This is a genomic window from Nostoc cf. commune SO-36, from assembly GCF_023734775.1.
In the GTDB taxonomy this organism is placed as follows: Bacteria; Cyanobacteriota; Cyanobacteriia; order Cyanobacteriales; family Nostocaceae; genus Nostoc; species Nostoc commune_A.
Genome location: NZ_AP025732.1, coordinates 3,240,438 through 3,298,108, shown reverse-complemented (window position 1 = coordinate 3,298,108; position 57,671 = coordinate 3,240,438). Strand labels below are relative to the sequence as shown.

At 40.7% G+C, this 57,671-nt stretch carries 53 protein-coding genes, 4 tRNA genes and 3 pseudogenes (1 of these 60 only partly in view); 22 read left to right on the top strand and 38 right to left on the bottom strand.

The window, feature by feature from the left end; all coding sequences use genetic code 11:
- The 4 genes from dapA to ANSO36C_RS14810 all read left to right on the top strand — a co-directional run.
- Positions 1-47, top strand: the 3' end of a protein-coding gene (gene dapA, locus ANSO36C_RS14825) for a 4-hydroxy-tetrahydrodipicolinate synthase (RefSeq protein ID WP_251960148.1). Its footprint begins 838 nt before the window's first position; the window shows 47 of its 885 coding nt (coding positions 839-885); its start codon lies off the left edge, out of view; its stop codon occupies positions 45-47.
- Between the two features lie 259 nt (positions 48-306).
- Positions 307-2,079, top strand: coding sequence for a ribonuclease J (locus tag ANSO36C_RS14820; protein ID WP_251960147.1), 1,773 nt, complete (start codon positions 307-309; stop codon positions 2,077-2,079).
- Positions 2,080-2,355: 276 nt separating this feature from the next.
- Positions 2,356-2,949: a hypothetical protein gene (locus tag ANSO36C_RS14815; RefSeq protein WP_251960146.1), complete on the top strand. Its 594-nt coding sequence runs from the start codon at positions 2,356-2,358 to the stop codon at positions 2,947-2,949.
- A 13-nt stretch (positions 2,950-2,962) separates the two neighbouring features.
- Positions 2,963-3,523, top strand: coding sequence for a hypothetical protein (locus tag ANSO36C_RS14810; protein WP_251960145.1), 561 nt, complete (start codon positions 2,963-2,965; stop codon positions 3,521-3,523).
- Positions 3,524-3,553: 30 nt separating this feature from the next.
- On the opposite strand, the gene ANSO36C_RS14805 is transcribed toward ANSO36C_RS14810, so the two are convergent.
- Complete coding sequence (locus ANSO36C_RS14805; RefSeq protein WP_251960144.1) at positions 3,554-4,750, bottom strand: anion transporter; 1,197 nt, start codon at positions 4,748-4,750, stop codon at positions 3,554-3,556.
- 566 nt (positions 4,751-5,316) lie between these two features.
- Here ANSO36C_RS14805 and ANSO36C_RS14800 point away from each other — a divergent pair.
- Positions 5,317-5,694, top strand: a complete 378-nt coding sequence (locus tag ANSO36C_RS14800) for a Mo-dependent nitrogenase C-terminal domain-containing protein (protein WP_251960143.1) — start codon at positions 5,317-5,319, stop codon at positions 5,692-5,694.
- Positions 5,695-5,805: 111 nt separating this feature from the next.
- Here the strand turns inward: ANSO36C_RS14800 and ANSO36C_RS14795 are convergent, their stop codons facing one another.
- Positions 5,806-7,671: a caspase family protein gene (locus ANSO36C_RS14795; RefSeq protein WP_251960142.1), complete on the bottom strand. Its 1,866-nt coding sequence runs from the start codon at positions 7,669-7,671 to the stop codon at positions 5,806-5,808.
- A gap of 201 nt (positions 7,672-7,872) precedes the next feature.
- Between ANSO36C_RS14795 and ANSO36C_RS14790 the strand changes: the two genes are divergently transcribed.
- The 3 genes from ANSO36C_RS14790 (at position 7,873) to ANSO36C_RS14780 (ending at position 9,543) form a co-directional block, all read left to right on the top strand.
- Positions 7,873-8,340 carry a hypothetical protein gene (locus tag ANSO36C_RS14790; protein ID WP_251960141.1) on the top strand — a complete coding sequence of 156 codons (468 nt, stop codon included), beginning with the start codon at positions 7,873-7,875 and terminating at the stop codon, positions 8,338-8,340.
- A 113-nt stretch (positions 8,341-8,453) separates the two neighbouring features.
- Entirely contained in the window at positions 8,454-8,627 is a 174-nt protein-coding gene (rpmF, locus tag ANSO36C_RS14785; RefSeq protein ID WP_094328804.1) for a 50S ribosomal protein L32, read from the top strand.
- Positions 8,628-8,937: 310 nt separating this feature from the next.
- The gene (locus ANSO36C_RS14780; RefSeq protein WP_251960140.1) at positions 8,938-9,543 is read left to right on the top strand and encodes a sulfite oxidase-like oxidoreductase; all 606 of its coding nucleotides are present in this window, start codon (positions 8,938-8,940) and stop codon (positions 9,541-9,543) included.
- Positions 9,544-9,624: 81 nt separating this feature from the next.
- Here the strand turns inward: ANSO36C_RS14780 and ANSO36C_RS14775 are convergent, their stop codons facing one another.
- Together ANSO36C_RS14775 and ANSO36C_RS14770 are read right to left on the bottom strand one after the other, a co-directional pair.
- Positions 9,625-11,007: an aldehyde dehydrogenase gene (locus ANSO36C_RS14775; RefSeq protein ID WP_251960139.1), complete on the bottom strand. Its 1,383-nt coding sequence runs from the start codon at positions 11,005-11,007 to the stop codon at positions 9,625-9,627.
- Positions 11,008-11,197: 190 nt separating this feature from the next.
- Positions 11,198-12,343, bottom strand: a complete 1,146-nt coding sequence (locus tag ANSO36C_RS14770) for an ATP-binding response regulator (RefSeq protein ID WP_251960138.1) — start codon at positions 12,341-12,343, stop codon at positions 11,198-11,200.
- Between the two features lie 346 nt (positions 12,344-12,689).
- On the opposite strand from ANSO36C_RS14770, the gene ANSO36C_RS14765 reads away from it, so the two are divergent.
- From ANSO36C_RS14765 to ANSO36C_RS14745, 5 genes are all read left to right on the top strand, one after another.
- Positions 12,690-13,040: a CU044_2847 family protein gene (locus ANSO36C_RS14765; RefSeq protein ID WP_251960137.1), complete on the top strand. Its 351-nt coding sequence runs from the start codon at positions 12,690-12,692 to the stop codon at positions 13,038-13,040.
- Positions 13,037-13,513, top strand: coding sequence for a S1 family peptidase (locus ANSO36C_RS14760; protein ID WP_251960136.1), 477 nt, complete (start codon positions 13,037-13,039; stop codon positions 13,511-13,513). The genes ANSO36C_RS14765 and ANSO36C_RS14760 overlap by 4 nt, the downstream gene beginning before the upstream one ends.
- On the top strand, positions 13,474-15,039 hold the full coding sequence (locus ANSO36C_RS14755; protein ID WP_251960135.1) for an AAA-like domain-containing protein: 1,566 nt from the start codon (positions 13,474-13,476) through the stop codon (positions 15,037-15,039). Before ANSO36C_RS14760 ends, ANSO36C_RS14755 begins: the two co-directional genes overlap by 40 nt.
- The gene (locus ANSO36C_RS14750) at positions 14,927-17,173 is read left to right on the top strand and encodes an AAA-like domain-containing protein (RefSeq protein WP_251960134.1); all 2,247 of its coding nucleotides are present in this window, start codon (positions 14,927-14,929) and stop codon (positions 17,171-17,173) included. Before ANSO36C_RS14755 ends, ANSO36C_RS14750 begins: the two co-directional genes overlap by 113 nt.
- A gap of 440 nt (positions 17,174-17,613) precedes the next feature.
- Positions 17,614-19,070 (top strand): IS5 family transposase gene (locus ANSO36C_RS14745; RefSeq protein WP_410174699.1). Its coding sequence is split into 2 segments (ribosomal slippage): positions 17,614-18,076 and positions 18,076-19,070, totalling 1,458 coding nucleotides; the frame shifts between segments, so codons are not numbered across the junction.
- Positions 19,071-19,276: 206 nt separating this feature from the next.
- Here the strand turns inward: ANSO36C_RS14745 and ANSO36C_RS14740 are convergent.
- The 13 genes and pseudogenes from ANSO36C_RS14740 to groES all read right to left on the bottom strand — a co-directional run bounded on the left by ANSO36C_RS14740 (position 19,277) and on the right by groES (position 30,385).
- Positions 19,277-19,648 carry a type II toxin-antitoxin system VapC family toxin gene (locus ANSO36C_RS14740; protein WP_251960133.1) on the bottom strand — a complete coding sequence of 124 codons (372 nt, stop codon included), beginning with the start codon at positions 19,646-19,648 and terminating at the stop codon, positions 19,277-19,279.
- Positions 19,648-19,857, bottom strand: a complete 210-nt coding sequence (locus ANSO36C_RS14735; protein ID WP_251960132.1) for a hypothetical protein — start codon at positions 19,855-19,857, stop codon at positions 19,648-19,650. Before ANSO36C_RS14735 ends, ANSO36C_RS14740 begins: the two co-directional genes overlap by 1 nt.
- Before the next feature lie 44 nt (positions 19,858-19,901).
- On the bottom strand, positions 19,902-21,617 hold the full coding sequence (gene ureC, locus ANSO36C_RS14730) for an urease subunit alpha (RefSeq protein ID WP_251960131.1): 1,716 nt from the start codon (positions 21,615-21,617) through the stop codon (positions 19,902-19,904).
- Between the two features lie 63 nt (positions 21,618-21,680).
- Positions 21,681-21,986 carry an urease subunit beta gene (locus ANSO36C_RS14725; RefSeq protein WP_251960130.1) on the bottom strand — a complete coding sequence of 102 codons (306 nt, stop codon included), beginning with the start codon at positions 21,984-21,986 and terminating at the stop codon, positions 21,681-21,683.
- A 21-nt stretch (positions 21,987-22,007) separates the two neighbouring features.
- Positions 22,008-22,310: an urease subunit gamma gene (gene ureA / locus ANSO36C_RS14720; protein ID WP_251960129.1), complete on the bottom strand. Its 303-nt coding sequence runs from the start codon at positions 22,308-22,310 to the stop codon at positions 22,008-22,010.
- Positions 22,311-22,349: 39 nt separating this feature from the next.
- On the bottom strand, positions 22,350-23,189 hold the full coding sequence (locus tag ANSO36C_RS14715; RefSeq protein ID WP_251960128.1) for an urease accessory protein UreD: 840 nt from the start codon (positions 23,187-23,189) through the stop codon (positions 22,350-22,352).
- 74 nt (positions 23,190-23,263) lie between these two features.
- Positions 23,264-24,463, bottom strand: a complete 1,200-nt coding sequence (locus tag ANSO36C_RS14710; protein WP_251960127.1) for a photosystem II assembly protein — start codon at positions 24,461-24,463, stop codon at positions 23,264-23,266.
- Between the two features lie 327 nt (positions 24,464-24,790).
- Positions 24,791-25,480, bottom strand: coding sequence for an SPL family radical SAM protein (locus ANSO36C_RS14705; RefSeq protein ID WP_251960126.1), 690 nt, complete (start codon positions 25,478-25,480; stop codon positions 24,791-24,793).
- 66 nt (positions 25,481-25,546) lie between these two features.
- Positions 25,547-25,969 carry a hypothetical protein gene (locus tag ANSO36C_RS14700; RefSeq protein WP_251960125.1) on the bottom strand — a complete coding sequence of 141 codons (423 nt, stop codon included), beginning with the start codon at positions 25,967-25,969 and terminating at the stop codon, positions 25,547-25,549.
- A 190-nt stretch (positions 25,970-26,159) separates the two neighbouring features.
- On the bottom strand, positions 26,160-27,233 hold the full coding sequence (locus ANSO36C_RS14695; RefSeq protein WP_251960124.1) for a ParA family protein: 1,074 nt from the start codon (positions 27,231-27,233) through the stop codon (positions 26,160-26,162).
- Between the two features lie 187 nt (positions 27,234-27,420).
- Positions 27,421-28,224: pseudogene (locus ANSO36C_RS14690) on the bottom strand (Rpn family recombination-promoting nuclease/putative transposase).
- An 81-nt stretch (positions 28,225-28,305) separates the two neighbouring features.
- Entirely contained in the window at positions 28,306-29,940 is a 1,635-nt protein-coding gene (groL, locus tag ANSO36C_RS14685) for a chaperonin GroEL (protein ID WP_251960123.1), read from the bottom strand.
- A 133-nt stretch (positions 29,941-30,073) separates the two neighbouring features.
- A complete protein-coding gene (gene groES, locus ANSO36C_RS14680; RefSeq protein ID WP_100898362.1) occupies positions 30,074-30,385 on the bottom strand; it encodes a co-chaperone GroES in 312 nt (103 codons plus the stop codon).
- 308 nt (positions 30,386-30,693) lie between these two features.
- Between groES and ANSO36C_RS14675 the strand changes: the two genes are divergently transcribed.
- Positions 30,694-31,167: a (2Fe-2S) ferredoxin domain-containing protein gene (locus ANSO36C_RS14675; protein ID WP_251960122.1), complete on the top strand. Its 474-nt coding sequence runs from the start codon at positions 30,694-30,696 to the stop codon at positions 31,165-31,167.
- Between the two features lie 328 nt (positions 31,168-31,495).
- Complete coding sequence (locus ANSO36C_RS14670) at positions 31,496-32,173, top strand: response regulator transcription factor (RefSeq protein WP_012407592.1); 678 nt, start codon at positions 31,496-31,498, stop codon at positions 32,171-32,173.
- 77 nt (positions 32,174-32,250) lie between these two features.
- On the opposite strand, the gene ANSO36C_RS14665 is transcribed toward ANSO36C_RS14670, so the two are convergent.
- From ANSO36C_RS14665 to ANSO36C_RS14650, 4 genes are all read right to left on the bottom strand, one after another.
- Positions 32,251-32,463 (bottom strand): hypothetical protein, encoded by a 213-nt coding sequence (locus ANSO36C_RS14665; protein WP_323374588.1) that lies wholly within the window; start codon positions 32,461-32,463, stop codon positions 32,251-32,253.
- Positions 32,464-33,159: 696 nt separating this feature from the next.
- The gene (locus ANSO36C_RS14660; RefSeq protein WP_251960121.1) at positions 33,160-35,862 is read right to left on the bottom strand and encodes a type I secretion system permease/ATPase; all 2,703 of its coding nucleotides are present in this window, start codon (positions 35,860-35,862) and stop codon (positions 33,160-33,162) included.
- Entirely contained in the window at positions 35,811-36,593 is a 783-nt protein-coding gene (locus ANSO36C_RS14655; RefSeq protein WP_251960120.1) for a peptidylprolyl isomerase, read from the bottom strand. Before ANSO36C_RS14655 ends, ANSO36C_RS14660 begins: the two co-directional genes overlap by 52 nt.
- Positions 36,594-36,882: 289 nt before the next feature.
- Complete coding sequence (locus ANSO36C_RS14650; RefSeq protein WP_251960119.1) at positions 36,883-37,719, bottom strand: TIGR00297 family protein; 837 nt, start codon at positions 37,717-37,719, stop codon at positions 36,883-36,885.
- Positions 37,720-38,420: 701 nt separating this feature from the next.
- Between ANSO36C_RS14650 and ANSO36C_RS14645 the strand changes: the two genes are divergently transcribed.
- Positions 38,421-38,852: a VOC family protein gene (locus ANSO36C_RS14645; protein WP_251960118.1), complete on the top strand. Its 432-nt coding sequence runs from the start codon at positions 38,421-38,423 to the stop codon at positions 38,850-38,852.
- Between the two features lie 66 nt (positions 38,853-38,918).
- Here the strand turns inward: ANSO36C_RS14645 and ANSO36C_RS14640 are convergent, their stop codons facing one another.
- Entirely contained in the window at positions 38,919-39,554 is a 636-nt protein-coding gene (locus ANSO36C_RS14640) for an esterase/lipase family protein (RefSeq protein WP_251960117.1), read from the bottom strand.
- A 513-nt stretch (positions 39,555-40,067) separates the two neighbouring features.
- On the opposite strand from ANSO36C_RS14640, the gene ANSO36C_RS14635 reads away from it, so the two are divergent.
- Positions 40,068-40,595 (top strand): hypothetical protein, encoded by a 528-nt coding sequence (locus ANSO36C_RS14635; protein ID WP_251960116.1) that lies wholly within the window; start codon positions 40,068-40,070, stop codon positions 40,593-40,595.
- 217 nt (positions 40,596-40,812) lie between these two features.
- Here the strand turns inward: ANSO36C_RS14635 and ANSO36C_RS14630 are convergent, their stop codons facing one another.
- From ANSO36C_RS14630 to ANSO36C_RS14615, 4 genes and pseudogenes are all read right to left on the bottom strand, one after another.
- Positions 40,813-41,877, bottom strand: coding sequence for a tetratricopeptide repeat protein (locus ANSO36C_RS14630; RefSeq protein ID WP_251960115.1), 1,065 nt, complete (start codon positions 41,875-41,877; stop codon positions 40,813-40,815).
- Positions 41,878-41,937: 60 nt separating this feature from the next.
- Positions 41,938-42,666, bottom strand: coding sequence for a 16S rRNA (uracil(1498)-N(3))-methyltransferase (locus ANSO36C_RS14625; protein WP_251960114.1), 729 nt, complete (start codon positions 42,664-42,666; stop codon positions 41,938-41,940).
- 87 nt (positions 42,667-42,753) lie between these two features.
- Positions 42,754-44,669 (bottom strand): annotated as a pseudogene (gene sir / locus ANSO36C_RS14620) (sulfite reductase, ferredoxin dependent).
- Between the two features lie 263 nt (positions 44,670-44,932).
- The gene (locus ANSO36C_RS14615) at positions 44,933-45,472 is read right to left on the bottom strand and encodes a porin family protein (protein WP_251960113.1); all 540 of its coding nucleotides are present in this window, start codon (positions 45,470-45,472) and stop codon (positions 44,933-44,935) included.
- Between the two features lie 389 nt (positions 45,473-45,861).
- Between ANSO36C_RS14615 and ANSO36C_RS14610 the strand changes: the two genes are divergently transcribed.
- On the top strand, positions 45,862-46,803 hold the full coding sequence (locus tag ANSO36C_RS14610; RefSeq protein ID WP_251960112.1) for an ADP-ribosylglycohydrolase family protein: 942 nt from the start codon (positions 45,862-45,864) through the stop codon (positions 46,801-46,803).
- Between the two features lie 645 nt (positions 46,804-47,448).
- Here ANSO36C_RS14610 and cutA read toward each other — a convergent pair.
- The 4 genes from cutA to ANSO36C_RS14590 form a co-directional block, all read right to left on the bottom strand.
- Positions 47,449-47,781: a divalent-cation tolerance protein CutA gene (gene cutA / locus ANSO36C_RS14605; protein ID WP_251960111.1), complete on the bottom strand. Its 333-nt coding sequence runs from the start codon at positions 47,779-47,781 to the stop codon at positions 47,449-47,451.
- Positions 47,782-47,786: 5 nt separating this feature from the next.
- The gene (locus tag ANSO36C_RS14600) at positions 47,787-48,788 is read right to left on the bottom strand and encodes a helix-turn-helix domain-containing protein (RefSeq protein ID WP_251960110.1); all 1,002 of its coding nucleotides are present in this window, start codon (positions 48,786-48,788) and stop codon (positions 47,787-47,789) included.
- 21 nt (positions 48,789-48,809) lie between these two features.
- Positions 48,810-49,661, bottom strand: coding sequence for a hypothetical protein (locus tag ANSO36C_RS14595; protein ID WP_251960109.1), 852 nt, complete (start codon positions 49,659-49,661; stop codon positions 48,810-48,812).
- A 140-nt stretch (positions 49,662-49,801) separates the two neighbouring features.
- Entirely contained in the window at positions 49,802-50,461 is a 660-nt protein-coding gene (locus ANSO36C_RS14590; RefSeq protein ID WP_251960108.1) for an Npun_F0813 family protein, read from the bottom strand.
- A gap of 357 nt (positions 50,462-50,818) precedes the next feature.
- Here ANSO36C_RS14590 and ANSO36C_RS14585 point away from each other — a divergent pair.
- Both ANSO36C_RS14585 and ANSO36C_RS14580 read left to right on the top strand, forming a co-directional pair.
- Positions 50,819-50,891, top strand: a tRNA-Arg gene (locus tag ANSO36C_RS14585).
- Between the two features lie 72 nt (positions 50,892-50,963).
- A pseudogene (locus ANSO36C_RS14580) lies at positions 50,964-51,639 on the top strand (group I intron-associated PD-(D/E)XK endonuclease).
- 32 nt (positions 51,640-51,671) lie between these two features.
- Here ANSO36C_RS14580 and ANSO36C_RS14575 read toward each other — a convergent pair.
- From ANSO36C_RS14575 to nadA, 5 genes are all read right to left on the bottom strand, one after another.
- Entirely contained in the window at positions 51,672-52,463 is a 792-nt protein-coding gene (locus ANSO36C_RS14575) for a PmeII family type II restriction endonuclease (RefSeq protein ID WP_251960107.1), read from the bottom strand.
- Entirely contained in the window at positions 52,460-53,365 is a 906-nt protein-coding gene (locus ANSO36C_RS14570) for a DNA-methyltransferase (protein ID WP_251960106.1), read from the bottom strand. The genes ANSO36C_RS14575 and ANSO36C_RS14570 overlap by 4 nt, the downstream gene beginning before the upstream one ends.
- A gap of 161 nt (positions 53,366-53,526) precedes the next feature.
- Positions 53,527-53,598 (bottom strand) — tRNA-Thr (locus ANSO36C_RS14565).
- 87 nt (positions 53,599-53,685) lie between these two features.
- Positions 53,686-53,771 (bottom strand) — tRNA-Tyr (locus tag ANSO36C_RS14560).
- A gap of 124 nt (positions 53,772-53,895) precedes the next feature.
- The gene (gene nadA / locus ANSO36C_RS14555) at positions 53,896-54,870 is read right to left on the bottom strand and encodes a quinolinate synthase NadA (RefSeq protein WP_251960105.1); all 975 of its coding nucleotides are present in this window, start codon (positions 54,868-54,870) and stop codon (positions 53,896-53,898) included.
- A gap of 149 nt (positions 54,871-55,019) precedes the next feature.
- Here nadA and ANSO36C_RS14550 point away from each other — a divergent pair, with 149 nt between their 5' ends.
- Together ANSO36C_RS14550 and ANSO36C_RS14545 are read left to right on the top strand one after the other, a co-directional pair.
- Positions 55,020-55,949: a TIGR04168 family protein gene (locus ANSO36C_RS14550; RefSeq protein ID WP_251960104.1), complete on the top strand. Its 930-nt coding sequence runs from the start codon at positions 55,020-55,022 to the stop codon at positions 55,947-55,949.
- Between the two features lie 100 nt (positions 55,950-56,049).
- Positions 56,050-56,134: transfer RNA gene (locus tag ANSO36C_RS14545), tRNA-Ser, on the top strand.
- Between the two features lie 119 nt (positions 56,135-56,253).
- On the opposite strand, the gene ANSO36C_RS14540 is transcribed toward ANSO36C_RS14545, so the two are convergent.
- From ANSO36C_RS14540 to ANSO36C_RS14530, 3 genes are all read right to left on the bottom strand, one after another.
- The gene (locus ANSO36C_RS14540; RefSeq protein ID WP_251955950.1) at positions 56,254-56,850 is read right to left on the bottom strand and encodes an IS630 family transposase; all 597 of its coding nucleotides are present in this window, start codon (positions 56,848-56,850) and stop codon (positions 56,254-56,256) included.
- Entirely contained in the window at positions 56,808-57,200 is a 393-nt protein-coding gene (locus ANSO36C_RS14535) for a helix-turn-helix domain-containing protein (RefSeq protein WP_251955951.1), read from the bottom strand. The genes ANSO36C_RS14540 and ANSO36C_RS14535 overlap by 43 nt, the downstream gene beginning before the upstream one ends.
- A gap of 95 nt (positions 57,201-57,295) precedes the next feature.
- Positions 57,296-57,598 carry a hypothetical protein gene (locus tag ANSO36C_RS14530; protein ID WP_251960103.1) on the bottom strand — a complete coding sequence of 101 codons (303 nt, stop codon included), beginning with the start codon at positions 57,596-57,598 and terminating at the stop codon, positions 57,296-57,298.
- Positions 57,599-57,671 lie beyond the last annotated feature (73 nt).

Sequence of the window (57,671 nt, the reverse complement as noted above, 5' to 3'; positions counted from 1 at the left end):
TAAGTCAAAAGTTAGAAGCGGTTCTGAAAGAACTTAGTTTAATCTAGCCACCAGCTAGTTAAGCGCAAGATACATATACACAATGATCATAATTGTTCATAAGTTGCAATTTAAAAACCTGTGTTAGGACTGATAGATATACTATGAATCCTTCAGTTTACAGTCCATTTTATTGAATAAAAAATTGAAATCTTCAATTAAAACTTGATTGCTTTCAGACTCACTTAAGAGACAGATGATGTTGTCTTAAATACAAGTTCGTTAACTATCAACTTAATTAACCACAAGTAACAATCTAAGGAGAAAATGGCTAAAAACGAAGCTAACAATTCCGCCTTGAAAATTATTCCTTTGGGCGGTTTGCATGAAATCGGTAAAAATACCTGTATTTTCGAGTATGGAGATGAAATTATCCTGTTAGATGCAGGATTGGCTTTTCCCACAGGGGCGATGCATGGAGTAAATATTGTTTTGCCAGATACGACCTATCTGCGGGAAAATCGCCACAAAATTAAAGGGATGATCGTTACTCATGGCCATGAAGACCATATTGGCGGGATTGCTTTTCATCTCAAGCAATTTGATATCCCAGTGATTTATGGCCCCAGACTAGCAATGGCAATGCTAGAGGGTAAATTAGAAGAAGCAGGAGTGCGCGATCGCACAGAATTAAGAAAAGTTATGCCCCGTGATGTCGTGCGGATTGGCAAAAACTTTTTAGTTGAATATATCCGTAATACTCACTCCATCGCTGATAGTTTCACTGTTGCCATTCATACTCCCCTGGGTATAGTCATTCACACAGGCGATTTTAAAATTGACCACACCCCAGTCGATGGTGAAAAGTTCGACTTACAACGCCTAGCAGAACATGGCGAAAAAGGCGTTCTTTGTTTACTGAGTGATTCCACTAACGCCGAGACACCAGGATTTACACCTTCGGAACGTTCAGTTTATCCCAATCTGGAGAGAGTATTTAGTCAAGCTACTGGGCGATTATTCGTCACCACCTTTGCTTCTAGCGTCCATCGCATCAACATGATTTTGGATATCGCCAAGAAGCAAAACCGTGTAGTAAGCATTGTGGGGCGTTCCATGCTGAACTTAATTGCTCATGCTCGGAATTTAGGTTACATCAAGTGTGATGATAATCTGCTGCAACCATTGCACGCAGTCCGCAACCTCCCTGACGAAAAAGTTTTAATTCTCACTACAGGTTCTCAGGGTGAATCGATGGCAGCAATGACCCGCATTGCCAACAAAGAACATCCTCATATTAAAATCCGCGAAGGAGATACAGTAGTATTCTCTGCTAACCCAATTCCCGGAAATACGATCGCAGTAGTCAACACCATTGATAAATTGATGATTCAAGGTGCAAAAGTGGTCTATGGACGGGATAAAGGAATTCACGTCTCTGGTCACGGCTGTCAGGAAGAACAAAAACTGATGATTGCCTTAACTCGACCCAAATTCTTTGTGCCATTTCACGGCGAACATCGGATGCTAGTGAAGCACGCACAAACAGCTCAGAGTATGGGCATTCCCGCAGAAAACATGATCATCATTCAGAATGGTGATATTGTCGAACTGACTGAAGATGCGATTCGCGTCGGTGGTAAAGTACCATCTGGTATCGAATTGGTAGATACTACTAGTTCGGGTATGGTAAGTGCCAAAGTGCTGCAAGAACGGCAACGCATGGCTTCAGAAGGCATTATTACGATCGCAGCTGCCATTGATTGGAATGGTAAACTGTTGGCGAAACCAGAAACTCACCTCCGGGGTGTAGTTACCAGTGTAGAGCGATCGCTGTTACAAACTTGGGTAAAACAACGCATTGAAGAAATCCTCACTGTGCGCTGGACAGAATTTGCTCCTGCGGAAGGGGAAGCAGCAGATATAGATTGGGGTGGATTGCAAGGTACTTTAGAACGAGAATTGCAACGTTCCATCCGCCGCGAATTGCAATGTCAGCCATCTGTGACTTTGTTGATGCAAATTCCTGATGAGCCACCTGTGAAAGTTGCCGATGGCAGAAGACGGCGGACTCGGACTGCTGCTCAGGTAGCATCATAGAGAATTTAAGATAGAAATCTCATGCAGAAGCGCAGAGACGTAGAGTTTTTCCAACGTCTTTGCGCTTTTGTGGTAGATACACATACAGTTTTTTAACATAGGTATAGAAGCCGCAGTGGTTTCTATTTGCTTATAGTTATACTTATTGGAGGCAATCGCTATGATTAAAACACCAATAAAAATTAATACTCTGGACGAGTATGTAAATTTTGATGATGGCATCCTTCATTCTGGCATGATTCACATACGGAAACTGGTTGAAACAAAGGGTCGTATATGCGTATTAAGCGTGTACTTAAAAACAATCTTACTTATTTACATCTAGTTGAGGAGAGTTATAGCCCTGAAAAGAAGAAGGGCGAAAATAAAATAATTAAGGTACTGGGGGTAGAAGAACAAGAACTAGCCAAGCCACTCAATGACATGACTGAAGAGTTTGCAGTTGTGTGGGCGGAAGACAGGACTTTAGGTAATGCCGTGCCATTTAGTGAAAGAGTTATAGGACAGTTCCCAGAGGCAGATAGTGGTAGTGGCGTAATTCTCCCCTGTGATATAGTTCCATGTGGCAAGTTTCGTAACGGGGCAGAGCGTTGGTGGTGTCGCACCCATCAAGTACACTGGGGTGTCAAAGCTGATTTGCAACAGGCAGTTCAAGGTGATGAGGGTATAAGATGCTCAAACTCCACCCAGCCTATGCATTACACAAAAAATCCATTGGTGATTAATCCAGATGATTATTTAGGAGGAATAGGTATTTGGGCGGCGCTACCAACTGCAATTAACACTACAGATGAACCTGATATTGATGGCGTTTTTAATTCATGTACATGTCAGACCTCAGTTACAGGGCAAAAAAAGTATAGATGGTAACTTCCCATCTGTAGTGATAAAGTCCTGTGAATCATCACCATTATTTGGTAATGCACTGATAAATATACAAAGAGTTGTCATTGCTCCACCTTCAGCACTAGCATATCTAGAAGCATTGATTAACAATCTACCTCTGGGGACACTCTACTGTAACAGATGCCAGCACCCACATCTAGACCTTGGTGACTTTGCTAGAAATCCACACAAAAAACATTTTTGCGGCAACTGCGGCGTTGATTCTAACTGGTCAAAGACACCTATCGTTAGTAGTCCCCTTAATGAATTAGCACATAAACTCACAAAAAACTCAAACTTTGTTGAGAGCGATGGCAGTTTAGACCTGAGAGACTATCCAGACTGTCAGATCAAGGTATGGTCATCGACACCAGCCGTTCTCTGGACTGGCGATTTAGCCCAGGGAAATGGGTATCCATGTCCACATCTACCAAGGAAAAAGAAGATTTTAGATAACACATTTGGAAAAGTTACTGGCTTCGATGGTTCACATCTTGAACGTGATAAGTTACTAGCTATTATGTTAGACAAGTGCAAGAAACCTAAAGGGGATAAGTAGGAATTTTTCAACACTGTAAGCCACACATCCTCAATGAACCCAGAGGTACACTAGAACTAAAGTACACACTGTTAAAGGCGCTCCAAAACGCAGATGTTCCCAAAAAGTTAGCTTGTAGCCTAAATCAGCAGCAGCTTCTACAACTATCAAATTTGCAACTGAACCAAACAAAGTTAGATTACCTGCCAAAGTTGAGCCGGCTGCCAACAATAGCCAATACTTACTGTCACCTGGAGGAACCAGGGGATGCAGCAGAAGTACAGCAGGCACATTAGAAATTAAGTTAGATAAAACAACAGTTACACCCAAAAAACTCGCAGCAGAGTTGATTGCATGGGTAAATGGCTGGAGTAAATTCAACTTTTGCGTGACTCGTGTCAGGATAAACAATCCAGAAAACATTACCAGCAGATTCCAATCGATCTTTTGCAAAATCCGTTGCGGTTTAATCCGCCGAGTGATTAGCAGCAAGCTAGCAGCAACTAAAGCAGACTCTCCTAACGGTAAACCGACAGTAAATGCAATTAGTAACCCAATTGTGATGACTAATGTTTTTTTAAATAAGGGTTTAAAAATCCGTTGGTTGCCAACTGTTACCTGTTGGCAAGGTTTGACTGAGCGGACATCTGGGTAAAGTAGCAACAGTAATATTACTTGAATTACCAAACCTACTAGGGTAACTGGGGCCAATACACGCAAAAAATCTAGATAGGAGATGCCTGAAAAAGAGCCAATTAGGATATTTTGGGGATTACCGCTCAAAGTTGCTACCGATCCGATATTAGTTGCACCTGCGATCGCTAGTAAATAAGGTATCGGATTTAAACCCAAAGCTTGAGTCAAACTCAAGGTTAATGGTGTAAAAACTAGCGCCAGAGTGTCATTGAGAAAAAAGGCCGAAAGAATACCACTGCCAAAAGTTAAAGCAATCAACAAACCTAAAGGACTGCGAGTGATACTCAATATCACTGAAAGCGATCGCCGAAAAAACCCTGCATAAGATAGATTGGCATTAACTACCATCATGCTCAATAGAAACACGATGGTATTGGCATCAATGGCCTGCCATGCCTCCTGTAAATTCAGAACACCTAAAGCAATTAAAAAGGCAGAACCGACCAAAGCAATGGTGGCGCGGTTCATCCGTAAACCAGGAATGTAGCCCAATGCTAACCCTAGATAAGTTAGCCCTAAGATGCTATAAATTCCAAATTGGAGAAAAATCACTAATATTTAGCCTGATTAGCCTACAGAGTTACGCTTTGTTAGGGTAGCCTCACACTTCAGTTTCAATCAAGGTCTGAAACTCGCTTCTCTACAAGACGCTGCACGTAGCTTGCTTCGCTGTAAGGGTACAATTTTGAATTGTTAATTCTCTTTGTTTTAACAGCATTCAGCCAACAACGAACAACACACTTTTATGTGAGAAAGTGGGAACACGGAGAGGAAAAATGTCTTCTAGGATATTACTGATATTTATACTTAGAAAAAATAGTTCTAGAAAAACCTTATATTAAGTTCTGTAAATGTTACACTAAAACCTATCCAATGAAGGATGTCTTTATTAAAATTTAAACTGTGTCAAGTTATGAACAAGATCGTAATATTACACTACCGATCCCCAGAAATTTGCGATTAACTTGACGTAGTAATAAAGTAGGTTCTGACTTAAGTGGCTAATAAGGTATTACATTATATCGCAGTCAGAACGCTATTCTTCCGGGAAACTTCGTTGCCACGTTGTATATATTCATCAAAAAGATGAATAGCCTCAATAACACAGAGGGTTAAGCATGAAGGTGTTCGACAATACCACAAAAAAGATTTTTCTGGCAAGCTGGGTATTAATCAATCAAGCAGAGACAAGTGACCATAAAGCAACCCAGCTAAACCGTTCTATTTCCAAGCCTTATTGGGATATTCTCCAACCCCTACGGCAACGGGTAGAAAACATTCAAGTCCGCGATCGCCAACTAGCTCATCGTTTGTGCAAACTGATTCCATCTCAGTGCCCCTTTGAGCGCGATGTCAAATTATTTGGCAAGACTTTGTTTCACATCCCACCGATGTGCAAGCTCAACCCCTTATATGAAGAAGTGGTTAGTTTACGTTTCCGAGCTTTGTGCTATCTAGCCGACGAATGTGGCGAAGATGTATCGCAGTACTGCTAATGCTTTTAGCGCAGCATTAAGCCAGTGCTGAAAGAAAAGTTATGAGTAAGGAGTAATAGGCTGGGGATCAATAATATAACTCCTAACTCCTAACTCCTAGCTATTCTTTTACTATTTTTTTACTATATTCTTTTGCCATTTTTGAATCGCATCCTGAGCATCTTCGTAGGCTGTTGTCTCCTCTGGCACTAAAGCTGCGGTGGCAATTGCGGCATTACGTTCTCCCTCGGCGGCGCGACGCTTTGCCAAGTCTAAAATTTTCTCACTCCATTTATTGATCGACTTTTGGGCACTATCAAAGCCTGGTTCACCTGCTGGCACTTTCTTGGCAACTTCGATCGCTCGATTGTAGGTAGATGCCTGTCCAGGCTTAATTAAGGCATTAGCTGCATCTAAAAGAGTTTTGTTACTCACATACTGCTTGCCCTCTAACCGCCACAGGTTAATTGCTGCTTGTGCTTTTGCATAAGGAGCCTCATCTTTGGTGATTAATCGAGCGGCGGCAATAGCGCTAGCATACTGTCTTTGTTTAGCACGACCTTCTGCTAAATCTAAAATCATCTGGCTCCAAATCTTAATATTCTCCTGAGCTTGTTCGTACAGTGGTTCACCGGGTCGAATTTTCCGGGCTGTTGCGATCGCCATGCTCAAATCGCTAGCCTGAGTTTGTCTGAGCGACATTTTTGCCAAGTCTAATACTGCTTGATTCCGCTTTTTCGACTCGGAACTAGAGTTTATTTGGGCGCTAGATTGGTTTTTGAGTCTAACTGTTGGAGTGCGATTGCTTGGTAAATTCTCGACAATCTGGCGATCGCTAACAGTAGCATTAGGTGATGTACTTGATATTTGCTTAATTCTAAAAGTTTCTTGATTACGCAGAAAAACTACAGCGATTAAACCTGCTACCAGTAAGCTGCCTCCGCCCCACAAGATAAACTGTTTCCAAAAAGGGAGGCTTGGCTGATTTGATGGCAATCGAGAGATATAACCTTTGGAGGAATTGGGAATAAATCTTCCTCTGGTATTCGCTCCCAAAGAAGTTTCCGCCATTGGCTGCGAGATTATGCCGCTCCCTTGCTGCACTTTTTGGGCCTTCACCTGTTGGGAGGATTTCACATTAGCCTCTCCCCATTTACCTCGTTCTGCTGAAGTTTTAGGGTAATCGTCGAGGGGAGGAGCTGCAAGGGCAACAGCAAAAGATTCTTCGGGATAAATCACCGCTTCTGATTGAAAATCACTTTCCATTGCCAATTTTGGCAAGATTACTTGCTGCCTTGATGGGATGATCGTGGCAGGGTTTTGGATAGGACGCCAGTGATGGTGACATAATTTTGGCACGATCAAGCTTAGGTAGCTTTCTAAATCTGCCAAGTTGTTGCCATTGCCAGAACGTAAAGCTTCTAACAAAGCTGCTGTAAAGAATCCGTGACCTAATTCGCTACTTTCGTGGGAAAATTGTTCTGGTTGACAAGAAAGAATTGTCGCAAGTTGTAGTTCTTGGGCTAATTCTATTGTTTCTTCACCAACGGGAGCATCCGCTTGAGTGCCAAAAGCGCGGTTGATATCGAGTAGTAGCAATACATTCAAGTCAGCAAGTTGGAGACTTTGCATTAGCGATCGCAATTCTATGCCAGTCTCTTGTACTAGTTCGGGGTTGCCCTCTACTGGCATTAAATAATCTTTGCCCTTGTAGTTGACTCCATAACCGCTAAAGAATAACCACAGATAGTCTTCCGGTTGCCAACTTGTTGCTGCTAAATCCTCAAGTAGCAGCAAAATATTTTCCTTCGTCGGGTAAGTTGACCTATTCCCAATCGGCGGCGAAGTATCTGTCATGACTAGACGGTGGTTGGGAACAAAACCTGCCTCTGCCACCAAAAAATCTTCTAGTGCCTCAGCATCTGCTTGGGCAAAACTTAAAGGTTGAAATAACTGATATTGATTGATGCCAATCGCGATCGCCCAGTAATTTGCCATCCCGCTATTTGTCAGTTATTGTTTGCTGGTCTTAAAATTGCGGTTGGCTTTGCCAAAAAAACAAAGCTAACCTATGTCTTATAGTCTAGGTGATTCTATGCGAATCTTAAGTTAGAATGTAATTTTTATTACGCTTATAGACCGGAAAATACCTTTTACCTAATTTCAATATAAAGATCATCACTAAGGAGATAGAAGGTCATGAGCAAGATTTCTGCTCACCTACCATCATCGATCACTCCCTTTTCAGTTATTAGCCAAATTGCCAGAAGAATCCGGATAATTCCTTTAGTAGTTTTGCTCATATCTACTGTTCCTGCGTGGTTTTTGATGGAAGCGCTCGCACCGCAGGTTGTGCGAGCTTACACCGCTAGAGTTGATCTAGCTATTGACCGTCTGCCGGAAGAAAACTATGAAACCGTTCTCAGGAGAGCGGAAGCGGCGGCTAGGGCAGCTGCTCAAAGGAGCTTCGACCAAGATATCTTGGTGACAGATGTTTCAATAATTGTATCCGTACAAAATTATGGAGCGATCGCACCAGTCCTGACATTGGATGTCAGCCGTCCCCAATGGCGATCGCGTCCCGATGCTCAAAATTGGGCAACCTATTACAAAACTGCGCGATCGTTACTTTTCTTGGAAAATAGCCAGGAATTACCCAAAAAATAGCCGAAGCTCTAATTTTCAGTAAGGGCAATTCATTAATTGCCTTTACTGTTGCCCTTCGCGTCATTGGATGGCCTAGAATAGTAAGGTTGTCAAGAATTGCGATATCTGCTGACATGGCTGTTCCTAAGAAGAAAACTTCAAAATCAAAACGAGATAAACGTCGAGCTACCTGGAGGCACAAAGCCGTCGTCGAAGCTCAGAAAGCCCTGTCTTTGGGCAAATCAATTTTGACTGGACGTTCAACATTTGTATATCCAGCTGCTGAAGAAGAGGAAGAAGAATCATAATTTCCCAGTCAGGAAAAGCGTGAACAGCACCGATAGATTTGATTGCTATAATTCACCAATCAAACTTCTTAACACTGGATAGATGCTTTTTCTTAGCTTTCCTGATTGCATTATGAATCATAGAGACTCTACACAAGCTCATTAAATCGAAAAAATTGGTAGTGAGTAATTGGGAATATCCATTACCCATTACCTATCATTCATTAAGTAATGATCGCGTAATCATCATAAAGAGTCAAACATCTAGTGCTGTTGGCAACTCAGCAAAAAAGCTTGTAAACATCTTGAGAAAACTTATTTTTCTCTAACTATGCTAGGAAAATTTTTTCAGAAACCAGGAAAGGAAGAGAGCGAACGCGTCCCTCCTGGGCAACACTTAGCTAAAGGTTTTCCCGTATTAACTTACGGTGAAACTCCCCAAGTCAACATTAAGGAATGGGAGTTTCGAGTTTGGGGTTTGGCAAAACCTGCCACTTTTAGCTGGTCAGACTTTATGGCGCTACCTCAACACGAATTTACAGCAGACTTCCACTGTGTAACGCGCTGGTCTAAGCTTGATGTCAAATGGACTGGCATTAAAGTTACAGATTTCATGGGTCTGATTGAACTAGACCCGAAAGTAGCTCACGTTATGGAACACTGCTATGGCGGCTACACTACTAATATTTCTGTAGAAGATTTTCTGCGCGAAGAAAACTTCTTTGCTTTTAAAGTCTTTGGTGAAGACCTTCCATCTGAACATGGTGGCCCGATGCGCCTAGTTGTACCCCATCTGTACGCTTGGAAAAGTGCTAAATGGATCAATGGTTTGGAATTTTTAGCTGCTGAAGAACTTGGTTTTTGGGAGCGTAATGGCTACCATCGCCGTGGTGAACCTTGGGCTGAGGAGCGTTATAGTAACGCTTTTGGATTTTAATAGTTCAGAAGGGAATAGGTTACAGGTTATAGGTTACAGTAGAAAAAAGCTGTACCCTATCACCTGTACCCTTTAATCTTTTTATCCCAGAAGTTTCTTGATTAGCGGCAATTTGCCCTGATATGGAGCGTATCGCCATTTTAAATCGAGCCAGAAAGAGTTTTGCAACACACTTTTGTGATGAGAAAAGGTGTCAAAACTAGCTTTGCCGTGATAGTTGCCAATACCGCTATCTCCCACCCCACCAAATGGCAAAGACGAGACACCAACCTGCATAACTGTGTCGTTAATACAAACTCCACCAGATGAAGTTTCCTGCAAAACTCGATTTTGTAGGTTTTTGTTTTGGGAAAATAAGTATAACGCCAAGGGTTTAGGTCTAGAGTTAATCAAGGCGATCGCTTCTGCAATGTCAGTATATTCAATGATGGGTAAAATGGGCCCAAAGATTTCTTCCTGCATTACAGAATCTTCTAAGGAGACATTATCAATCAGTGTTGGGGCAATATAACGCTCTGAAGGTTGATTTTCTCCACCAATGACAACTTTTCCATCTTTGAGAAAATTCACCAACCTTTCAAAGTGTTTTTGACTAATAATCCGGGCATAATCAGGACTGTTTACAGGATTCTCACCATAAAATTCTTTTAAAGATTTTTCTAGACCATCTATTAAATCTTTTTTGATTGTTTTATTAACTAAAAGATAGTCGGGTGCGATACAAGTTTGTCCAGCATTAATAAATTTGCCCCAAGTGATTCGTTTGACGGTGTGTTCAAGATTAATGTCAGTATCTACAATACAAGGACTTTTACCACCCAATTCTAAAGTCACTGGTGTGAGATATTTTGCTGCTGCTGCCATGATGATTTTGCCGACAGCTGTGCCGCCAGTAAAAAAGATATGGTCAAACTTTTCTGCCAGTAGTTTTTGACTTGCTTCTACACCTCCTTCAACCACTGCAAGATAAGCAGGGTCAAAATATTTGGCAATAATCTTAGCAATGACATCAGACGTATGAGAAGCAATTTCTGAAGGTTTGATAATTGCACAATTCCCAGCTGCGATCGCACCTACTAACGGTGAGATAATTAACTGAAATGGATAGTTCCAAGGGCCGATAATTAAGACAACTCCTAATGGTTCTGGATAAATTTTTGCTGAATATGAAAAAAAATCCCAAGAAACTGCTGCTTTTTTTGGCTTACTCCAGTTTTGAAGATGTTTGATGGCGTAATCAATATCCTTAATGACACTGATTTCTGTAAGGTAAGTTTCTACTTCTGGTTTATGTAAATCTGCTTGTAATGCCTCGACTATCGACTGTTCATGCTCAATAATTGCTTGCTTGAGATTTTTCAGCTGTTCAATGCGAAAGTTTACATCTTTAGTTTTGCCCGTTTTAAAAAAATCTCGCTGAGTCTGGATAATATTGCCAATGTTAGATAATTCAGTGGTAATCATTGTTTTGCCCTATTAAAAACTATTTAATGCTAATTCTATGCTCTCAGCATATTTGATTTGTCAATTTTTAGCGTTTGATTTTCTAATTGAAATTTTTACTTTAAATTATCGCTGCATAGTAGTAAGGTTATAAATCATGAATTGCCAGGATTAAAACTCTACAATTCATAATTTATAATTACTAATTTTTTCATGCTTTGGTGGGTAGAAGCACAATAAATACACTACCTTTGCCCAACTCAGAATTAAGCAGAATAATACCTTGATGTGCCTCGACAATTCGACGAGCAAGGTACAGCCCTAAGCCACTACCAGAACTTTTATGACTGCCTTGGCGAAATCGTTCAAAGATGGTGGCTTGTTCTTCAGGGGGAATACCTGGGCCAGTATCCGCTATCTCAATTCTAATGTAGTCAACGGAATTGGATTTTTCAGAGAACTGAGATTGATTGCTTTTATCGAACTGGCCTTGAGAAGTAAAACGAATAGTAATAGATCCAGCTTCGGTAAATTTGATCGCATTCCCTATGAGATTAGTAAATAGACGATGCAACTCCAAGCGATCGCCCATGACTGTGTTTGTGCTTGACTCTTCAGTAATTTCCAAATTTAGGGACAGTGTTTTATCTTGAGCTAAGGGTGACAATTCTCCAGTCACTTCATCTAGCAATTGGCCCAGATTAACTGGTTGAAAGGCCAAACTTTTGCGACCCGCTTCAAAACGATAAACTTCCAATAAGGTATTGACCATAGAAAGCAGGTTGATATTGCTACGCGCCATGATGGCGATTACTTCCTGCATTTGCGTTGATAATGTTCCCAATGCACCTTGTTGAAATAGCATTAACATGCGATCGGCAGCTACTAAAGGAGTGCGTAAATCGTGGGTGAGGCGGGAGACAAAATCTTCTCGCTGGCGGGCAATTTCATCACGTTCATCCATACTATGCTTCAAACGTAGGAGCGATCGCACTCGTGCCAGCAATTCATCTACTGTTACAGGTTTGCGGATAAAATCATCAGCACCCAAGTCTAAACCGTGGGCGACGTTGGGCGCATCGTGGGCAGTAATCAGCAGTATGGGGATGTATTGCGGCAATTTCATATCACCGCGAATGTGCTTGGTGACTTCGTACCCATCCATATCTGGCATCATCAGATCCAGCAGAACCAAGTCACAAGGAGAAGCTTTTAATTCTGCCAAAGCCGAAATCCCATTTTCTGCGGTGCTAACTGTGTAACCTTCTTCCTCCAAAATAGTTTTGATCAAAAACACGTTATCAGGAGAATCATCGACAACCAGAATTTTGTCAGAGTGAGAAGATTGTGAAGTCATATAGATGCAAGGTACGGGGTAAAAGTAAATTTTTTAATTTTTCTTCATTTTGTCTAGCACGCACTCATAATATTTGGCGACCAACAAGATTGAAAAGAACTTAAGAGAGGCGTTGCTTTACTACTGCCCTCTTACTTAAGTATGATTTTTGAGTTGATATCCGAAAATTTTGGGTAAAGAGTTGTATCTGTTTAATATCTTAATTACAGCAAATTGCAATCAAACGTGCCACAGATAAAAGTACTGAAAGCAATAGTGGGCTTTGTTTTAGGATTTATTTTTGTGGTGGGTTTGATCAAAAACTGCTGTAAGTTGTTTCCTGTCCGAAGAATAACAGAGGTCAAACGTGAAACGCATCGTTGAATTTCCTTCAGAGAACGACAACTCAATAATTCTTGTGGAAGTGAATGAGCCAGGACTGACTGACTCTCCCATTGGCATTACCGACGATCGCATCGGTATTCGTGAGCAGATAACTCAAAGGTCTACAAAGTCTTTTGAATCCGCCCTGGAAACAATTAAGCCTGTAGCTAACGCCATACTCACCAAACTTGGTAGTCTCCATCAGCCTGCGGACGAAATAGAAGTCAAGTTTGGGATCAAATTTAGCTCTGAATTTAAAGCTGTTGTAGCTTCTGGCACTGGTGAAATCAACTACGAAATTACCCTCAAGTGGAAGCGGGAGATCCAAAAATGAGCCAAAAATTAGAATTATCCGTTGTCAGAATTTACTCTAATAATGGCAACGTAATTGGCTCAGGCTTCTTAGTTTCCGATAAATATATCCTTACTTGCTCTCATGTTGTGGCTTTGGCTTTGCAAATTCCTGCTGGTACTTCTGAAATGCCAACGGGTACAGTTAGGTGTGACTTTCCTATAGTAGATTCTAAACAGAAACTAACAGCCACAGTTGTTTTTTGGCTACCCGTGAGTTCCAATCCGTCTGAATCTCAAGAAGATATAGCTGTCTTACAGTTGGAGAAGCCTTCCCCCAACAAAGCTAAACCAGTGGAATTACTTCCGTGTGAGAACGTATGGAAACATGAGTTTTTAGCTTTTGGGTTTCCCAAAGATAAACCCAATGGCGTCTGGACTGAGGGTGTATTACAGGAGCAAATGCTAAAAGTTGGGTGCAGATTGAAGTTAAGAGTGAAACTAGCTATCGTCTAGAAGAAGGTTTTAGTGGTACACCAGTTTGGGATCAGAATTTACAGCGTGTAGTGGGAATGGCTGTAGCGGCAGAAAAACAGCGCCAAGATGTCAAAGCTGCTTTTATTATTCCTACAAAAGTGGTGTTAGAAGCCTTACCTCAATGGGTTAAGCAACAAGTAAATCTCTACGAAATGAAACCAGCTACTCAAAGCGCCAGGATTTTTATCAGTTATCACAGCCAAGAACCAGACATAAGTTTAGCAAAGCAGTTTTACGATACTCTCAAAAATGCTGGACATGACCCATTCATGGCAAAGGAAAGCATTCTATGGGGAGAACAATGGTCGCAACGTATCGATAGAGAACTACAGCGTTGCGATTATTTTTTTCTGCTGTTGTCTGAGAAATCAGCAAACAGTGAGATGGTGACACGGGAAGTACAGCAGGTGAAACGATTGCGGGATTTACGTTCTAATCGTAAGCCGGGGATTTTGCCAATCCGCGTTAACTTCCCTTTAAGTGCGCCGCTTAATTATGAGTTACGTGGCTATTTAAATGAGATTCAACAGCGAGAGTGGAAGTCAGATGCAGATACTCGCCTGATTTTACAAGATTTATTAAAACTCTTAGCCAACGCTAATGAAAGCGAAACCTTTGATGAGCCTCTAGAGGCAGAATTGCCAACCATATTACCTGAACTAGAAAACTTACAAAGTCCTCCTCTGCCAGCAGCAGAACCAGAATTACCTGAAGGACAGATGGATTTGGCTTCTACATTTTATGTGGAACGTCCTCCCATCGAATCTGACTGCTATAAAGAAATTTTGAAGCTGGGTGCTTTAATTCGCATTAAAGCAGCACGGCAGATGGGTAAAACTTCTTTAATGGCGCGGATTCTACATTATGCACGGCAGCAAGGCTATAGCACTGCTTCATTAAGCTTTCAACTAGCAGATAGTAAAGTATTTACTGACATAGATGAATTTTTACGTTGGTTTTGTGCTAGCGTCGGTCGGAGATTAGGATTACAAAATCGTTTAGCTGAACACTGGGACAAGACGTTTGGTAGCAAAGAGAACTGCACATCTTATTTTGAGCAGTATTTGTTATCTTCAATCAACCAACCATTGGTATTGGCATTAGATGAGGTAGATTGCGTTTTTCAACAGTCCAAAATTGCTAGTGACTTTTTTGGGCTGTTACGGGCTTGGCACGAAGATGCAAAAAGTCGGGATATTTGGAAGAAACTGCGGCTAGTAGTAGTCCATTCTACTGAACCCTACATCAATATGGATGTAAATCAATCGCCGTTTAATGTCGGTTTACCCATTGAACTGCCAGAATTTAACCGCGAGCAAGTGTTGGATTTGGCAAGGCGATACGCTCTCAATTGGAATATTACCCAGGTTGAGCAGTTAGCAGTTAATGGCAATGTTGGGAGGACACCCGTATTTGTTAAGGGTGGGGCTTTATCATATTTCTCGACAACAAACTACATTGGAGCAGTTACTCAAAATTGCTCCCACAGATGCGGGAATATTTAGTGACCATTTAAGACGACATTGGTGGAATTTAAAACAGCATCCAGAACTAATAGATGCGATCGCACAAATTGTTAGCGCAACCAACCCAGTACAATTAGAGCCAATACTGGCATTCAAATTAAAGAGTATGGGGTTGATTGCCTGGGAAAACAATGGTGTGATTCTTCGCTGTAATTTGTATCGTGAATATTTCCACCAGCTAACCCACAATCTTAATGCACAAGAACCTGTTCAGAATCAACCAACCAACCCAGCACCAAACCCATCACAACAATTGCCTCCAGTACAGCCAGCAAACCCAGCACAAAACTTGGTTTATGAATATCAAGCCGGGGGAACTTTGCCAGCCAATGCTGCCACTTATGTAGAACGACAGGCAGATAAAGATTTATATGATGAATTAAAAGCTGGCAATTTCTGCTACGTATTGAACTCTCGGCAGATGGGTAAATCTAGCTTGCGAGTAAGAACCATGCAAAAATTGCAAGCAGAGGGAATTGCCTGTGCTGTGATTGATTTAACAGAAACTGGCAGTCACCAACTTTCAGCAGAGCAATGGTATGCGGGTATAGTTAGGCGTTTGGAGCGAAGTTTCCAGCTTTCAGTAAAGTTTAACTTTAGCAGTTGGTGGAGCGATCGCTCTCAGATTTCTCCAGTTCAGCGTTTGGGTGAATTTATCGATGAGGTGCTGTTAGTAGAAATTCCACAAAACATTGTCATCTTTATTGATGAGATTGATAGCGTTCTTAGTCTGAAGTTTCTCACTGACGATTTTTTTGCTTTGATCCGCAATTTTTATAACCAGCGTGCCGATTATCTAAAATATAAACGTATCACCTTCACACTATTGGGGGTGGCGACTCCTTCTGATTTTGTTCAAGACAAAAAGCGCACGCCATTTAATATTGGTGAACTTAAAGGCTTTCAGTTGGAAGAAGCCAAACCGTTAGCTATAGGATTGGCAAGCAAGTTTAAAAATCCCAAAGAGGCGCTGCAAGAAATTTTGCAATGGACTGGTGGACAACCGTTTCTTACCCAGAGAATTTGCCAACTTATTCAAACAGATAATCAGCGATTGAGTGTTGATAAACTGGTGAAATCGCGCATTATCGAAAACTGGGAAGCTCAGGACGAACAGGCGCATTTGCGGACAATACGCGATCGCATATGGAGGAAGGAACAACGCGTAAGCCGTCTACTGGGACTATATCAGCAAATTTTGCAACAAGGTGAAATTGCTACTGATAATAGTGCTGAACAAATAGACTTAAGGCTAACAGGTTTAGTGGTTCAACAGATGGGTAAATTACGAGTTTATAACCGCATTTACCAGTCTGTGTTCGCACTCGACTGGGTAAAGAAGGAACTAGCTAAACTGCGTCCTTATGCGGAAGCTTTTAGCAACTGGGAAGCTTCCGGTTATCAGGAGGAATCTTACCTGTTGCGTGGACAGGCGTTGCAAGATGCTTTGGAGTGGTCAACAGATAAAGGCTTGAGCAATCTGGATGATCGTTTTTTACGTGATAGTCAGACATTTGATAGGCGAGAAGTTGAACGTGAGAAACAGGTATTAGAAAAAGCACACAAGAAAGCCCGTCGAATCATTAGAGGTGGCTTTGTTGGACTGTTTATGATTTGCGTTGTAGCTTTAGGAATAGGTCTGTTTGCCAAAGAACAGGAACAACAGGCTCAAACAGCAGAGGAGAAGGCTCAAACAGCAGAGAAGAAGGCTCGAACAGCAGAGAATGAGGCTCGAACAGCAAAGGATGAGGCTCAAAAACAAATTCGAAAAACCGAACAAGCTCTTAACGATCAAACGAATAAATATTTAGCCTCACAAGGTAATTGGTGCCTTCAATATCGTGACGACAACAATTATGAGAAAGCCATTTTATGTTTCTCACAACTCATCCAGGAAAACAGTAGACAGTACACGGCTTACGGCGGACTGGGGCAAACTTACCATCTGTCTTACCATGCCCAGGAGAACGAGTTAGACCGTCAAACAGCATGTAATTTGCTAACACAAGCTGAAGAGAACTTCAATGAAGGAATCAACATAGAACCAAATTATGAGTGGGCGAAATCTCGCCTCGAAGAAGTTAAGATCGATAAACAAAAACTTAGCTGTTGAAGATATAGCAATCCCAGGGCTATTTAATTCTAGACATAAACTATCTGGAACTGAAGTTCCGGGCTAATAGCTAAAGTCCGTTAAAACTCGTCTTTAGACGACTTTGGCTATTAAACTCAGAATTCATTCTGAGGCGGACTAGATGAGAATGAAATAGCTCTGTAGCAATCTTACTTTAATTGTCAAAAATGAGAAACAAGGTGGAGGTATTTCACAACAAATGCAAGAAGATATTAACGACAAATTGAAGAATCTACAGGTAAGTTCTGTAAATTATTTAAAATCCACAGAAAGATTTGAAAATTACTGCCAAATATGTACTTAGGGCTTGCTGATTAAAGCTGAAACCCTTGTACAAATATTAATTGAGGTCTATAGGTTGGGTAAAAGTGCAAGAAAATCAGGTAAAATTGCTCAAAACCCTAACACCAGTATAAAAAATGTATAGAAAAATTGAGACCCCACCCACCCCAATAGAAAAGTTTGAACTGCCATTTGAGGGGAAATTGGCAGAGGATAATAGATGGGTCATGATGGCTAATTTAATTCCTTGGTCAGAATTTGAAGATGAATATGCTCAACAATTTACGATTGAAATGGGGGCACCGGCAAAGTCCTTTCGGACAGCGATCGGAGCTTTAATAATCAAGGAAAGATTGGGATTAAGTGATAGGGAGACAGTGGAACAAATAAGAGAAAATCCTTATTTGCAGTATTTTATAGGGTTGAATAAGTATAGTAATGAAGCACCATTTGAAGCATCAATGCTCGTCCATTTTAGACAAAGAATAGATGTTGGATTAGTTAATAGAATGAATCAGAGGATGGTCAAGAATAGTCGAGAGAAAGAAAATGAAGAAGTAAATGAAAAAAAGTTATTAGCAGTGGAGGAGAAGAAAAAATAAATGAAGAAAGAAATCAAGGTAAATTAAAATTAGATGCAACTTGTGTACCAGCAGATATTAAATATCCGACAGATTTAGGATTATTGAACGAAGCGAGAGAGCAAACCGAAGAAATAATAGATATTCTGTATGAAGAATTAGATGACAACGAAAAGAAAAAGCCCAGAACTTATAGAAATACAGCTAGAAAAGAATATCTAGACGTAGCGAAAAAGCGACGACCATCGAAAAAACAAAGAAGAAAAGTAATAAAGAGACAACTACAATATCTGAAAAGAAATCTATCATATATAGATAGGCTATTAGCCTCTGGAGGCAAGCTGGAGTGGCTGAGTGCCCAAAAATATAAAATACTATTAGTCGTAAATGAAGTATGTCGGCAACAGTTATTCATGTATGAGAATAGCCTTTCTCGTGTTGACGATAGAATAGTGAGTTTAACACAACCTCATGTGCGTCCAATCATTAGGGGAAAAGCTGGTTCATCAGTAGAATTTGGAGCCAAATTATCAGCTAGTTGTTATGAAGGTTATGTATTTTTAGACCGAATTAGTTGGGATAATTTTAATGAATCAAGTGACTTAAAAGCGCAGGTAGAAGCTTTTAAACTAGCAACAGGGTTCTATCCAGAATCTATACATGTAGACCAGATTTATCGAACCAAAGACAATAGAAAATGGTGTAAAGAAAGAGGAATTAGAATTAGTGGTATACCATTAGGACGACCTCCAAAAAATATCAGTAAAGAAACCAAAAAACAGACACAATTAGACGAGAGAGACCGTAATTGTATTGAAGGGAAATTTGGAGAAGCAAAAAGAAGATATAGCCTTGCTCGATTGATGACCAAACTTTCTAATACTTCTGAAACAGCAATTGCTATAAATTTTCTAGTCATGAATCTTTCCACATTACTACGGCGGATTATTATGACTTTTTTTTGTATTTATTTTAGGAAATACTGTATTTACCCTATTTTAATGTTTGGGTGATTAGAAAATATTATATGAATCACTTTGAGTCATATAATATTTTATTCTTTCCACTTACAAGCATTGTTAGTTGATTCTCGATCTGCCTTAAATACGACTTTTTCAGCAAGCCCTACTTATCTCCAGGATAATTAGTGCGATAATATTCTCGTTTCAAGGAATAGGGTAGCCTTTCCAAAAGTTGCCCGTCGTAGACATCGCACCAATTACACAATTTGCACTGACTGAGTATTAATTTCTGTTAAATTCACCAATATTACATCATTTGTAAACAATGTTGCATTTAGAGATTTTACAGTTGCTGCAATTATTGCGTCAGGAAGCCTGAGTTTGTATTGTTTGCGAAATGCAATTGTTAAATTTTTAATATTACTATCAATACCAATGATTGTAATTTTATTTAAAAAATCAATAATTTGTCTTTCTTCTTCTAAACTGAGACTCGGATAAGAGAGCAATTCAATTTCAGTAATCACTGAAATAAAATATTGTCCTGATGGTAGTGGATTTACCAAGCGACCACCCAAAAAATACAAGACTACATTTGTATCTAAAAAAATCAAAGGTTGTGTCAACATTACTCATCCCTAATTTGCTGCTGATATTCCAGAGGGTCTTGAGTTAGTTGAATTACGCCAGCATACTGGTTTAAATTGAACTCTTGTTTTTGTTGTGATTGATGAGCTTCTAATATCTTCTCAATTTGCTGCCAGTCCTGATAATCAATCAACACCGCTACCGGACGCATCGCTTCATCAGTCACTATTTTTTTCTTAAAAGGTAGCATGATTTTCTACATCAGATGCAACGTTTAACTATTTGATCGTAACTCTAAAACAAAAAGTACCTCTGTGCCATTGGTAAAACTGTCGCAGGTTCACAAATCAGCAACTCTCCATCTGCCCTAACTTGATATGTTTCTGGATCTACTTCAATGTGGGGTAGTGCATCATTCAGCTTCATATCCCGCTTACTCAATTGGCGTGTTCCAGAAACGGCAACTGCTGCTTTTTGTAAACCTAGTTGGCTGGGAATTTCTTTCTCTAAAGCTGCTTGGGAAACAAAAGTTAATGATGTGGCATGACGCGCACCTGCAAAACTACCAAACATCGGTCGCATATACACTGGTTGCGGTGTGGGAATACTGGCGTTAGCATCGCCCATTTGCGACCATGCAATCATTCCGCCTTTAATGACTATCTCTGGTTTCACGCCAAAAAATGCCGGACGCCACAAACATAAATCTGCTAATTTTCCTTCTTCCACTGAACCCACATATTGAGCAATTCCGTGAGCGATCGCAGGGTTAATTGTATACTTAGCAACATATCTTTTTACACGAAAATTATCTGCTTTTTGCTCAGTTCCTTGTGGGTTAAGAGTTCCTCGCTGCACCTTCATTTTGTGAGATGTCTGCCAGGTACGAATTATTACTTCGCCTACTCTTCCCATCGCCTGGGAATCGGAAGCAATCATGCTAAATGCGCCTAAGTCGTGCAAAATGTCTTCGGCGGCGATGGTTTCTCGGCGGATGCGAGATTCGGCAAAAGCGACATCTTCAGCGATCGCAGGATCAAGGTGATGACATACCATCAACATATCCAGGTGTTCGTCTAAGGTGTTGACGGTGTAAGGGCGTGTCGGATTGGTGGAAGATGGTAAAACGTTGGCTTGTCCGCAAACTTTGATGATATCTGGCGCGTGTCCGCCACCTGCGCCTTCAGTGTGGTAAGTGTGGATGACGCGATTTTTAAAAGCTGCGATCGTATCTTCGACAAATCCGGCTTCGTTCAGGGTATCAGTATGAATCGCTACTTGCACATCATATTCATCGGCAACGCTGAGGCAAGTATCAATTGCTGCGGGTGTGGTTCCCCAGTCTTCATGAAGTTTTAACCCCATTGCACCGGCATTTACTTGTTCTACAAGTCCTTGGGGTTGACTGGCGTTCCCTTTGCCCATAAATCCTAAGTTGACGGGAAAAGCATCAGCAGCTTGCAGCATTCGGTAAATATTCCAAGGGCCGGGGGTGCAGGTAGTGGCATTTGTACCTGTGGCAGGGCCAGTACCACCGCCGAGCATGGTGGTAATACCGGAAGCGATCGCCACTTCAATTTGTTGGGGACAAATAAAATGAATATGGGCATCGATACCGCCAGCAGTGAGAATCATTCCTTCACCGGCTAAAGCTTCAGTTCCAGGGCCAATAATAATATCTACATTGTCTTGAATATAAGGATTTCCGGCTTTACCAATTTTGAAAATCTTGCCATCTTTAATGCCGATATCTGCTTTGACAATACCCCACCAATCGAGAATTAAGGCATTGGTAATTACTAAATCTACAGCACCATCGGCGTTAGAAATTGGGGATTGTCCCATACCATCTCTGATGACTTTACCGCCGCCGAATTTAACTTCGTCGCCGTAGGTGGTGAAATCTTGTTCAACTTCAATAAATAATTCTGTGTCTGCAAGTCGGATGCGATCGCCTATTGTTGGGCCATAGGTTTCGCTGTAGGCGCGGCGATCCATTCTGTAAGGCATATAAAATCCTTTTTTTTAACGCAAAGGGACGCGGAGGGAAGCGCAGAGGTACGCAGAGGGTTTTTAGAGGTTTCCGTTAATTTTGGCGTTGAAGCCGTAGACTTGGCGAGTACCAAGGAGGGGGATGAGAGTTATTTCTTTTTCGTCGCCTGGTTCAAAGCGAACTGCGGTTCCGGCGGGGATATCGAGGCGCATTCCTCGCGCTTGTTCTCTGTCAAAGTTTAAGGCGGTGTTGACTTCATAAAAGTGATAGTGGGAACCGACTTGTATGGGGCGATCACCTGTATTTGACACTTGTAATTTTATAGTTGGACGACCAACATTTAGTTCAATTTCACCTTCTGGTGTGATAATTTCCCCAGGAATCATAATAAATTTAAAGTTCCAAACTTAACGAATTGGATTATGTACTGTCACTAACTTTGTGCCATCAGGAAAAGTAGCTTCTACCTGTACGTCATGCACCATTTCAGGTATACCTTCCATGACATCATCCCGCGTCAATAGAGTTGTACCATAACTCATTAATTCAGCGACAGTTTGCCCATCCCTTGCACCTTCTAAAATAGCAGCAGAAATATAAGCAACAGCTTCAGGATAATTTAGTTTTAAACCCCTTACTTTACGTCTTTCTGCTAATAAAGCAGCAGTAAAAATTAATAGCTTATCTTTTTCCTGCGGCGTAAGTTGCATTCTTATCTCCTCTGTGTTATCTGCACCTCTGCGGTTCGTTCAAACCTGCCAAACTCTTGGTATACAATTACCACGATTCAAGAAAAAAACTCGCAGCAACTGCCAAACATCAATAAACCAGTTTCTCACCTCAGATGTAGAAGCACCGCGATATCGACACAATAATCCATGTTGTAATCGACTAACACCCGCTTCCCCTTCCCCATCCCATAAATTTCGCGTTTTTTCAACAATTTCTCCTGAGACTGCACCACCAACCCAAACTAGACTACCTACAATTGGTTTTCCACCCAAACCGTGGGGACTGTGAAAAGTTTCTTCGCTACCCCGTAAGCATTGCCGATCAATCCATAAAGGAATACCTTCTTGCCAAATTTCCGTGTGCGATCGCCATTCTCCCTGTAAGAATTTTTCTCCTCTAGCACTGCGGCCAAATCGGGTAATTTCCCAGCCTAAAAAGCTAGCCCCGGTTGCTAATTCTACCCGTAAATCTTGCCGATAAATCGCGTTGTTAAATAAAATTGTCTCTTGCGGCAACCATTCTAAACAAGCATCAGCGTCAACCTGCATCTGGATGGTTTGTCTAGCTTGTAAGCCATTACTGCGGTATATTTTGCTTGCAGCCGCCGTGGTGATTAAGGTTTGGGCTTGGGGTTGGAGGTGAATATTAGAGGATAAGCGATCGCCTCCCACCATGCCCCCAGCCGTGTGTAAAATGACGCTATGACAAACTTTTTGGCCTTCTGGGTAAAATGGGCGCTGTACCTTCAGGGGCGCTTGTTGGTGATTGTAAATTAATTGGGTTTTACCCTGGCGATCGGCATAGACTAAATTAAGTTTGCCATGCCAACCTTCTGCTATTTGTGAATTGCAGATCATTTATAAATTCAAAATTAAAGTTCAGATATCTTATATTTATTTAATGCATTATATACTACTTTGGCTGCAATTTCTCATGATTTTTTCGCCAAGACTACATAATCATCTAATGTATAGTTTGACTGATGCTTCTGACCAAAATATTGTTGCAGTATTGGACTCATATACAGCTTTTTTGGTAATTTGTCTTGAGCAAACTTAGCAAATTCAGCACCGGGTAAAGATGTTCTTGAACCTGTTGAGGTTAGATACCTATACCAGACTAACTCTAATCCCAGTTCTGCTAGAAATTTATCCACTACATTTTTTTCCTGTTCTTGGTTTTCAACTTGGTGAACATCGTAAATTTTGAATAACTTTTTATTTTGCACAATTAGCAGGATATAACCTGAGTTTTTTAAGCTAGTGGCAAATATTTGCTTGTAAGTATTATTAGCTTCAACCGTCTTCGCTTTATCTATAAAGAAACAGTGGGAAATTACGATAAAGTCGAAAAAATCTTTGGGTAGATTATTCGATTGAGTTTTCCAAGTAAAAATATCACTAGTAACAAAGCGGAAGAATGTATTTACTGGGGTTAGACGCGATTCTATATATCGTCGCCAAAACTGAAGCCCACGAAACTGGAAAGCATCTTGTTTTTCTAAAGAGTAGTAGGATATATGCATTTGTGGGATATGAAAAAAACCGCTACTACTTTGGAGAAATAAAGCTAAACCATAAGCAACTGTTCCTGGCCCTGCTGCAATATCAAGGATATTAACCTTACTTGGTAGTAAAGCATCCTGGTAAATGAGAAACCAAGCTAAATATATGCAATATACATTGTCTAAAAAATACTTCATAAAGTAGACATGAGGAGTTAGACTAAAACGGTAGTCTGGGTCTTGTCCAATTTTTAAGTTATTAATATCCTCAAGAGCATCTTCTAGCTTAATAAATAATTTTTTTTCAGGAATTTTACTAAATTCTTCTTTGAGATATTCAACTAGTTTTGATTCAAAATCATCAAATATACGTTCATCAATACCAGTAGGTTGCAGTTTATATTCATCGTGCTGTATTAAGTTAAAAACTTTATAGATATATTTAACAAACTCATCATTTGGTATTAATATAAAATCATCTTTTTGCTGAGATGCTTCTGTTAATTGTTTACTTAAAGTTTCTGTTTGTCGTTTGTATTCTTGGGAATAGTGTTCAAATTGAAGTTTATCCCTAAATAGTTTTTCTAACCATGAGAATCTTGCACCTGATTTTTGAATTTCTTGCAATAATTGCGTTGAACGTCGGGTATCTCCGCGTCTCAAAGATAATTTAAACTGCTAACTTCGCCACCAATTTGTGATAGGATTACTCATAACCAAATCCCTCTTTACCTTCCATAATTTCTACACTTGGAAGCCGAGAAACTAACTTTTCCTTAAATTTCATATAGCTTAATTTCTCATCGTCATACCACCAAGCGTATTTTTGCTTAATTTCTTCAGCTTCTTGGCGAGTTGATGCAATGAGAGAACGACTCTGGCTTGCATGAAAAGTTTGAATTACAACCCTATCGGCGATGGCTAGTTTGCCAATAAAAGCAGCTTCATCAGTTGCTAAGTAGGAAGTAAAGGGGTAATAGTGATAGAAATTTTTGGAACAAAACCTTTGAAATAATCAATACTTTGTTTAATTTTAATGATAGCATTTAGTCTAGCTTTAATACTTGGCGATCGCGGTTCAAAATCTTTTCTCACTAATTCGCTCCCAGTGGGAATGCTCATATTAATTCGCAATCGCTTAAATCGTTGTAAATAATCAATATCTCTAGTAATAATTGGGCTACGAGTTTGAATCACCAAAGTTGGAGTTGGATAAAGATCATCTCTCACATCAAGCATTACCTGCAATAACCGATGAGTCAGCTGATATTTAGACTCAAGGGGTTGATAAGGATCAGTAACGCTACTCATGTATATTCTAGGAGGAGTGTGAGGATTTTTTTCATACCATTTTTTTAATTCTTTCGCTAAAATATCAGCAGCATTTTCTTTAAAAATTACCCATTTTCCCCAATCTTGGCGCATTTGGGCATTAGGGCTAAATGCAGCAGCATAGCAATAGCTACAACCGTATTGACATCCCCTGTAAGGATTTAGAGTAAAATCATAATCACCAATAAAACCAGTAGCTTTTGTTAAAAGTGATTTAGCATTTTGGGCATAAACATTAACATCTCCAAACTTTTCTCGGACTAATTTAGTAGGAGTGCATCCGCAATAACCTTCATATTTTGGTTGTGCCATGTGAATCCTGATATTTATTGAGAGTGAATTAACGCACTCTACTTTTTATGATTCCCATTTTTATTTTTAAATAACTTCTCCAAGATGTACGCTAGTGCGATAGACCATATAGACAAAACCACTCTCATCACGAAAGCGCTGATATAATTCTTGAAAATTATCAATAAGCTGTTCATATCCCAAACCTTCATGCGGTAGATAAGAAACACTCATTGCTCTTCCAATAAGTCCAGTTAAATCTAACTGTTGTTTATAAGTAAAATTATATTCACGGATGTTAATAAAATAGGTAGTTACTAATAGTGGCTCTACCGATTGCATTCGAGATTCTGCTGGATGATTATTAGATGCTTCGCAGACTATTCGGCTATATTCTGTAGTTAACGCATCTTCTCTATCGCGGTTATTCCACACCACAGCCAAGCGTGCTGATGGTTTTAAAATGCGGTGAAATTCCAATAAAGTTGGTTCGGGATTAATTTGGCTCATAGGTTTTTATGCAAAATTAGAAGGCGATCGCTCTAGTCCAGAAAAGCGATACGATAAAAATTAAAGTCGTTAAAACACGATCGCTTCTCCAGGTCTATGCCAAATCGATAAACCATGTAGACAAAATCACAGTCCTTATGAAAATGCTGATACAAAGCCTGCAAATAAATATAGATGTAAATTTATTTTTTTAAATACAGTGCTTAATTACTCTATCAGCTATTGTTAGAAAGCTATTCTTTAATGCCTGGATTTGATCTAATTGGTTTGGCGACCATTGCACTCTATCTTGAAGATTTCTTACTGGTTCCATTCGATCTAGTGTTGCGATAGGGCAGTTTAGCCACATACTATTTTGTACAAGAATGTTCATATCTTCTATTCCACCTAACTGGAAATATTTAAATGAGGTATTTTTCAAAACAGAAGGATGTTCCTTTATTTTATTTTCTAGTGTTTCAACAAGTTCTTTGACCTTCTGTATGATCTGTAGTCCCATTGCGTTATCTGCTGCAATTATTTTCTTAGTTGTCTCATCTTTAGGCTTTCTTGTGTCATATCCATTAAAAACCCAACCTGCAAATACAGGTTTACCAAGATTTATATATTTTTGAGTATGAGGATTATTAGTATCATGTAGTTGACATCCTATTTGCCATTCCTTAATAAACCTTGGTAGTGTTTCTCCTATTAGTCCAACACAATACGAGCAAAAAATATCAGATGTACAAGGAACAATAAAATAGTTAGAAGAATATAGTGCAGTTCTAACCAAATTATTAAATGAGGGTGGTAAGTCAATTAATACATAATCATACTCCTTATTTTCGGTACTATTAGCTTCTTGTATTAACCTGCTTATGATTGAATATTTTTCAAGCCCATTACCAGTGAGTAAATCCGATCCAACACTTAGTGATTCTGAATAGACATTCAACCAAGCATCACTAGCAATTAAATCAACATTATTGCTAGTTCTGTATCCTTTATGTTTATATAACTGTAATGTACCTTCATTTTGCAAAAACCTCTGTAGATATGCTCTTATAGTAGTTCCATAAGGATTTTCTGGGCTTGGTAAAATATTTGTAAATCGATCCCCTAACATTGCTATTGAAAGATTTGATTGTGGATCAAAATCTATTAACAGCACTTTTTTGCCTCTTCGTGCAAGCGCATCTCCTAAATTCCATGTAATAATAGTTTTGCCAACACCACCTTTATTGTTAAAAATTGAAATCACTTTAGTTTTATTGCTAGTCATATTTTCTAATCTAATCCAGTGTTTTGTACCTGATTATACTTGTTATATGAAGGATGCGCCAATTTTTTCAAAATGGTGATTTAGTAGACATCAGGTTATAGTTTATTAACCTACTTTTATTGCTGCAAAATATCTTGATAAATTGCAGACTATTTAATAATATCCTTCTGTAAAAATTTTAGTCCCTCTACTGCTGCTCTAACCAAGCTACCAAATCAGCAACTTCCGAAAAATCCAACAACGCCTCTCCCAAATCCTCTAACTGTTCGGCAGATAAATTCCGAACCTGCTCAACTAATGATCCATCAATATCACCAAAGCGCCGTTTAAGCTGACGACTTATCAATTTAAAGGCTTCCTTTTGAACGATATCTTGATAAATTACAGACTCTTTCATAATATCTTCCCGTAAAAATTGTCGAACCAAATCCTTTTCAAACCGCAAACCCGCCAGAATTTCTACACAACCCGCGATATTTTGTCGCTCCTCCCTATCTGGAATTGTAGCGACTTGTTCAGCCACTTGTGCCAGTAAAGTTTGTGGCGAGTCAGTTCACGTCAAACTTGCTAAAGGTAACAGCGCCGGATTAACTAAAAATAGTGTTGAATCTTGCTCCCAAAGACGAACAACTTGATATTGGTGAATCGTCGTGTTGTCCCGATATTCTTCAGTAAAAGCCATTTCGTTAGTAGTTTCTTGCAAAAAGATTAGCACTTGCACTACAGGACAACGGTATTGGCGCTTCAACCTCACAGAATAATCGAGCATTCGGAAATTAAGCGCCGGATTAGATTTCGTCAAAATTTGAAATTCAATGTGCAAAATTTGGTTAGCCGCTTGCAAAAATGTCACAGAATCCGCGCGAATTGGTTCAAGCGTGAGTTCCGTTTTTAAAACTTCAATTTGTTGTACCTCTACCCCAAGCAACCAACGCACAAACTCGGCTGGGTACTGTTCAGCTAAATATTTACAAGCGTTGTCGTAACTCACCCTTTTCCTCTTCTTTTGGCACAAAAAAATAGCCGCCTCCACAAGGGAAGCAGCCGTTTTAACAAATTATCTAACTACGTATTAGTAATCGAAGTCACCGCCACCAGCACCAGCGCCAGCAGGAGCGCTATCTTTAGGTTCAGGCTTGTCAACTATAATACATTCGGTTGTCAACACCATACCAGCGATGGAAGCAGCGTTTTGCAGAGCAGAACGAGTCACTTTAGCAGGGTCAACAATACCAGCAGCTAACAAATCGACGAATTCGTTTGTCGCAGCATTGTAGCCAACGTTGAATTCTTTCTCTTTCACGCGTTCAGCGATCACAGCACCATTCTGACCGGCGTTTTCAGCAATCCGCTTCAGAGGTGCAGGTAAGGCGCGAACGACAATCAACGCACCAATCAACTCTTCATCTTTAAGATTGCTCTTTGCCCAAACTTCCAATTCAGGAGCAAGGTGAGCCAGAGTTGTACCACCGCCAGGAACGATACCTTCTTCCACAGCAGCTTTGGTGGCGTTGATAGCGTCTTCTAGGCGCAGCTTCTTGTCTTTCATTTCGGTTTCGGTCGCTGCACCCACTTTCACTACAGCAACACCACCAGAGAGTTTAGCAAGACGCTCTTGTAATTTCTCTTTGTCGTAAGAAGATTCGGTTTCATCGATTTGACGACGAATCTGTTCTACACGAGCTTTAACAGCAGCTTCGTTACCTTCGGCAACAATTGTGGTGCTGTCCTTGGTAATGGTGATCCGGCGAGCTTTACCCAGGCTATCCAGCTTGGTGTTATCTAGCTTCAAACCAGCATCTTCGGTAATTAGTTGACCACCGGTCAAAACAGCGATGTCTTCCAGTAGTGCTTTGCGGCGATCGCCAAAACCAGGAGCCTTAACAGCAGCCACGTTTAGTACACCGCGCAAACGGTTTACTACCAAGGTTGCCAAAGCTTCTTTTTCAATATCTTCAGCGATAATCACCAAAGGACGACCAGCACGAGCTACTTGCTCTAACACTGGTACAAGGTCTTGTACCAAAGCGATTTTCTTATCGGTCAGCAGTATGAAAGGCTCATCAAAAACCGCTTCCATCCGCTCAGGGTCGGTAGCAAAATAAGGAGAGATGTAGCCTTTGTCAAAGCGCATCCCTTCAGTGATTTCCAACTCGGTGAACATAGATTTCCCTTCTTCTAGGGAAATTACGCCTTCCTTACCCACCTTATCCATTGCTTGGGCAATCATCTGACCGACTTCTTCGTCATTACCAGCCGAGATTGCACCAACTTGGGCAATAGCTTTGGAATCTTCCACTGGACGGGCGTGTTCTTTGATTTTGTCTACCAAAAAGGCAGTAGCTTTGTCAATACCACGCTTCAAGGAAATTGCGTTAGCACCAGCTGCAACGTTCCGTAAGCCTTCTTTGACGATCGCATGAGCTAAAACGGTAGCAGTGGTAGTACCATCACCCGCAGCATCATTGGTCTTAGAAGCAGCTTGACGAATCAGAGCTACACCAGTGTTTTCAATATGGTCTTCTAATTCGATTTCTTTGGCGATCGTTACACCATCATTAACAATCTGAGGTGCGCCAAATTTCTTTTCTAGGACTACGTTGCGACCTTTGGGGCCAAGGGTAACAGCTACAGCCTCAGCCAGGATGTCAATGCCTCGTTCCAAGGCGCGACGGGCGTTTTCGTTGTAGATAATGCGCTTTGCCATAATTTCTTGTTAGTTGTCCTTTGTCATTTATCTTTTGTTCTACCCTTCGGGAAGCCGCCCGGAGGGGGTCTACGTCATTTGTCATTTGTCCTCTGTCATTGGCTAATGACTAATGACCAATGACTAATGACCACTAAATAACGACTGCTAAAATATCTTTTTCAGAAAGCAGTACATATTCTTCGGTGCCTAGCTTGATATCAGTGCCAGCGTACTTAGAGTACAGCACCTTATCGCCGACTTTGATTTCCAATTCCTGACGGTTTCCGTCGTCATTACGCTTGCCAGGGCCAAGAGCCACTACTTCCCCTACCTGGGGCTTTTCCTTGGCGGTATCGGGCAAATACAGACCACCTGCGGTCTTTTCCTCAGAGGCGTTCACTTTTACGAAAACGCGATCGCCTAAAGGTTTAACTGTAGAAACGCTTAGAGATAAAGCTGCCATATTATTTCTTTCCTTTAGAGATTAGCACTCTCAACTCCTGAGTGCTAATCTACCGAAAAATTGCATCCAATGGCAAGAATTCCTTTAGTACGGGTTCCCGAACTACAGGGTCATAGATGTACTTAAGTACAAATGCTTAATTATTTCTACCTTGCGGGTTCTGTTCGGTAAGCTACGAAGAGAGTAGGGAGAGACGCGATTAATCGTCTCTGTACTAGAAAGTTAGGAGTTATGAGAATTCGTCCCCATTCCTTTTCTATTTTCAAAGGTGGGAAATTGCTATAGAACTGTAATCAGGGAGCCGCTCGATGAGTAACAATAGGGTGATCCAGTCCAGCCATCAAATTTCCAAAACCACTAAGTCTTTAAAACATAAGGCCCTGAGCAATTGGGTAGAAAGTTTAGGACTTGCAAAAATTCAGCGGCATATTTTTATTGGCGCTGACCAGGCAATTGCCAATCGCGGCTCAAAACGAGCTAGTCTGGAATCCTGGGAATACTTAAAAAAGCGATTTAAAGAGTTAAAACTCGATGAACCGCAACAGAGTCATCCCATTTGCGTCTTTAAAACTGAAGCCAACTGCTTGCGTGTTTCTTGCTCTAGACCCATAATGGTGGTTTACCCTGATGGTGTCTGGTGTCGCCAAGAAAACCCGGAAGTTACCCTGCGGCTTGTCCGAGAACACTTAATAGGCAATAAGGTGGTAGAAAAATATGCGTTTTTAACCCATCTTTTGCCAGAAACTTCCCTAGTTTCTTGTGAACACCTTATAGAGGCTTAACAACCAAAGGATATGCTATAGCAGTAAGCTTAAAGAAAGTGCGGGTTGCTTTTGAGGTAGGGTCATCTTTAAGCCAATACTTACTTGTGAGTCAGAAGGATTATTATTTTATCAGTGTTTTTGACCCCGACTCTTTCAATGCGATATATAATAGCGCATTATAGATACTACTGCTATACGTATCCTTGCTGGACTTTTGCTATCGAGCTACTAGTCTATTGAAAGTGCTCGGCATTTTTGAGACTTCGAGACAGCAAAGGCAAGTTAAGTAGGAAAAAGGACAACATCTCGAATAACCCACCATAGAGGATAAATATTCAAGACTTTGATGGACCGAAGCGCGACAAGTGCCACTGCTATGAAAGAACCCAGCATGAAAGATCACAAACGACTTCTATTGATTGATGATGACCCTAACCTCATCTTGCTGGTGAAGGATTACTTAGAATTCCGGGGATATGAAGTCATTACCGCCGAAAATGGACGTGAAGCTCTGGAAATTTTAGAGCAAGATGTTCCAGACATGATCATCTGCGATGTGATGATGCCGGAAATGGACGGATATACTTTTGTAGAGCAAGTCCGGCAAAACGAACGCACCAGCTGGATTCCGGTTCTTTTCCTTTCAGCTAAGGGACAAAGTGCAGACCGAGTTAAGGGTCTGAATAAAGGTGCTGATGTTTATATGGTCAAACCCTTTGAACCAGAAGAACTCGTAGCGCAAGTTGAATCCTCGCTGAAACAAACTATCCGTTGGAAAGAACACCAAGCTAAAGGAGGCGAAAACGGTTCCCGTATCCAGGTTCCCTTCGATGTGCAATTAACCCCAACCGAACTGAAAGTAGTCCAGTTCGTTGCTAGGGGTCTAGCCAACCGGGAAATTGCTGAAGAACTAAATGTTAGTCAGCGCACGGTTGAAAGCCATGTGTCCAATATGTTGGGCAAAACCAATCTCCACAACCGCACTGAATTAGCGCGGTGGGCGATTGAAAATCAAATGGCTTAAACAAAGTTAAGAGTTAACAGTTAGGAGTTATGAATTATGAATTTTTTAACTTCTAACTCCTAACTCCTAACTAAGATTTACCAACCGTCTTCTTCAGGGCTAGATTGGTGCAAAACTTCTAAATCCAGCTCATCCAGGTAAGTTAGGGCGCTTTCAATTTGGGAAACAGTACCTTGCAGTTCCAAATCGAAGCAGCTATGTTGTGGCACGTTTGCGCTTACCTGAGCATCAGCAATAATGACTGGTAATGCCATAGTGAGAAACCAGCCGTGAAATGACTGGTTCCTCACTGCAAGTCTTTAGGAATGCGAACCTGGATACGAGTTTGGGTGCGGTCTATTATCTAAAATATCAGTATTAGATTTTACTTCTTTATTTGGAATTGCCATTCTAGCTTCCTATTCGACTTCTGGGATGAGGGTCTTGTTTTGCACGATTTCTTTTAACACTAGCGTCACTTATCCCACGCAGGCAAGCAAAAAAGTATTTGCATTGGCAAACCATTAATCTAAATGTATTAAATGTGAAAAATTGCTTATAATCCGGTAGTTCCGAGGTTGATTATTATTCTATATTGGTTTTTGATCGGATTAAATATAGTTAATCTTTAGGGGTACAACAATTGTTGTACCCCTAATTTAATTAACACTTAAGTAATTCTCGTGCGTTTACGCCGAGGAGTATGTCAATTCTTGACTTGTATTACTGATATTTGCGATCGCAATATTTATCATCCTGTTACATGACAAGTTTAAAAGCAAATTTAAATGGCGAATGAAGTTATGCTCCATTCGCTAAAAAGTCTTCTTTAGCCGCTTGACAAACTCTGAGCTTTTATATATTCGCAAGCTTTGAGCTAGCAGTCTGTCAAGTTTTAATTGATGAATAAGCAAATTCGCAGTCAGGACTTTAACCCTTATTTTCTAAGCTCTAAAGCCATGACTACAAACTTTCAAAACTAGCTTGAATACTACTAGTTAAATCTACTAAATGTTTGCTTGCTGCCGTTGATATAATGACCAATACAAACCTTTTTGTTGCAACAACTGTGAATGAGTACCACGTTCGGCAATCACCCCTTGCTCCAATACCAAAATCAAATCAGCACGTTTGAGGGGGGCAAAGCGGTGAGCAATCAAGAACACGGTACGGTTTGCAGAAACTTTTTGCAGGTTTTGCAGTACTTGTTGTTCAGTTTCACTATCCAAAGCGCTGGTAGCTTCATCCAAAACTAAAATTGGCGCTTGGGAAAGAAATAACCTTGCTAGGGCAATACGTTGTCTCTGTCCACCAGATAAGGCTGTACCGCGTTCACCCACATTAGTTTCGTAACCGTAGGGTAATTGACTGATGAAGTCGTGAGCTACTGCTAATCTTGCCGCTTCTACTACTTGCTCTGCGGTAATGTCAGGAGTACCGAGAGTGATATTTTCCAAAATGGAACCGTTGAATAAAAAGTCTTCTTGGAGAACTACACTAACTTGTTGCCGCAGTGATGCTAAATCGGCACTTTTAATATCAAAACCATCAATCAGGATGCGTCCTGATTCAATTTGATAGAGGCGTTGCAATAGCTTAGACAGGGTACTTTTACCAGAACCGCTGCGTCCAACAATGCCAACAAATTGCCCTGGTTCGGCATTGAAAGAGATTCCCCGCAGAATTGCTTCAAAGTTCGGGCGGTAACGGAAAAATACTTGCTCGAAGGTGACTTGTCCTTTTAAGGGTGGTAAAACTAGACCAGTTCCCAGTTCTGCTTCTGGAGAGACGTTAAGAATATCACCAATACGATCTACAGAAAGTAGCACTTGTTGAAGGTTTTGCCACAACTGTACTAAACGCAAAAGTGGGCCTGTGACTCGACCAGACAGCATTTGAAATGCAACTAGCTGTCCAACTGTGAGCTTTTGTTCGATGACTAACTTAGCGCCAAACCAGAGAATCAGCATGGTGGAAAAATTGGTAAGAAAGTCACCAATGTTGCTGCTGATATTGGAGGTAGTAGAGGCTTTAAAACCTGTGCGAATGAAGCGAGCAAATAAGCCTTCCCAGCGATCGCGGGCTACTGGTTCGGCTGCATGGGCTTTAACGGAGTGAATTCCGGTGATTGTCTCTACTAGAAACGATTGACTATCGGCACTCCGATTAAAGGTTTCGTTGAGCCAGTTACGCAGAATTGGTGTTGCAACTATCGTTAATGTGGCAAACAGTGGTAGTACTGCTAAGGCGACAAAGGTGAGTGGGATATTATAGTAAAACATCAATGCCAGGTACACCACAGCAAAGATGCTATCTAGAATCACAGTTAATGCTGTACCTGTGAGAAACTGACGAATTTGTTCGAGTTCCTGGACTCTTGCTACTGTGTCTCCGACGCGCCGCGACTCAAAATAAGCTAATGGCAGACGCATCAGATGGCGAAATAGCTGTGCTGATAAGCTCAAATCCAAACGACGAGCTGTATGAGTAAAGATGAATAAGCGCAGAATGCCTAGTATGGACTCAAATATGGCTACGCATAAAAGTGCGATCGCCATCACATCAAGAGTCGGCAAACTCCCCTGCACCATCACTTTATCAATGACAACTTGGGTAATTAGCGGTGTTGTTAATCCCAAAAGCTGCAAGGTAAAAGATGCTAACAATACTTCTATTAGCAATCCCTTATACTTCCAAACTGCTGGGGTGAACCAACTGAGGTTAAATTTTTCTTGCTGGGATATGAGTTCTACTTGCCAAAATCGTCCATCCCAAGAGGCTTCAACTATTGACTGCGGCAAGCTTTCACAAGTTCGTTCGGGATTTAGAGGATTAGCGATAATTAAGCGATCGCCTTTAACTCCATAAGCTACCACCCAGGATGGACTCTGGGGTGAGTCAGAATTCCACAGCAGTAAAGCTGGAAATGACAGCTGTCGCAACTCAGCCCAATTCACTTGTAACCGCCGTAACACTAACCCTAACTTTTCTCCTGCTTCTACAACTTGTTTTGGGCGTTGTCCTCTGAGTTGGCGTTGTACCCATTCCAGTTGCACAGAATTTTCTAACTGTTGCGCCACCATTGTTAAACAAGCAGCAGCAGTGTTCCAGTTAGCAACAAAGGGGTAATTTGAGATAATTAGATTGGCAGATGGGAGTCCTCTTTGAGGTTGGAGACTGTGGGGGCTAGAAGTTCCATCCGAGGCTGATATTAGTGAAGGATTGGAAGAGAAGGAAAATGTTTCTTTTTCTCCCTCCATTTCCACTGGTAACACTTGCCAGAACTCCTGAATTTGTGGGTTAGACAATTCATTCCACAGCGCAGTATGCCAACAAACTACTACCACTTCTTTACTAGCGGCTACAGCTTTGAAATCCCCAGACAGCTTTTGCAAGTCACCAAACCAATCCCCCACATCTAGGGCAGCTAAAGGTTTGCTAACTCCCTCTTCTCGCAAGCGGACTTTCCCAGCCACAATTAAGAATTGATAACCGCCGACATCGTTTGACCAGATTTTTTCTCCCAGACGATACTGGCGGGTTTGGGACTCATTTTCTAATTGGGATTGTTGTTCGGGAGTCAGCCAGCATAGTGGTGGCTGATTCCAAGGTAAAGAAGCTAGCACTTTTAATCGTAAAGATTCATTATCCAGAATTTTTAACTCACTTGTAACTTGACTGTCAGTTTTTGAATTTTCTCTGCTAGCCATTTCTCAAACAACTCATTTTGTAGTGCTTGCTGTAGTTGAGTATCTTCTAAAGACGCTGGCAGAAATTGTTCTACTCGAAACAAACCATAAGGTCCTTCTCCTTGCGGAGAGTCTTTGCCAACGATTTCTATTGGGCCGATCAATTGTCCAGGACTGGCCACATCAATGGCTGCCCGTAATATATCCGGCATACTGCCTCGGCTGATAATTCCCATCATGCCGTTCATAATTCGGTCATCAGAAAGGGAATACTCTTTAGCTAGTTGTTCAAAACTACCTCCTTCTTCAATTTGGGTGTGTAGTTCGTCTGCCAATTCTCGATTATCAACAACGATCCGAGAAAGTACTATCCGATCTAAAAAAATTTTGCGTTCAATAAAATATTCTTGGAGTTTTGATTCAGTGACTACAGCTTTCAGTTTTTCTAACTTATAACCGAAAGTAACCGATGTGTGAAAGGTAGCGTAATCTGTATTATTGGTCTTTAACCATTCTTGAAAACTTTGGGGGTCAGTCAGTTGATTTTTCAGCCTAAAGTCAATAATTGCCTGTTCAGTTATTGCTGTGCCAATTTCAATATCGTCTCGTGTTCGGATTTCTTCCTCAATTACGTACTGGCGGAGAATATCCCCAATGAACTGTCCCAATTTCCCAGAGGCTTGCAGGTACTTTACTGCTTCCTCAACAGAAATTATTTGGTCATCAATTGTTAAAAATGATAAAGATTCCATGAACTAATTATGTGAAAATTGTGAAACACTTATAGGACTTTTAAATTAAATCATATAGAAATCATCTGGTGATTAACTGTCAAAAATGATAAAGATTCCATGAAAAAATTACGTCTAGATCGCTAAAAAATTATATGGCTAGGAAATCATTTAATTTTCCATAATCTCTTTTACAGTCTCGCGGGGACAAAACAGGATTTAAAATATCAGCTTTAGGGCAGTAGTAAGGCAGATTACTTATTTTCTACCAATGCCCCACCTAAACGAGTAATTGTTTATTTTCAGCGATTTACTTAATGAAACTTATCCATGACCAAGCAAGTAGCACAGATGCGATCGCACCGATTAATGTATTAAAAATATTTACTACTTCATTAGTCAGCCAAGCATACTTAGATTGTAGTGTCGCGCCAATCACACTTTCTAAGTTAGTAGCAATAAATGCTGCCAGCACACACCAAGCGACTCCCAATAGATCAATTAAACCAACTCCCCAACCAACAAATGCGATCGCTACAGAAGCCACAATACCAGCTAAAGTCCCCTCCAAGCTTACTGCCCCCTCTGTACCCCGTGGCACTGGTTGGAGTGTGGTAATGAGAAAGGTGCTTTTACCATAAGCTTTACCGACTTCGCTGGCGGTGGTGTCAGCCAGCTTGGTACTGAAACTTGCTACATAGCCTAACAATAATAGGGACTGAGGATTGGGAACTAGGGATTGGGGACTAGGTACAAAAAATCCCGAATTGATCATCCCTACTCCCAAGGCACACAACGCCCCAGTCAAAGCGGAACCCCAAACATTTTCTGGGCCTCTTGCACCAGACCGCTTTTCGGCAATTCCTTCTGCCTCCTTCTGCGCCATACCGATGCGAGTAACGCCAGAACCAACCAGAAAATAGAACATTACTACTGCATATCCTTGCCAACCAAGAGTTACCCAAATTAAGATCGCCAAAAACCACGCATGGAATAATCCAGCAGGGGTAAGTAGCTTTTTCGGAGCAATCCAAGCTAAACCCAATAAGATTGTATTCAATACTACTGCTACTAACCAGGGACTTACAGAATTAATTAAAATCATAAGTAATTTTGTTTGAATATCAACAGAATAGCGAATTGTCATGCTTAATGCTTAATTTCTAAAACCTCTCCAGCTAAAGTAATATATTTGTATTATTAACTAAATAGCGTAGGCATCGCTCTGAAAGGTGAGTGTAAAACTATAAACCAATACGCTTGGGTTAAAGGTAAAAACTAAAGGTGGTTTAGGTTTACTTGAGGAACAAAACTCAACATTATCAACCATTTGCTGGGTTTCGCTATTGCTCAACCCAACCTACTATTTTTCACAAAGCCAAGCCAAGCGTATTGAACTTTAAACAATATCTTAGATATACACTGCAATATTGACTAAAGAACGCGGATTAAACAAAATGCAAAACTTCTGTTTAGTTGGCTAGACTCTTTGAATAAGTAAGCACCCAAAGAACTTTTATAGAGTGTGTTCAGTTACTAAAACACCATAAGTTTTAAGTGATTAAATTTAGGTTATTAAATGTGTGCCAACATCAACCTAAATTAGTATAGCTGCACAAGACAAAGCAGTTATCTCAATAATTAAGTATAAATTATATAATAAAGACAGGGCGAAGTCATAGCTATAGATATAGCGACTAAAGAAAGTATTACTCAGTCACCAATCTGAGTCATAAACATAAAGGATATAAGTTAATGTTAATTAAAACTGTATTCAAGTTGACCACAAGCAACATCTAACAGCATAAATTGTAAATCGAGTAACTACTAATTTTTTTGAAACAACCTATGAGTCAAACTTTATTCCATCTGGCTTTCCCTGTGGCTGACATTGCCCAAACAAAAGCATATTACGTGGATGGCTTGGGCTGCATTCCTGGTCGTGAAAACCGCCACGCTTTGATTCTCAATCTCTACGGTCATCAACTAGTGGCTCACGTCACCAAAGAACCTTTGAGGGCGCAAGCTACCATCTATCCCCGACACTTTGGGCTAATTTTTACCCAAGAATGTGATTGGCAAGACTTACTAGAAAGGGCACAACAACAAAAGTTACTTTTTCGTGAGGAAACCAAAAATCGCTTTGTTGGTTCTCCTCTTGAGCATCGGACTTTCTTTTTAGAAGATCCCTTTTATAACCTCATGGAATTCAAGTATTATAGTCATTCAGAGGCGATTTTTGGAAGTTACGAACACACACAAATTGGGGATAGAACTTAAAAAATTCGTAATTCGTAATTCGTAATTAAAAGATGAATAAATCAAGCGCGGCAATAATTATAGCTGCTAGTGACTGAGTTTTTTCTTCAACAAGGGTAGCTTAATAGGCTCTTTTAAAGCTGCTGTGACTACTGTTAAACTTCTGGAGTCTGTCAGCATCCAGGGGTGTAGAGGGACAGGGACTATTACTTCGCGTCCTACTGACATTTGTGAACTATTGGCAGGAACAATCATCAAATCATAAGGTGTCCAGATCGACGTAAAATCTAGCTGCCCCAATGTTATGGCATCAGAATTTAAATCTTTGAGAAAAATGCTGTCGGGGCGCATTTGTACGCAACCAGGACGCCGAGAGCCATAAGCAACTACAGTTCCATGATGGGGTGAAGAGATTGTGATAAACCTCTGCACGCGGTTAATTCCTCCTAGTCGCTGGACATAGTAACGGCTGACAATTCCTCCCATGCTGAAGCCCACTAAATCTAGGCGTTGTTCTGATGCAAAGGTAGCCGTAACATAATCGGCTATCTGCTTTGCCAATTCATCAAGACCCACATCACCATTATTTGGTACTAAATTCAGTGCATGTACAGACAAGCCTTGTTGTATTAGGTTTGCCCTCATTTTATGGAAAACTGCCTCTGTATCGTCAATCCCGTGTATTAACAAAACGGGATTGAATTGTTGATTTTCAATGTTCATTTACAAAATTGGCTGGATTAAGGGGTGTATTTTACTTTTGTAGGTACATACTGCTCTACAAAATTAAGCTATTGCTTTTCGGATTCTTTTAGAGATATTTTTGCTAAACTGAAATGCTTCTGACTATAGCTTTGTATAAAATTTAACAAATTAATATCAATATCTGCCAATAGGCTATGACAGTCCTCCCACTGGTTGAGAGTAAAATGCTTGTTTAACTTCAATTAAATATTTAACAAACAAAGAAATGTTAATTATTATAAAGCTTGCTTTCAGAATCTTGCTCTTAGTTACAGTAAAATTTAATAATTAGTTCTTGGTGTATCCAGGTTGCAAATGCTTGCAACAGAACATTTGCCCTGTAGTTTTACTACAATGTTAATTAAGCACAAACCTATAAGGGTTGTCACCAAAACGGGGTGATGCAAAGCAGAAAATGTAACATTTTGTCGTAATTATTAACAATTACGGTTGAGTTCCAAATATAAAAGGTAAAAGGCAGGAGTAATTGTAATGGATTTTATCAAAAAGTTAATTTCGGGTATTCTGGGTTTCATTACCGGACTGTTACGAGGAAAGAACAAAAGCAACGGCTACTTTTTGGAACTAGACGAAGCCCAAGATGCTGCCAAAGATGCTGCTAAAGAGGTAGCATCGAACGCAAAGAAAGTGGCAGAGACAGTTGTATCGAATGCGAAGAAAGTAACGGCAACAGGTACTTCTGATGCACCAGAAGCATCCAAGCCAGCTTCATTGAACGGGACAAAAACTGCCGCAGCTAAAACTAAGGAAAAATCAGCTAAAAATTCCAAACCAGTCGATGTTACGCTTGTGCAGACTGCTGAAGGCCTTAAAGTTGAACCGGGCAAAAATGCAAAAGCCGCAGCAGCCAAAGTCCTGAAAGAGGAGCCAAAAGAAACAACATTTGCGCCAAAATATCTTGCTCCTTCGACTACTAGCTCTAATGGTCGTCGCCGTCCAGGAGCGAATATGAGTGCTTACCTAGAAATGGCACGTCAGATTAAAACCCCTAACAATTGATAGAGAGCGTAAATTTACGATATCTAATGTGAAATATGCAAGGTTAAGATAACTTTGCCAGTTGTAGATGGGGGAACTCTCCAAAGTAGGAGCGATCGCTTAATTTTCTCCACTACAACTGCGCTTTTTAGGGTTGAGGCTTTTTAATTAAAACTATCTGTTTTACTCAACTTTTCTTGATGATGAATTTAAAGATAATTTCACCACTGAAGCCTAATTATTTAACCAAAATTAGTCCACTATATAAATGAAAAGCTGAATCCCAATTAGTCTGTTCTTTACGGAAAAGATTAATGTAAGGCTTGATATGTCCCAGCATTTCTGTTTGATCTAATGTTGTATCTGCAAAAGATGTGAAATCTGACCAGATTTGGGCTTGAGGGAGTTGCTGGTGAATCCAACTTGATAAAGTATTCCAATTAATTCTGATTGTATTTTGGCTAGCTTGGGGAATGATTTTTAAACCTTGCTGGAATTCGTAGCCGTTATCATAAAGTCGGAGAATGCAACGTCTACCAGGTATGTGTAAATCACAAAACTGAGCATAGTCTTGTGTTTGAGTTTTCCGTTCCAGTTTCCCGCGCACGTCGCGATCTACGACTTCCTCAAAAATGGGCAACAGTCCCACTACTCTAGCTGTAACTTCTGACCAGTCAAAGGTAAGAGAACCGAGTTGATTTGTCTCATTACGGCAAACAACTGTAGCTTTTGGGGTAGATTCTTGAAAATATTTGACTTGATAAACTTGAATTTGCTGAATTTGAGCTATTGTTGCCCAAAAGCAAGGAATGGCAGCCTGCTGTAACTGTTTACCGTAAAACTTTAGTTCTCCCACTTGTCCAGAGCGGTATAATCTCCAGCCACGACTTGGCAGTAACAGCCTTGCAGTGTAAGGGTCTAGCTGCATAATCTGGGCAAATTTTCGAGAAGCTTCTGTTTTGAGTTCGTTACTAAGTGGTTCTAAAACTAGTACCCCAAGTTCACTGTTATTCCCTTCGGCTGTTGCTTGGGAAATAGCTCTTTGTCTTTCATCTAGTTCGATTTCTTGTAGCCGCCGCAAACCTTCACGCGCGAGGGTCACTATTCTACTATTCCTCGTATCTCGCAGCAATTGCCGATACACTTTTTCTGCATCCTGGCGCTTTCCAGATACTTCATGCAGCCGACCGAGATAAAATTGTACCCAAGGATGTTCTGGCGATTCTACTAGCAGCTGTTTCAGTAATTTAGCAGCTGTTTGATAATCTTTATGCTCAAAGGCGATCGCAACTTGCTCAATCATGTTTCAATCCACTGGATCAATGTCTCGCGCAAAATTACTTTTGCGTGAGCTATAAATCATTTATACTTCACAAGCTGCGGTAATCAAGGATAATGCTACTACTGGGGCTGTAACTGCTCTGAGGATACGGCGACCAAGGGAAACAGGCTGAAATCCAAATGCGATCGCATTTTCAATTTCTTGTGTTGTCCATCCTCCCTCTGGCCCCGTAGCAATGACAATCGTTTCTTGTCCTATGTCATTTGTCCTTTGTCCTTTGTGCTGTAAGCAATCTTTTAAATGGGGAAACTCACCACGCGCTACACAGATATATTGCTGGCTGTTTGCAAATGACAAACCCGTATCAAAAGCAACAGGCTCTAAAATTGTTGGTACTAAAGACCGCTCTGATTGCTCGGCGGCTTCGGCAGCGATACGCCGCCAGCGTTCGAGCTTTTGAGGACTAGGATGAAGCAAAGTGCGATCGCTCAATACTGGTGCAATACAAGTTACTCCCAACTCTGTACAACAACGCACCACTTCATCAAATCCATTACCTTTAGGCAACGCCACCATCAACGTAATTGATACAGGTAATTCTGTTTCTACCAAAAGCGCTTCTAAAACCTGTGCTTGTTCCCCTGCTAACTGCGCTAACCACCATTTTCCCTTACCATCCATTGCAATAAAGCGATCGCTTTCACGCAAGCGCAACACACGCCCCAAATAATGTTGCTGTTCTTTGGTGAGCAAAATTTGTCCTTGTTGAAATTGGGAAGGTGCGATCGCAATTCTTTGCAGTTGAGACATGAGATTTGAGAATTTCAAGAATATAAAATCAAAGATGGACACAGATAAATCCATCTGTGTCCATCATGGTTTAATTATTTATTTGGCTTACGAAAGATTCTGGAAGTAAGCTTCTAGCGCTTCAGTGACTAACTGAGTCATCGGCTTACCTTGGCTTTCTGCTACTTCTTTCAATTTGCCATAAACCTCTTCTTTCAAATTTACCCGGTGGCGTGATTTGTTTGCACCATTGGCTGTTTGGGGATCGTAGCTAGCAGCAAATTCGCGGATCGAATCAAAACCAACGCGATCGCAAAAATCACCAAACTTTTCCTTGGATTTCCGAGATTTCTTAAAGTAAACAAAAATAGGCTCTAGGAAGCTGTCTAAATCATTATGGTGCAGCTTCTCTGTGTAAGGTTGTGCCAGTCGAGTCTGATTTGGCGAACCCCCTAACCATAATTGGTAAGATTCTGGAGCGCTACCGACAAAGCCCAATTCTGCTAAGTAGGGACGAGCGCAACCGTTGGGGCATCCTGTCATCCTGATCACAAAATGTTCATTTTGTAAACCAACTTTATCCAAAAGGGCGCGAACCCGCTCCAAATACCCGGTATTGCTCGTTCTGATTCCGTGATTGCCAAGCCGCAAGTAGGTAACGCGGGACAAGCCATTGCATACCGCACTAAAGGTTCGATTTGACTAGGGTCATCTCCGACACCATGACGGCTGAGAATGTCTTGAATAGCTTCCTTGCTATCTGGTTCGATATCGTAAAAAATCAGATTGTGGTTGGCACTTAGACGGATGTGTAAGTTGAACTGCTCGACAATTTCCCGCAAGGCGGTTTTCAGTTGAAACGAACCTTCATCTTTGATTCGACCATTGTCAATAGAAATTCCTAAAAATAGCTTGCCATCACCTTGTTCATTCCAGCCGAGGAAGTCGTAATATTTGAACTCTGGCAGTGGTTTGAAAGCTTCGATTGATTTACCGAAATATTCTTCAACTTGAGTGCGGAATTTATCTACACCCCAATCGTTGATTAAATATTTTAATCTGGCATGACGACGATCGGTGCGATCGCCATAATCTCTCTGGGTAGCAACAATCGCTTTCACGATATCGTAGACATCATCTTTTGCCACATAGCCAATGGGGTCTGCTAACCTAGCGAAAGTTTCTTCTTTTCCGTGGGTTCTACCTAAACCACCACCAGCAAAAATATTAAATCCTTCTAATTGCTTCTTCTTATTGGTAATCACTACCAACGTCAGGTCTTGGGAATACAAATCAACCGAATTATCCCCTGGCACCGTCACGCAAATTTTGAACTTGCGGGGCATATAGTACGTGCCATAAATCGGTTCTTCGTTGTCATGGATAATTGTGCCATTCCCATTGCGTTGTCGCGCCGCCTTCACCTCTGGGGCTTCTTCAGCACTAATTGCCTTTTCCCCATCTAACCAAATTTCGTAATAAGCGCCTGTTTGCGCTGTCAGCAAGTCAGCAATATTCTGGGCATACTCCCAAGCATACTGGTACTCTGGGCGATTTTTAAAGGGGGCTGGTGGAGCCATTACGTTGCGGTTAATGTCGCCACAAGCTCCCAAAGTCGAACCCAGGTTCTTGACAATGGTGGCAATTGCTGATTTAAGATTCTTCTTTAAAATTCCGTGCAGCTGGAAACCTTGACGAGTAGTTGCTCGTAAGGTGTGGTTGCCATACTCATCAGCTATTTTATCTAAAGCCAGATATAGCTCCGGCGGTACTAAACCACCCGGATTTTTTGTCCGCAGCATAAACTGGTAATCTTTTTCCTGTCCCTTGGTGCGGTTGTCGCGGTTATCCTGCTGGTAAGAACCGTGATACTTCAAAAGCTGCACCGCATTTTCGGTAAAATGGGTAGTGTCTTCAAGGATTTCAGTTGCTACAGGTTCACGCAAAAAATTACTATTTTCCTTGATTCCTTCTACTTTGGAAGGCTTACGGGTTGCGGTGGGGGAAGGAGCAGATTTAACCATTAGACTTGTATAGTATTCTCAATAAAGCATTACGTAGACGCCGAATCAGCACCCTTCGGCTATTTGATCCCCGGTAATCCGGCCGGAATAATGAGGAATAGTTTAATTTTACCACGGTAAAAGCAGGCTTTGTCAGTGATGTAACACTTAACAAAACCAGCTTTTTGAAGTAATGAGTTTTAAGTGCTGTTAGCGGTAGCGGGGCGTTTAGCCCGTCCTGAGTACTAAGTAAAGTATAAACTGACTGAGGACTCAATAATCTTTTATTTGAAGCGATATCCAATACCGCCATTGATACTAACAGCAGGAGTATCGCTATTTTGGTAAGCACCAAGCCCGACTTTAGCATTAGTGTAGACGAGGAAGTTGTTAGCAACTTCCGATTCAACACCAGCACCTACCACTACTGAATCTTTATTACCTATGGGAGTTGGTGAGCCATCTTTCTCTACAAAAGAATAACCACCAGTTAAATAGGCATTAGTTCTATTAGCGATAGGCACATCCACAGAAAGTTCTGGAATAATAGCACTTGTCTTATCACTCCAAAGGACATTACCGCGTGCAGAAAATGGTGTAGTTCCTAATTTCACGCGACCTGTGACATTACCACCAAATGTGGCATCATCGTTGATACCTTGTCCGCCACTGGTAACACCAGCACCAACACCAGCACCAACATAGCTAGCATCAGTACCTTTTTTGGTTTCAGCAGAAGCTTGACTAGCTGATAGAACAAGAGGAGCAATTATTAAAGAAGACAATGCAGAAATTGTCATGAAAGACTTGAGTAAGCGCTTCATAATTTTTACCAAATTTTGTATTTTTTACTTGTATATTCCAAGTCGATAATTATGTGAGAATGTTCCAAATGTTTCCCAGATTTTATTAAATAAATGTTGCTATTGATGCTTTATGTTTACAGGTTAACTACCCGGAAAGTCAAGAATAAGCTGTTATAATTACATTCAATGTCTTTTGATCTGGGTTCTTTGTTCCAAAAATAGACGCTTTTAAAACTGGCACAATATTTGGAACTAAAACTAAGCCGTAAACTGGTAAAAAATACCCGATTAACAATTTTTGCCGAGCTTTTCACAGATGATGAAAAGTGGGCTGTAGCATCCGTTGCAACAAGCTATAGAGGGAATCTATAAAGTTAATTTTGAGCAATTCTTGTGGAGATTGAATAATGCTAACCGCTACAAAAACGTTGTCTGGTTTGATGGGTTTATGTGTCGGTGATGCGTTGGGTGTGCCGGTGGAGTTTACTAGCCGCGCTGAACGAGTAAAATCTCCAGTGACAACGATGCAGGGTTATGGCACATGGAATCAACCACCAGGAACTTGGTCGGATGACAGTTCCTTAAGCTTTTGCTTGGCAGAGTGCCTTTGTAGGGGGTATTCGTTGGATGCTATAGCCAATTCCTTCTGGCGCTGGTACAAAGAGGCTTACTGGACTCCACGTGGCGATGTCTTTGATATTGGTCAAACTACCCACACAGCAATTATGCGCCTAAAGCAGGGAGTGGTTCCCCATCAGGCGGGCGGTAAAGTTGAAAATAGTAATGGCAATGGTTCTTTAATGAGAATCTTGCCGATGGCTTATTGTCACAGAAGCTTCACCTTAGGCGAATTGCTGGCGCGGGTGCATGATGTTTCAGCGATTACTCATGCTCATGCGCGATCGCAAATGGCCTGTGGCATTTATATTAGTATTGCAGTGGCGCTCTTGGAAGGGTCTGACCCGCAAACAGCTTATTTACAAGCACTACAAGATATCCAGACAATTTATTCTGTCCGAGAATTTTTATTAGAGAAGCCGCATTTTGGCAGAATTTTCAGTGGTGAGATTGCCAAGATACCAGTGGAAGAGATTAATTCTGGTGGCTATGTGATTGATACCTTGGAGTCATCTTTATGGTGTTTATTAAATAGCTCGTCTTATTCTGAAGCGGTACTGAAAGCTGTCAACTTAGGCGGAGATAGCGATACTACTGCTGCTGTTACTGGTGGGTTAGCAGGAATTTACTACGGCGTGGAAAATATTCCCAAACAATGGATGAACCAAATTGCTCGTAGACAAGACATTATCTACTTGGCAGAGCGTTTTGCAAGGGCTGTTTACGCTTAGTACAACATTTTATTAATTCTTTGCGTCCCTCAGCGCTTACCTTTGCGTTTAAATTTCAACCCTCAATTGTCCACGATTTTATGCAAAGTTGTACTTAGAGTCAATACGGTTTAATTAAGGTTAAAACCCTTTGTCAAATCAATTTTTTTTAACAAACCACAGAGGCGCAGAGAACACAGAGAGAAGGAAAAAATGCTTAACTGAACTGTATTGTATTTAGAGTTAGGGACTTCCAAATAAAAAATATACAACTATTTATTGTGGGGTGGGCATCTTGCCCGTCCATAGTCAAAAGCGGGCAAGATACCCACCCCAGAAGATCAATACCTTTGTCAAAATAAGAGGCTGCAAAATTTTTGGCAAAAACTGGCAAAATTCCCCATACATAAGCGTTGATCTTACAAGGGAGGTTGGGCTGTCAGAACCTTAACACTGCGGGCAATACCTTAAAAAAACCTTGCGGGAAACCTTAAAGGAATTTTTAGGAGTTATTGTTTTTGCTAAACCTCAGAAAAGGGGAGTTAATCGTCAAAGCATCATCAACTCACCCTCTTAAATTGGCAGAGGTATTGGAAGATTGGATAATTTATTTCTTGGAAGTCCCTTAGTAGTTGAGAGTCAAAGAGTGAGAAGTTATAACAATCCTCACTCTTTACTTTTAACTTGCTGGGAAATCCATTGCAAGTAGGCTTGAGAACCGGCAAGAATTGGTAAAGCAATAATTTCTGGCACTTCATAGGAATGCAATTCCTTAATTTTGACCTCCATTGCCAGAAATTGCGCCAAATCAGTTTTAATCACTAATTGCCATTCTTGCTCTTTGTGCAGTTCCCCTTGCCAGGTGTAAATTGAGTGGATTGGTAACAGACTCACACAAGCAGCAAGTTTAGCTTCCACAAGGGCATTAGCAATTGCTTCTGCCTCCTGCATGTTGCCAGCCGTCACCAATACCACACCATAGCCAGAAGGTGTCTCCATGACCTCTAAAGCGTTGTAGACAAGGAATAGACCTGACCATCAATCAGCAGTCGCGTGATGCCCTTGGCTTGCAAATGAGTCCGAGCCTTATGGAGCATTTTACTATCAGGAACTTTAATCACGCGATCGCGCTTGGTAGAAAAGCGCTTGGCGACACGATGGTTATCAAACACCGGTAGAGTTCTTTGCTGGGTTTCTAGGCTGGGAATTTGCCCCAAATCACCAAAGTCTTTGAGAGGACGGGTAATTAATTCTGAGGAACGGTCAATTACCAGATAGCAAGTTTTGGGCAAATTCGCTATCGACAGAGGTAAAACTTGAACTGATGCTTCACCTGGTCTTCGTTTTGTGACTAACGGCCTTTGGTCATCCAGGTCATCGTCATCAAAATCTTCTTCCTCAAAGTCATCATCTTCTAAATCATCATCTTCTAAATCGTCCAAATCCTCCGATTCGTCTAGCAAATCTTCGCCCAGCATTTGCGCGATGACAGCCGCACCTGGATGTTCATTCTTTAGCGGTGGGATGGGGATACTGACTATTTCCGGCAGCTTTGGCTCTGGAGTTTCTAATTTCTCTGTAACTCGGAGCTTTGGTTTTTCCGTCGCCGAGGGACGACGCCGCACCCGTCTACTAGCAGCGAGTGATTCTGCCGTTTCCTCTGAGAAAAGTTCCTGCTCTACATGAATTACCCGACGTGGCAGTGGCTCAACCTTTGGTACTTCCACAGGGTGGCTCTCGATAGGTGGAACCTCTATCTCCGGCTCTGGTTGAGTCAGCAGAGGTAACTGCTCGTAGCTTACCTGCGCCCTACCCTCAGGAGTTCTCGCAGCCCGCTTTAAGGAGACTAAGTATTCATACTCATCTTCTGGCAAAGTGCTTTTGAGCAGACGACTAATTGTCGAGTTGCTCACACCATAGCGGTCTGCCAAAGTTGAGGTTGTTTCGGCAGTCTCTCGATATAACTTAAGAATTTCTTGCTTGTCAGAATCTGTTAATTTTCTCACGGTAGATACCAAAAATCTTTACTAAGCTCGTTTTCGTCCACTGGTACGCCGCGTTCGTCTTAGTGATGCGTCATATTCTAAGATAGCGCCCATGCCAAATAACACTCCACTAAACACCCAAAACACTTCTAATATCTCTCCACTTTGATAATTGGGGCCTTGGGCATATTTAAACCACATATCTGCAATGTAAAGCGAAAAGGCCGCGGCTGCAATCATTCGCCAAGACTGGGAAACTCTTCCCCCCCAAAAGGCTAACAGCAGAGTGGTAGCAATAATTAACAGAACCACATCGCTAACTACGTAAAACCAATTCAAAATAGCGACTAGCAGTTCTGAGGGTGTTTCCTGTTGCATAGAAATCCACCATGCTAACAAACTACCGAACACTGCAATTGCTAACACAATCAGCCACTGCCATTTTTCCAGATTGATTCGCCTGGAAGCCACAGCTAAAATCATGCCCGCGCCAAGTAATAGATAACTAAGTACAAAAAATATATCGCCTACAGACACATCCGGTTCATCTTTTAAAACTATTTCGGTATAGCCGAAAATTATCCCTCCAACGAAATAGGAAAGCATACCTAGCCCAATTAAGAGCCAAACATTCCGGCCACTGACGATTTGCGGACTCAGCCAGTTCCTCAAGCATAAGATACTGGCAGCCAAATAAGCTAAAGCTTCAAAAATATTTGTACCAATCACATACCACTCGGCTCGGCTTTCGATGCCATCTGCTCCGGGAACTTTGGCACTAAACAACAAAAAGTATAGCAGTGCCAGTACGGCCCAGCCAATATTAGCTAAGACAATGTTCTGAGTGGTGAAAATTGATTTAGAAAGGAACGAATTCTCGTAAGAGTTATTCATAGGACTTGACTATGTAGATGCTCTCTGGCAGTATTTTGAGTTAAAGGACTGTATATCTAGCAGTGTGTCTGTTAGGTAATACACAATCGGACACCAAAAGCAAGTGCCAGTGGCAGGAATTTTGTGAAAAAAGTTCCATGCTACTGCCATAGTTTACCCAGTGGCGATTGATTTAGCCAAGTGATAAACAGCGATCGCTCGGCTTCTGGCATATCTTCTAGCTTATAAATCACTTGTTTGGTAAAATTAGCGTTGCCAAAATAGCCTTTTCCTAATCGATGCAGTTCTTGTAACAGAATTACTACATGATTTTCTTGCCAATCAGGTATTTTAGCTGTCGGTAAGGGATTAGTAGATACCAAATATTTAACTGCTTCAAGGGTTGATGCTTGGGGAAATTGTTTCTGCTTGAACACCTCCGCAATATCTTTTTCAAATAATGCAGCTTGTCTAGCACCTAAAAACTCTTCAATGTCGATAGAAACACCCTGCAACAGCAAAATGCCGGCTTGGATTAAAATCGCCGTTTTGCCATGACCACCTGTGTCACTATCTAACTGCTCTAAACGGATTTTACCCCAAACACTAAAGCGTTCGGGTTCTTCCAGCAAAACACAGGCTTTACCCCGGTTATCCGTTAATTCTCTCCATAAGGCTCTAGCTTCTTCCTCTTGACTAGCTTTGAAAACACTAATCAAGCGAAAAGTCTGCCCTTGATAATTGAGGATCGGCACCTGCTGATCCTTTTTTGGGTGCTGAATGCTTGATATTTCAACATCCTGCCGTTTGAGAATAAACATGGCACTAGCAAATAACTCCTCACAGGGGCACTCTTAATATGGAATATATAATGGCATTTGGCAGTATCGCCAAGGCTGAAATTACTTAGCATACAGTGAAAATGAGCCTAGCGATCGCCAGTTCCTTCCCGAAGGTAGCCGCCCAGAGGACGTTAGCGCTAACGGGCAAATAACCCCTTGACAACACAATATATCTAAACCAATACCCCATCTGTTTCGTTTTCGGTGTAGATTAACTAACTAGCGACTTGCATCTTAGCCTTGCTAGTGGAAAATCTGCAATTTTTGATTGCTTCTTGGTAGGTGAACACGATATAATAGTGCAGGTGACTCCATAGGGAGCCATTAATTTATGTTGGGCGCGTAGCTCAGTGGATAGAGCCACGGATTTCTAATCCGTTGGTCGCAGGTTCGAACCCTGCCGCGCTCGTTTTAACTTAATATGAACCCTAAATAAGCCTTTTCATGGTAATTTACCAAATAGGCTTGAGAGTTCATATAAATGCACCACACAAAAGATAAGGGTGATCTAGCAGCTGCTAAAGTGATAGCAGATTTAGTCGAGAAAGAATATTCGGTTTTTGTACCAGTAGTAACTGAACATGCACCCTTTGATTTGATTGCCTATAAAGATGGTCAATGTTACAGAATTCAAGCTAAATACAGTTGTGATGGCACACTGAAAAATAAAAGCAATTGGGCAGACAAGAATGGTTGTCATGAGAAAAAGTACAAATCTGATGACTTTGATTTCTATGGCCTTTATTTGCCAGATATAAACAAAGTAGTGTATCCATCAATCAAGTTTGGCGGTTGCGGTTATCAGGACAACGCCACCTAAATCACCCAATCCTTTTTATTGGTGGGAAGATTTTACAGATTTAACTGAAGTAGCACTTAAGAGAACCTACAAGGAGTTTGGCGTTGACTTAACAACTAGAAAGGTTAACCCAGACTCTAGAATTCATACCAGAAAAGTTGAAAGACCATCAAAAGAAGAACTAGGAAAACTAGTTTGGGAAAAGCCAACTGCACAAATTGGGAGAGATTTTGGCGTGTCTGATAAAGCTGTAGAAAAGTGGTGTAAGGCTTATGGGGTAGAAAAGCCACCTAGAGGGTATTGGGTTAAGAAAGCTTATGGAAAACTAGAGTCTTGTCTTGAAGAGAAATCAAAATAGAGTACAGAAGTCTTATTACTTTTACCATACAATCAAAATAAACTGGTTTGTATAGAGTTATCTAATTCAACTTTTCCTCTTTTGGATACATAATCAATTAATTTAACCCAATCAATTTGATTGTTTTTCATAAAATTGAGTATAAAGTCTTGAGTCATTTCATTAACTTTTGCAGAATATGCAGATTTAAATTTCTCATCTCTCTCTTTTGCTTTTTCATCAATTGGCACAATTATTTCTTGATAAAGATTATCATCATTAGATATAAAGTACCAAAAATCCTGACCAGCATATTTGTAATAAATCTTATCAATATCTATATTGGTTTTTAAATGTACAGTTTCTCTTCCATACATACAGCCATTTACTGCAATAATTTCACTGGTAATGCTTTTCTGTCTTAAATTTTGTTTTGCGATTTTAAAATTATTTCTCATAGCTGTTATTTGGTCAGAATTAGCCCAGCTAGTTCCAGATTTAATTCCTACTATATAATAAATTCCATCCCTTTCAAATTCTAAGTCTACACTTTTGAAATTAGATTTGAAACCATTATATAAAGTTTGAGATATATAGATAGCAAATCCTTCTAGTAAATTTCCAAACATTGTTTCTTCTTGTGAAGAGAGGAAAGCATCGACAATACTTTTTACCAAATCTCCAGCTAACTCAATATTTTTAGCTTTAAATAAATAAGGATTTTTCCGCTTCAGAACATCTTTTAAACGTAATTTATTTAGGCTATTAAGTCTATTGTTATAAAAGGGAGTAACAACTTCCTCTGAAAGATAATCATAATAATTGTGGTAAAGATAATTATTCATAATAATTTCAGTTGGGTAGTACTCTTATTGACAGCATTTACCTCTGCTATTGCTAAATCATAGTAATCTGATTTTATTTCTATACCAATATATTCTCTGTTTAGCTCTGTTGCAACTACACACGTAGTATCAGATCCTACAAAAGGATCAAGCACTAAATCCCCTTCTTTAGTAAATAATTTTATGAACCATGAAGGAAGTTCTTTAGGAAAAGCAGCACTGTGACTCTTGTTATTACATTCTGTTGCTAGATGTAAAACATTTGTGGGATATACCAAATCACGACCTACCCAATTTGCAACTTTCTTACCAAAAGGACTACCAACTTTTGAGTTATCCCGCCTTTTATCTGTTTCACTCAAGTTTTTTAGTCGTGACTTCGCCCAGTCACCCGTTGGAACCATTACTTCCTCTTGATACATATTAAATTTTTTTTGGTTATTGAACTGTAGGCATCTCTCCCAAGCATCACGAAAACGATTTGACCATTTACCAGGAAAACAATTTCTTTTATGCCACATAAATTCTTCTGTCCACAACCAACCTTGTTTTTTCATCTCCAATATGAGTTCTAAAACATAGGTGTGACGTTCACTATTAACTACTCTTTCCTTGATGTTTAATATAAATGTTCCATCATCTTTCAAAACTCGCTTCAATTCTTGAGATATGGGTAAAAACCACTCCACATATTTATCAGGATGAACCCCTCCATAAGTATTTTTTCTACTATCTGCATAAGGAGGCGAGGTGACAATAAGATCAACAATATTAGAAGGAATAGATTGTAGAATATCCAAACAGTCGCCAAGAATAATTTTATTACGCCACTCCTCTAAATTTGGAGCAGATTCATTTTGGTCTGAAATTGTAGATATTTCTGTGGAAATACTTAAATTCATTTTTGTAGTACACACAAAATATTAGAAGCTTATTAATAGCATTATTTTTAGATTCAATGCATGGAAATAAAACAGCAAAGTTTCGTAAGCTGTAAAAAATAAGTATTGATAGCTTTCAAGCTTAATATTGTTAAATAAAAGCTTTGATTTTCAATAATCAAAGCCCGTGACGAGGATTGAACTCGTGACCTCACCCTTACCAAGGGTGTGCTCTACCACTGAGCCACACGGGCGAAATATAATTTCTATGTTTCAGTTAAAAGTTAAAATGCTGGGAGTTTTGATGCTTACCCAGACATTATAACTTATAACTTCGTAAGTGGTGGGCCGGGCTGGATTTGAACCAGCGTAGGCGCTAGCCAACGGATTTACAGTCCGTCTCCATTAACCACTCGGACACCGACCCGATTTGTCTCACGATTTAAAATCTTAGCACCATGTTTTAGAAATTGCAAGTGGTTAGAAAAAATAACTTGTGGGTAGAGATCGCAATAAAACTGCGCCTCTACCTTATGGATAAAAAATACTGGTTACACGCTCATCTCCAGCATTCGTTGCATTGGTCGCAGTGCAGCAAGGCGAATATCCTCTGACATGGTAATTTCGGGAGTACGATTTTTCATTGCCCAGTAAAGCTTTTCTAAGGTATTTAACCGCATAAACGGACATTCGTTACAAGCACAGTTATTTATCGGCGGTGCAGGAATAAAATGCTTATCAGGAGCTAGTTTTTGCATCTGGTGAATGATTCCCGGCTCTGTCGCAACGATAAATTCTTTCGTGGGGCTGCTTTGACAATACTTCAGTAAGGCGGCTGTGGAGCCAATAAAGCTAGCGTGGCGCAATACACTACTTTCACATTCTGGGTGTGCGATCGCCTCTGCTTCTGGGTGAGCAATTTTTAATTGAACAATTTTCTTTTCCGAGAAGGTTTCATGGACAACACAGCTACCTTGCCATAGCACCAAATCTCGTCCTGTCTGTTCCATGACATACCGCCCCAAATTCCGATCTGGGGCAAAAATAATCGGCTGTTCTTTCGGTATCTGCTGGACAATTTTCACAGCGTTGGAACTAGTACAAATAATATCGCTCATCGCCTTGATATCAGCAGAGCAGTTGATGTAAGACACCACCAAATGATTCGGATGCGCTGCTTTAAAAGCTGCGAATTCGTCTGCTGGACAACTGTCGGCTAAAGAACAACCAGCATCCAAATCTGGTAAAAGTACTAATTTATCGGGATTAAGTATCTTTGCTGTTTCTGCCATGAAGTGAACGCCAGCAAAGACGATCGCATCCGCATTAGTTTTTTCTGCGGCTTTTGCTAGTTGTAATGAATCCCCAATAAAGTCTGCAATATCCTGAATATCTGGCTCTTGATAATAATGTGCCAGGATAACGGCGTTGAGTTCTTTTTTGAGACTCTGGATGGCAGCAAACAAATCTAGTGGTAGTTCACCCAGTTGGGCGTTTTCGCGTTGAGCTAGTGCAGTAGTAAACACAGTTTAGGGGTGCTTTATGTTGCAAATGTATGTCCTGTGGATTCAATTATAGTAGTTTTTACCAAAAATAGTGGACGGTTGATATTTTGGGGTTGTGTCCAAATCGGGCTGAGTTTCATATCCTGGAGATAGACGGCAAGGAAAGTGGCATGACCAGTCAGAAAACTCAATCGATAAACCTCAAAATTGCTGTAGTCGGAGATATTCACGACCAATGGGAAGTGGAAGATGGCGTTGCACTCAAGCATTTGGGTGTTGACTTAGTGCTGTTTGTCGGGGATTTTGGCAATGAATCGGTGGAAGTGGTCAGAGCGATCGCTTCTCTCGATATTCCCAAAGCAGCCGTGATGGGCAACCACGATGCTTGGTACACCGCCACCGAATGGGGACGCAAAAAGGCTCCTTATGACCGATCTAAGGAAGACTGGGTACAGGAACAACTCGATTTATTAGGTTCGTCCCATGTCGGTTACGGTAAGTTAGATTTTCCCGCTTGGAATTTAACTGTAGTTGGGGGTCGTCCCTTTACTTGGGGTGGCCCAGAGTGGAAATTCGCGGAAATCTGTAAAGAACGTTACGGTGTGACGAGTTTGGAAGAATCCGCCGATCGCATCTTCAAAGCTGTTAAAAGTGCCGCTTACGAGACAATTATATTTTTGGGTCACAATGGGCCTAGTGGTTTAGGCGATCGCCCCGAAGACCCCTGCGGCAAAGACTGGCACCCAATTGGCGGCGATTTTGGCGATCCAGATTTTGGCGAGGCGATTTCTCATGCCTTGACTGCTGGTAAAACCATTCCTCTGGTGACATTTGGCCATATGCACCGAGATTTACGCCATACCAAGAAGGTGCAGCGCAAACCCATATTTAGAAGTCCAGAGGGAACAATTTACTTAAATGCGGCTAGTGTCCCCAGGATTGTGGAAAATGACGGCGAGAAGTTGCGTAATTTTTCCATTGTCACCCTAGAGGCGGGTGTGGTTTCGCAAGTTTCCCTAATTTGGGTGGGGAATGACTTTCAGGTGGCTAAAGAGGAAATTTTGTATGAGCGATCAAATCCAGTAGTGCAATCTGCGTAGATAATAGGGTATAGTATTATCTGTCAAGTTTAGTGCTAACCAACAAAAGCGCCTGAATAGCGTCTAAAACTAGGATCAGCACAAGTTTGACAGATTTACTGGAGAGGTGGCAGAGTGGTCGATTGCGTCCGACTTGAAATCGGATGAGGCTAAAACCTCCGGGAGTTCGAATCTCCCCCTCTCCGTTTAGGAATTAATATGTGGTGGTTGATGGTAAAAATCACAGACAAAATATTAATTCTGAATTGAAGTAAAAAATCAGTGATTCTTTACTTCAATTCAAGTATTACAGCACTTCCCGGTGTTATGAGGTACAATAGCAACAATTAGTAAACCAGTTTTTTAAATGTTGAGGATTCATTAAGTCGAGTGCAACTGAGATTACTGTATCAACCATTTCTGTTGTAGTTGGAGCAAAACTGCGTAAAAAAGATTTGAGTTGTGACCACCATAACTCGATTGGATTAAAATCAGGAGAGTATGAGGATAAACAAATAACTTTCGCACCTACAGCTTCAATCATTGGTACAATTGATGCTAGTTTATGGGCAGGTAAGTTATCCATGACGACTACTGCTCCTGTCCATAAATTAGGCGCTAAAAACTTCTCAATGAATACATCAAATGCTTGGCTATCCATTGAGTTATTCATCGTCATTAACGCCACTACTTTTTTAATACTAATTGCTCCAATTACTGTGACTTTTGCACCTCTATAAAATGGTTTTTGGTCGTAAGCTCTTGTTCCTTGTTGCGAACGCGCATGAGTTCTTGCCAGACCTAATAAAACTCCTGTCTCATCTAGGAATACTAAGTTATCTGGATCTATATCTCTGACCTGTTCCCAATATTCTACTCTTAGTTTTTGAACTCTTTCTGTTGCTGCTTGACTACTCCGCAATGTTTTTTTTTACGATTTAATCCTAATTTTTGTAAGGCACGACACATTGCACTTCGACCTACCCAATTACCAGTTTTGTCTGCAAATAATTCACACAACTCTATCAATGTTGCATCTGGATGTGCTTCAACTAATTCTCTTAACTCTATGTCAGCATTTGTCAGATGACTAAATTGTGGTTTTCCTCGCGGCTTTGGTTGTAAATTTCCTTCAAGTTTTTGTTGTTTTACAAGCTTTTGCACTAAACTCTTTGAGACAGAAAATATGTTAGCTACTTTCCTGATTGAGATATTTTTTTGAATATGTGCTGCAACTATTTTTTCTCGAAGCTCGATAGAGTATGACTTCATTTAAAAGTATTTATATTTTAACCTAGTGTACCTTATAACAGGCGGAAGCGCTGTAAATACTGTAATCTTACTCAAACTTGATACTGGCGATCGCTTTAAGCCGTCAACCTAGTAGGTTCTTGTTGGAGAAGATTAATTACTTCTTCACTCCACTTAATTTGATTACCACTCCAATTACCCTGAGTATTGGTAACTAAATAAACTCGACCGTATTTTTGACCTTTTTCAGTAAGTAGCCACTTTGACTTACCATTTCTAGTCTTTAGGTGCTTTTGCAAACCCAACTCTTCTAAAAGCTGGTTTATTTGTCGGTTGGAAATTCTACTTTTTAGTAACTCACTTAACCGCAGCGCAATTTCTGTCGGTGTGAGATCGACTTTTGGAATATTTTCTGTCATAATTGTCATTACGAAAAATAAATTGATTCAGAGCCAGACACCCAAAAACGCAATTAATGGGGCTGGCTTTTTC

Bases quoted from the DNA above. Each gene is read 5' to 3' on its own strand.
- ANSO36C_RS14790 (WP_251960141.1), top strand. From the start codon at position 7,873: ATGAGCAAGATTTCTGCTCACCTACCATCATCGATCACTCCCTTTTCA.
- ANSO36C_RS14780 (WP_251960140.1), top strand. From the start codon at position 8,938: ATGCTAGGAAAATTTTTTCAGAAACCAGGAAAGGAAGAGAGCGAACGC.
- ANSO36C_RS14715 (WP_251960128.1), bottom strand. From the start codon at position 23,189: ATGATCTGCAATTCACAAATAGCAGAAGGTTGGCATGGCAAACTTAAT.
- ANSO36C_RS14595 (WP_251960109.1), bottom strand. From the start codon at position 49,661: ATGAATAACTCTTACGAGAATTCGTTCCTTTCTAAATCAATTTTCACC.
- ANSO36C_RS14760 (WP_251960136.1), top strand. From the start codon at position 13,037: ATGAGCCAAAAATTAGAATTATCCGTTGTCAGAATTTACTCTAATAAT.
- ANSO36C_RS14575 (WP_251960107.1), bottom strand. From the start codon at position 52,463: ATGAATAATTATCTTTACCACAATTATTATGATTATCTTTCAGAGGAA.
- ANSO36C_RS14795 (WP_251960142.1), bottom strand. From the start codon at position 7,671: ATGGCAAATTACTGGGCGATCGCGATTGGCATCAATCAATATCAGTTA.
- cutA (WP_251960111.1), bottom strand. From the start codon at position 47,781: ATGGAGACACCTTCTGGCTATGGTGTGGTATTGGTGACGGCTGGCAAC.
- ANSO36C_RS14635 (WP_251960116.1), top strand. From the start codon at position 40,068: ATGGATTTTATCAAAAAGTTAATTTCGGGTATTCTGGGTTTCATTACC.
- ANSO36C_RS14700 (WP_251960125.1), bottom strand. From the start codon at position 25,969: ATGAGCCAAATTAATCCCGAACCAACTTTATTGGAATTTCACCGCATT.
- ANSO36C_RS14800 (WP_251960143.1), top strand. From the start codon at position 5,317: ATGAAGGTGTTCGACAATACCACAAAAAAGATTTTTCTGGCAAGCTGG.
- ANSO36C_RS14695 (WP_251960124.1), bottom strand. From the start codon at position 27,233: ATGACTAGCAATAAAACTAAAGTGATTTCAATTTTTAACAATAAAGGT.
- ANSO36C_RS14645 (WP_251960118.1), top strand. From the start codon at position 38,421: ATGAGTCAAACTTTATTCCATCTGGCTTTCCCTGTGGCTGACATTGCC.
- ANSO36C_RS14570 (WP_251960106.1), bottom strand. From the start codon at position 53,365: ATGAATTTAAGTATTTCCACAGAAATATCTACAATTTCAGACCAAAAT.
- ANSO36C_RS14675 (WP_251960122.1), top strand. From the start codon at position 30,694: ATGAGTAACAATAGGGTGATCCAGTCCAGCCATCAAATTTCCAAAACC.
- ANSO36C_RS14770 (WP_251960138.1), bottom strand. From the start codon at position 12,343: ATGACTTCACAATCTTCTCACTCTGACAAAATTCTGGTTGTCGATGAT.
- ANSO36C_RS14625 (WP_251960114.1), bottom strand. From the start codon at position 42,666: ATGTCTCAACTGCAAAGAATTGCGATCGCACCTTCCCAATTTCAACAA.
- ANSO36C_RS14740 (WP_251960133.1), bottom strand. From the start codon at position 19,648: ATGTTGACACAACCTTTGATTTTTTTAGATACAAATGTAGTCTTGTAT.
- ANSO36C_RS14815 (WP_251960146.1), top strand. From the start codon at position 2,356: ATGCGTATTAAGCGTGTACTTAAAAACAATCTTACTTATTTACATCTA.
- ANSO36C_RS14650 (WP_251960119.1), bottom strand. From the start codon at position 37,719: ATGACAATTCGCTATTCTGTTGATATTCAAACAAAATTACTTATGATT.
- ANSO36C_RS14670 (WP_012407592.1), top strand. From the start codon at position 31,496: ATGGACCGAAGCGCGACAAGTGCCACTGCTATGAAAGAACCCAGCATG.
- ANSO36C_RS14630 (WP_251960115.1), bottom strand. From the start codon at position 41,877: ATGATTGAGCAAGTTGCGATCGCCTTTGAGCATAAAGATTATCAAACA.
- ANSO36C_RS14590 (WP_251960108.1), bottom strand. From the start codon at position 50,461: ATGTTTATTCTCAAACGGCAGGATGTTGAAATATCAAGCATTCAGCAC.
- ANSO36C_RS14735 (WP_251960132.1), bottom strand. From the start codon at position 19,857: ATGCTACCTTTTAAGAAAAAAATAGTGACTGATGAAGCGATGCGTCCG.
- ANSO36C_RS14655 (WP_251960120.1), bottom strand. From the start codon at position 36,593: ATGGAATCTTTATCATTTTTAACAATTGATGACCAAATAATTTCTGTT.
- ANSO36C_RS14660 (WP_251960121.1), bottom strand. From the start codon at position 35,862: ATGGCTAGCAGAGAAAATTCAAAAACTGACAGTCAAGTTACAAGTGAG.
- ANSO36C_RS14615 (WP_251960113.1), bottom strand. From the start codon at position 45,472: ATGAAGCGCTTACTCAAGTCTTTCATGACAATTTCTGCATTGTCTTCT.
- ANSO36C_RS14725 (WP_251960130.1), bottom strand. From the start codon at position 21,986: ATGATTCCTGGGGAAATTATCACACCAGAAGGTGAAATTGAACTAAAT.
- ANSO36C_RS14530 (WP_251960103.1), bottom strand. From the start codon at position 57,598: ATGACAGAAAATATTCCAAAAGTCGATCTCACACCGACAGAAATTGCG.
- rpmF (WP_094328804.1), top strand. From the start codon at position 8,454: ATGGCTGTTCCTAAGAAGAAAACTTCAAAATCAAAACGAGATAAACGT.
- groL (WP_251960123.1), bottom strand. From the start codon at position 29,940: ATGGCAAAGCGCATTATCTACAACGAAAACGCCCGTCGCGCCTTGGAA.
- ureC (WP_251960131.1), bottom strand. From the start codon at position 21,617: ATGCCTTACAGAATGGATCGCCGCGCCTACAGCGAAACCTATGGCCCA.
- ANSO36C_RS14820 (WP_251960147.1), top strand. From the start codon at position 307: ATGGCTAAAAACGAAGCTAACAATTCCGCCTTGAAAATTATTCCTTTG.
- ANSO36C_RS14535 (WP_251955951.1), bottom strand. From the start codon at position 57,200: ATGAAGTCATACTCTATCGAGCTTCGAGAAAAAATAGTTGCAGCACAT.
- ANSO36C_RS14750 (WP_251960134.1), top strand. From the start codon at position 14,927: ATGTTGGGAGGACACCCGTATTTGTTAAGGGTGGGGCTTTATCATATT.
- ANSO36C_RS14705 (WP_251960126.1), bottom strand. From the start codon at position 25,480: ATGGCACAACCAAAATATGAAGGTTATTGCGGATGCACTCCTACTAAA.
- ANSO36C_RS14610 (WP_251960112.1), top strand. From the start codon at position 45,862: ATGCTAACCGCTACAAAAACGTTGTCTGGTTTGATGGGTTTATGTGTC.
- ureA (WP_251960129.1), bottom strand. From the start codon at position 22,310: ATGCAACTTACGCCGCAGGAAAAAGATAAGCTATTAATTTTTACTGCT.
- groES (WP_100898362.1), bottom strand. From the start codon at position 30,385: ATGGCAGCTTTATCTCTAAGCGTTTCTACAGTTAAACCTTTAGGCGAT.
- ANSO36C_RS14775 (WP_251960139.1), bottom strand. From the start codon at position 11,007: ATGATTACCACTGAATTATCTAACATTGGCAATATTATCCAGACTCAG.
- ANSO36C_RS14550 (WP_251960104.1), top strand. From the start codon at position 55,020: ATGACCAGTCAGAAAACTCAATCGATAAACCTCAAAATTGCTGTAGTC.
- ANSO36C_RS14640 (WP_251960117.1), bottom strand. From the start codon at position 39,554: ATGAACATTGAAAATCAACAATTCAATCCCGTTTTGTTAATACACGGG.